The sequence below is a fragment of the Variovorax sp. GW821-FHT09D07 genome, from assembly GCF_059416345.1.
Genome location: NZ_JBWKOY010000006.1, coordinates 111,295 through 167,773, shown reverse-complemented (window position 1 = coordinate 167,773; position 56,479 = coordinate 111,295). Strand labels below are relative to the sequence as shown.

48 protein-coding genes (2 of these 48 running past the window's edge) are annotated in these 56,479 nt (G+C 70.4%); 8 read left to right on the top strand and 40 right to left on the bottom strand.

What is annotated here, in order from left to right; all coding sequences use genetic code 11:
- The 17 genes from AC07OX_RS22005 to badH all read right to left on the bottom strand — a co-directional run.
- Positions 1–510, bottom strand: the beginning of a protein-coding gene (locus AC07OX_RS22005; RefSeq protein ID WP_495262408.1) for a phosphotransferase. It extends 522 nt beyond the left edge of the window; 510 of the gene's 1,032 nt are visible here — the first part of the coding sequence; it begins with the start codon at positions 508–510; the stop codon falls past the left edge of the window.
- Positions 507–1,316: an enoyl-CoA hydratase-related protein gene (locus AC07OX_RS22000; protein ID WP_495262409.1), complete on the bottom strand. Its 810-nt coding sequence runs from the start codon at positions 1,314–1,316 to the stop codon at positions 507–509. Before AC07OX_RS22000 ends, AC07OX_RS22005 begins: the two co-directional genes overlap by 4 nt.
- A 37-nt stretch (positions 1,317–1,353) precedes the next feature.
- Positions 1,354–2,571, bottom strand: coding sequence for an ABC transporter substrate-binding protein (locus AC07OX_RS21995; protein ID WP_495262410.1), 1,218 nt, complete (start codon positions 2,569–2,571; stop codon positions 1,354–1,356).
- A 70-nt stretch (positions 2,572–2,641) separates the two neighbouring features.
- Positions 2,642–3,928, bottom strand: coding sequence for an acyl-CoA dehydrogenase family protein (locus AC07OX_RS21990; protein WP_495262411.1), 1,287 nt, complete (start codon positions 3,926–3,928; stop codon positions 2,642–2,644).
- Positions 3,929–3,931: 3 nt separating this feature from the next.
- The gene (locus AC07OX_RS21985) at positions 3,932–4,306 is read right to left on the bottom strand and encodes a DUF6285 domain-containing protein (RefSeq protein WP_495262412.1); all 375 of its coding nucleotides are present in this window, start codon (positions 4,304–4,306) and stop codon (positions 3,932–3,934) included.
- Positions 4,306–5,322 (bottom strand): phosphotransferase family protein, encoded by a 1,017-nt coding sequence (locus AC07OX_RS21980; protein WP_495262413.1) that lies wholly within the window; start codon positions 5,320–5,322, stop codon positions 4,306–4,308. The genes AC07OX_RS21985 and AC07OX_RS21980 overlap by 1 nt, the downstream gene beginning before the upstream one ends.
- Positions 5,312–6,304 carry a branched-chain amino acid ABC transporter permease gene (locus tag AC07OX_RS21975; protein ID WP_495262414.1) on the bottom strand — a complete coding sequence of 331 codons (993 nt, stop codon included), beginning with the start codon at positions 6,302–6,304 and terminating at the stop codon, positions 5,312–5,314. Before AC07OX_RS21975 ends, AC07OX_RS21980 begins: the two co-directional genes overlap by 11 nt.
- Before the next feature lie 40 nt (positions 6,305–6,344).
- Positions 6,345–7,217, bottom strand: coding sequence for a branched-chain amino acid ABC transporter permease (locus tag AC07OX_RS21970; RefSeq protein WP_056577629.1), 873 nt, complete (start codon positions 7,215–7,217; stop codon positions 6,345–6,347).
- A 13-nt stretch (positions 7,218–7,230) separates the two neighbouring features.
- Complete coding sequence (locus AC07OX_RS21965; RefSeq protein ID WP_139704363.1) at positions 7,231–7,950, bottom strand: ABC transporter ATP-binding protein; 720 nt, start codon at positions 7,948–7,950, stop codon at positions 7,231–7,233.
- The gene (locus AC07OX_RS21960) at positions 7,947–8,765 is read right to left on the bottom strand and encodes an ABC transporter ATP-binding protein (RefSeq protein ID WP_062478152.1); all 819 of its coding nucleotides are present in this window, start codon (positions 8,763–8,765) and stop codon (positions 7,947–7,949) included. Before AC07OX_RS21960 ends, AC07OX_RS21965 begins: the two co-directional genes overlap by 4 nt.
- A gap of 152 nt (positions 8,766–8,917) precedes the next feature.
- On the bottom strand, positions 8,918–10,096 hold the full coding sequence (locus AC07OX_RS21955) for an acetyl-CoA C-acetyltransferase (protein ID WP_095746834.1): 1,179 nt from the start codon (positions 10,094–10,096) through the stop codon (positions 8,918–8,920).
- A gap of 112 nt (positions 10,097–10,208) precedes the next feature.
- A complete protein-coding gene (locus tag AC07OX_RS21950; RefSeq protein WP_495262464.1) occupies positions 10,209–10,985 on the bottom strand; it encodes an enoyl-CoA hydratase-related protein in 777 nt (258 codons plus the stop codon).
- A 10-nt stretch (positions 10,986–10,995) separates the two neighbouring features.
- A complete protein-coding gene (locus tag AC07OX_RS21945) occupies positions 10,996–12,015 on the bottom strand; it encodes a Bug family tripartite tricarboxylate transporter substrate binding protein (protein WP_495262415.1) in 1,020 nt (339 codons plus the stop codon).
- A gap of 42 nt (positions 12,016–12,057) precedes the next feature.
- Positions 12,058–13,728, bottom strand: coding sequence for a cyclohexanecarboxylate-CoA ligase (gene aliA, locus AC07OX_RS21940; RefSeq protein ID WP_495262416.1), 1,671 nt, complete (start codon positions 13,726–13,728; stop codon positions 12,058–12,060).
- 50 nt (positions 13,729–13,778) lie between these two features.
- The gene (gene aliB, locus AC07OX_RS21935) at positions 13,779–14,930 is read right to left on the bottom strand and encodes a cyclohexanecarboxyl-CoA dehydrogenase (protein ID WP_095746838.1); all 1,152 of its coding nucleotides are present in this window, start codon (positions 14,928–14,930) and stop codon (positions 13,779–13,781) included.
- A gap of 19 nt (positions 14,931–14,949) precedes the next feature.
- Positions 14,950–15,741, bottom strand: a complete 792-nt coding sequence (badI, locus tag AC07OX_RS21930) for a 2-ketocyclohexanecarboxyl-CoA hydrolase (RefSeq protein ID WP_095947987.1) — start codon at positions 15,739–15,741, stop codon at positions 14,950–14,952.
- 34 nt (positions 15,742–15,775) lie between these two features.
- Positions 15,776–16,543, bottom strand: a complete 768-nt coding sequence (badH, locus tag AC07OX_RS21925; protein ID WP_056577609.1) for a 2-hydroxycyclohexanecarboxyl-CoA dehydrogenase — start codon at positions 16,541–16,543, stop codon at positions 15,776–15,778.
- A gap of 171 nt (positions 16,544–16,714) precedes the next feature.
- On the opposite strand from badH, the gene AC07OX_RS21920 reads away from it, so the two are divergent.
- On the top strand, positions 16,715–17,188 hold the full coding sequence (locus AC07OX_RS21920; protein ID WP_221937705.1) for a MarR family winged helix-turn-helix transcriptional regulator: 474 nt from the start codon (positions 16,715–16,717) through the stop codon (positions 17,186–17,188).
- Between the two features lie 21 nt (positions 17,189–17,209).
- Here the strand turns inward: AC07OX_RS21920 and AC07OX_RS21915 are convergent, their stop codons facing one another.
- Positions 17,210–18,367 (bottom strand): acyl-CoA dehydrogenase family protein, encoded by a 1,158-nt coding sequence (locus AC07OX_RS21915; protein WP_495262417.1) that lies wholly within the window; start codon positions 18,365–18,367, stop codon positions 17,210–17,212.
- A 167-nt stretch (positions 18,368–18,534) separates the two neighbouring features.
- Between AC07OX_RS21915 and AC07OX_RS21910 the strand changes: the two genes are divergently transcribed.
- Positions 18,535–19,326: an enoyl-CoA hydratase gene (locus AC07OX_RS21910; protein WP_495262418.1), complete on the top strand. Its 792-nt coding sequence runs from the start codon at positions 18,535–18,537 to the stop codon at positions 19,324–19,326.
- A gap of 21 nt (positions 19,327–19,347) precedes the next feature.
- Here the strand turns inward: AC07OX_RS21910 and AC07OX_RS21905 are convergent, their stop codons facing one another.
- The 6 genes from AC07OX_RS21905 to AC07OX_RS21880 form a co-directional block, all read right to left on the bottom strand.
- The gene (locus AC07OX_RS21905) at positions 19,348–20,130 is read right to left on the bottom strand and encodes an SDR family NAD(P)-dependent oxidoreductase (protein ID WP_062478161.1); all 783 of its coding nucleotides are present in this window, start codon (positions 20,128–20,130) and stop codon (positions 19,348–19,350) included.
- Between the two features lie 63 nt (positions 20,131–20,193).
- On the bottom strand, positions 20,194–22,344 hold the full coding sequence (gene fadB, locus AC07OX_RS21900) for a fatty acid oxidation complex subunit alpha FadB (protein WP_495262419.1): 2,151 nt from the start codon (positions 22,342–22,344) through the stop codon (positions 20,194–20,196).
- 89 nt (positions 22,345–22,433) lie between these two features.
- The gene (locus AC07OX_RS21895; RefSeq protein WP_095947981.1) at positions 22,434–22,850 is read right to left on the bottom strand and encodes an EthD domain-containing protein; all 417 of its coding nucleotides are present in this window, start codon (positions 22,848–22,850) and stop codon (positions 22,434–22,436) included.
- Entirely contained in the window at positions 22,847–23,674 is an 828-nt protein-coding gene (locus tag AC07OX_RS21890; protein WP_495262420.1) for an acyl-CoA thioesterase, read from the bottom strand. The genes AC07OX_RS21895 and AC07OX_RS21890 overlap by 4 nt, the downstream gene beginning before the upstream one ends.
- Positions 23,671–25,083 carry an enoyl-CoA hydratase-related protein gene (locus AC07OX_RS21885; protein WP_495262421.1) on the bottom strand — a complete coding sequence of 471 codons (1,413 nt, stop codon included), beginning with the start codon at positions 25,081–25,083 and terminating at the stop codon, positions 23,671–23,673. Before AC07OX_RS21885 ends, AC07OX_RS21890 begins: the two co-directional genes overlap by 4 nt.
- Before the next feature lie 29 nt (positions 25,084–25,112).
- Positions 25,113–26,321: an acetyl-CoA C-acetyltransferase gene (locus AC07OX_RS21880; protein ID WP_495262422.1), complete on the bottom strand. Its 1,209-nt coding sequence runs from the start codon at positions 26,319–26,321 to the stop codon at positions 25,113–25,115.
- Positions 26,322–26,459: 138 nt separating this feature from the next.
- Here AC07OX_RS21880 and AC07OX_RS21875 point away from each other — a divergent pair, with 138 nt between their 5' ends.
- Positions 26,460–29,198, top strand: coding sequence for a winged helix-turn-helix domain-containing protein (locus AC07OX_RS21875; protein ID WP_062478179.1), 2,739 nt, complete (start codon positions 26,460–26,462; stop codon positions 29,196–29,198).
- Positions 29,199–29,258: 60 nt separating this feature from the next.
- Here the strand turns inward: AC07OX_RS21875 and AC07OX_RS21870 are convergent, their stop codons facing one another.
- From AC07OX_RS21870 to AC07OX_RS21810, 13 genes are all read right to left on the bottom strand, one after another.
- Entirely contained in the window at positions 29,259–33,092 is a 3,834-nt protein-coding gene (locus AC07OX_RS21870; protein ID WP_495262423.1) for an autotransporter domain-containing protein, read from the bottom strand.
- A gap of 203 nt (positions 33,093–33,295) precedes the next feature.
- A complete protein-coding gene (locus tag AC07OX_RS21865) occupies positions 33,296–34,189 on the bottom strand; it encodes an SDR family oxidoreductase (protein ID WP_495262424.1) in 894 nt (297 codons plus the stop codon).
- A 41-nt stretch (positions 34,190–34,230) separates the two neighbouring features.
- Complete coding sequence (locus AC07OX_RS21860) at positions 34,231–35,022, bottom strand: enoyl-CoA hydratase/isomerase family protein (protein WP_495262465.1); 792 nt, start codon at positions 35,020–35,022, stop codon at positions 34,231–34,233.
- 5 nt (positions 35,023–35,027) lie between these two features.
- Positions 35,028–36,179, bottom strand: coding sequence for an acyl-CoA dehydrogenase family protein (locus AC07OX_RS21855; RefSeq protein ID WP_489062587.1), 1,152 nt, complete (start codon positions 36,177–36,179; stop codon positions 35,028–35,030).
- A gap of 40 nt (positions 36,180–36,219) precedes the next feature.
- Positions 36,220–37,779, bottom strand: coding sequence for a long-chain-fatty-acid--CoA ligase (locus AC07OX_RS21850; protein WP_495262425.1), 1,560 nt, complete (start codon positions 37,777–37,779; stop codon positions 36,220–36,222).
- A 28-nt stretch (positions 37,780–37,807) separates the two neighbouring features.
- Positions 37,808–39,397, bottom strand: coding sequence for a long-chain-fatty-acid--CoA ligase (locus AC07OX_RS21845; RefSeq protein WP_495262426.1), 1,590 nt, complete (start codon positions 39,395–39,397; stop codon positions 37,808–37,810).
- A gap of 73 nt (positions 39,398–39,470) precedes the next feature.
- A complete protein-coding gene (locus AC07OX_RS21840) occupies positions 39,471–40,574 on the bottom strand; it encodes a CaiB/BaiF CoA transferase family protein (RefSeq protein WP_062478197.1) in 1,104 nt (367 codons plus the stop codon).
- Positions 40,575–40,680: 106 nt separating this feature from the next.
- Positions 40,681–41,511, bottom strand: a complete 831-nt coding sequence (locus AC07OX_RS21835) for an enoyl-CoA hydratase/isomerase family protein (RefSeq protein ID WP_495262427.1) — start codon at positions 41,509–41,511, stop codon at positions 40,681–40,683.
- A 20-nt stretch (positions 41,512–41,531) separates the two neighbouring features.
- The gene (locus AC07OX_RS21830) at positions 41,532–42,311 is read right to left on the bottom strand and encodes an enoyl-CoA hydratase-related protein (RefSeq protein WP_495262428.1); all 780 of its coding nucleotides are present in this window, start codon (positions 42,309–42,311) and stop codon (positions 41,532–41,534) included.
- The gene (locus AC07OX_RS21825; RefSeq protein ID WP_495262429.1) at positions 42,308–43,822 is read right to left on the bottom strand and encodes an acetyl-CoA acetyltransferase; all 1,515 of its coding nucleotides are present in this window, start codon (positions 43,820–43,822) and stop codon (positions 42,308–42,310) included. The genes AC07OX_RS21830 and AC07OX_RS21825 overlap by 4 nt, the downstream gene beginning before the upstream one ends.
- A 4-nt stretch (positions 43,823–43,826) precedes the next feature.
- On the bottom strand, positions 43,827–44,978 hold the full coding sequence (locus AC07OX_RS21820) for an acyl-CoA dehydrogenase family protein (protein ID WP_495262430.1): 1,152 nt from the start codon (positions 44,976–44,978) through the stop codon (positions 43,827–43,829).
- Positions 44,979–44,990: 12 nt separating this feature from the next.
- A complete protein-coding gene (locus tag AC07OX_RS21815) occupies positions 44,991–46,193 on the bottom strand; it encodes an acyl-CoA dehydrogenase family protein (protein WP_495262431.1) in 1,203 nt (400 codons plus the stop codon).
- A 149-nt stretch (positions 46,194–46,342) separates the two neighbouring features.
- Positions 46,343–47,212, bottom strand: a complete 870-nt coding sequence (locus AC07OX_RS21810) for a UDP-2,3-diacylglucosamine diphosphatase (RefSeq protein WP_062482079.1) — start codon at positions 47,210–47,212, stop codon at positions 46,343–46,345.
- Between the two features lie 94 nt (positions 47,213–47,306).
- Here AC07OX_RS21810 and AC07OX_RS21805 point away from each other — a divergent pair, with 94 nt between their 5' ends.
- Complete coding sequence (locus AC07OX_RS21805) at positions 47,307–49,058, top strand: lysoplasmalogenase family protein (protein ID WP_495262432.1); 1,752 nt, start codon at positions 47,307–47,309, stop codon at positions 49,056–49,058.
- A gap of 15 nt (positions 49,059–49,073) precedes the next feature.
- Here the strand turns inward: AC07OX_RS21805 and AC07OX_RS21800 are convergent, their stop codons facing one another.
- From AC07OX_RS21800 to ruvB, 3 genes are all read right to left on the bottom strand, one after another.
- Positions 49,074–50,141, bottom strand: coding sequence for a hypothetical protein (locus AC07OX_RS21800; protein WP_495262433.1), 1,068 nt, complete (start codon positions 50,139–50,141; stop codon positions 49,074–49,076).
- Between the two features lie 119 nt (positions 50,142–50,260).
- Positions 50,261–51,220 (bottom strand): CDF family Co(II)/Ni(II) efflux transporter DmeF, encoded by a 960-nt coding sequence (dmeF, locus tag AC07OX_RS21795; protein WP_307584342.1) that lies wholly within the window; start codon positions 51,218–51,220, stop codon positions 50,261–50,263.
- Positions 51,221–51,230: 10 nt separating this feature from the next.
- Entirely contained in the window at positions 51,231–52,295 is a 1,065-nt protein-coding gene (gene ruvB / locus AC07OX_RS21790; protein WP_062482092.1) for a Holliday junction branch migration DNA helicase RuvB, read from the bottom strand.
- An 86-nt stretch (positions 52,296–52,381) separates the two neighbouring features.
- Between ruvB and AC07OX_RS21785 the strand changes: the two genes are divergently transcribed.
- The 4 genes in view from AC07OX_RS21785 to AC07OX_RS21770 are tightly spaced (at most 38 nt apart) and all read left to right on the top strand, a layout consistent with a single transcriptional unit that may run on beyond the window.
- Complete coding sequence (locus tag AC07OX_RS21785) at positions 52,382–52,996, top strand: CDP-alcohol phosphatidyltransferase family protein (protein ID WP_495262434.1); 615 nt, start codon at positions 52,382–52,384, stop codon at positions 52,994–52,996.
- Positions 52,997–53,034: 38 nt separating this feature from the next.
- Positions 53,035–54,801, top strand: coding sequence for a bifunctional alpha/beta hydrolase/class I SAM-dependent methyltransferase (locus tag AC07OX_RS21780; protein WP_495262435.1), 1,767 nt, complete (start codon positions 53,035–53,037; stop codon positions 54,799–54,801).
- Positions 54,798–56,135, top strand: coding sequence for a phosphatase PAP2/dual specificity phosphatase family protein (locus AC07OX_RS21775; protein ID WP_495262436.1), 1,338 nt, complete (start codon positions 54,798–54,800; stop codon positions 56,133–56,135). Before AC07OX_RS21780 ends, AC07OX_RS21775 begins: the two co-directional genes overlap by 4 nt.
- Positions 56,128–56,479: the 5' portion of a hypothetical protein gene (locus tag AC07OX_RS21770; RefSeq protein WP_062482724.1), read on the top strand. 89 nt of this gene lie beyond the right edge of the window; 352 of the gene's 441 nt are visible here — the first part of the coding sequence; the start codon lies at positions 56,128–56,130; the stop codon falls past the right edge of the window. The genes AC07OX_RS21775 and AC07OX_RS21770 overlap by 8 nt, the downstream gene beginning before the upstream one ends.

Below are 56,479 nucleotides of genomic sequence, written 5' to 3'. Positions count from 1 at the left end.
GATCTGGCGCTGGAAGAAGTTGCCGGGGCGGCCGTAGTCGGTGAGGCCGACGGCGGCAAGGTCGACCGCGTGCAGGCGCGCCAGGGTTTCGGCCATGGCGAAGTAGTACGCGCGGCGCTCGGCGGGCGCGATGCCGGGCAGCGCGTAGTTCGACAGCACGCGGCCTTCGAGCTTGTCCATGACGTAGAAGGGCGTGCCCACCACGGCGCGGTCGTCGCAGTACAGCACGGTGCGCGGCACGGGCACGTCGGTGGCGGCCAGGGCGCGCAGCACGCGGTACTCGCGGTCGACCGCGTGGGCCGAAGGCAGCAGTTCGCCGGGCGGCTGCTTGCGCAGCACGAGCGCGCGGTTGTCGAAGTCGACGAAGAAGGTGGGGTTTGACTGCCCGCCGCCGATGCGCGCCAGGCGCATCGGGCCTTCGAGCTCGGGCAGCGCCTGTCGCAGGTGGCGCTGCAGGCGGTCGGCGTCGAACTCGATGCCTGCTGGGGTGGCGTCTGCAGCTGCGCTCATGGCCGGCGGAACACGGGCTCGCGTTTCTCCAGGAAGGCTTTCACGCCTTCGGCGAAGTCGGGCCGATCGATCAGCTCGCGCTGGCGCTCGGCCTCGTGGCGCATCTGGCCGACGAGCGACTGGCTCGCAGCCGACTCGTACACGGCGCGGATCTCGTGCGCCGCGTGTGCAGGCAGGCGCGCGAGCCGCTGCGCGACGGCCACGGCCTGGGCGCGCAGTTCGGCGTCGTCCACGCAGGCCCACACGAGGCCCCATTGCGCGGCCTGTTCGCCCGACAGGCGCTCGCCGAGCAGCGACATGCCGACGGCGCGCGCGCGGCCCACGAGCCGCTCGAGGAACCAGGTGGTGCCCAGGTCGGGCACGATGCCCAGGCGCGGCATGAAGGGCAGGTAGAAGTAGGCCGATCGCGCCACCAGCACGACATCGGCGGCCAGCGCCAAGCCCACGCCGGCGCCCGCGGCGGGGCCGTTGATGGCGTTCACCACGGGAAAGGGCATGCTGCGCAGGTCTTCGATGAGGCGGTTCGACATCGCCTCCATCGCATCGGCCGTGCGCTGGCCCAGGCTGCCGGGCGCGCTGGCATCCATGCTGCCGAGGTCGGCACCCACGCAGAAGGATTTGCCGACGCCGGTGAGCACCACGGCGCGCACCTCGCCTTCGTCGCGCAGTTGTGCGAGCCGCTGGCGCAAGGCCTCCTGCAGCGGCACGGTGAGCGGGTTGAGCCGCTTGGGAATGTTGAAGCTGAGGATGGCAACGTCGCCGTCTCGCTCGTACAGAAGGGGGTCCTGGTCGTCAGGCTGGCTCATGGGTGGGCTCCGAAGGGCGTGAGTAGATAAGGGGGTTTCACTTCATGTTCAGCGCGGGCCCGACCGGGTCGAGGTCCACGCCGTTGAAGCGAACGGGCTGCATGGAGGCGTAGGCGTGCAGGTCGGCGGCCGAATTGGCCATGGCCACGCCGGGCAGCAGCATCGAGATGCGCGGGCTCTTGAGGGTGCTGGCGGCCACGCGCACGCTCTCGCGCGTGGGGTTGGCGCCGGCCTCGCGCAGCACGTGCGCCATGAGCTGCGCGACGATGTAGCCCGACACGCCGCTGCCGTTGCTCGGGTCGACGCCGCTGGCGTGGGTCTTGAGCAGCTCGAGGTACTCGAGCACCTCGGGGTCGCGACTCCAGCGCGGGCTCATGGGCTCCTTGTAGACGGCGAGCGCGACCACGCCCTTGGCCTTGTCGGCGCCCGCGGGCTCGAAGGCCATCTTCACGGAGGCGGCGGCAAAGTTGAGGTAGCGGTCAGGCGTCCAGCCCACGTCGGCGACCTTGCGGATGGCCTGCGCGGCGGTGCGCGCGGTGGCGGCCATCACGAGCACGTCGGCGCCCGACGACTTGAGCTGCACCACCTGCGAATCGACGGTGGGGTCGGTCACCTCGAAGGTGGCCTGCGCCACGATCTTCGCCTTGCCCTGCTTCGACAGGCCTTCCTGCAGGCCCTTGAGCACCTCGCGCCCGAGGTCGTCGTTCTGCATGAGCACGGCGATCTTGGCGTCGGGGCGGTTGTCGATGATGTGGCGCGCGAACACGCGGCCCTCGCCCTGGTAGCTGCCGAGAAAGGGCACGGTCCACGGGTACTTGGCGGCGTCGTCGAACTGCGAGGCGCCCGACTGCACGAAGAGCTGCGGCACTTTCTTGGCGTTCATGTAGCGCTGGATCGCCATGTTGGGCGCGGTGCCCAGGTTGCCGAAGATGGCGAGCACCTGGTCTTCCTCGACGAGGCGGCGCGCCACCTCGACGGTCTTGGGCGGCGAGTACTGGTCGTCGTAGATCAACAGGCGCACCTTGCGCCCGTGGATGCCGCCCTGCTCGTTGAGCTTCTTGAAGTAGGCCTCGGCCACCTTGCCGACCACCGAGTAGCCCGACACGGGCCCCGACAGCGGCATGGGCATGCCCAGCACGATCTCGGTGTCGCTCACGCCGGCTTCGGGCTTCTTCTGGGCCAGGGCCGGCAGGCTGATGCAGAGCGTGGCAAGGCCAGCCACCAGGGCGGTGCGGCGGGAAAGCGGATGAACCATGTCGCGTGTCTCCTTCTGTGTTGCTGCGTGGCCGGGTGGCCTGCGTCGTCAGTCGTCGTCGGAAAGCGGTTCAGGCGGAGGTGGCCCGGTTCGGCCCCATGTAGCCGAAGAGGTGGCCCGCCACCTTGCGCATCTGGATCTCTTCCGATCCCTCGGTGATGCGGTAGCGGCGGTGGTGGCGGTAGATGTGTTCGAAGGGCTTGTGGCGCGAGTAGCCGATGCCGCCGTGCACCTGCATCGCGCGGTCGGCGGCCTCGCACACGAGGCGGTTGGCCCAGTAGTTGCACATCGAGACCTTGTCGGACAGCTGCTTCTCGACCTGCGGCTTGGGCATCTGGTCCATCTGCCACGCGGTCTTGCGGATGAGCAGGCGCAGCATCTCGACCTGCGTGGCCAGCTCGACCAGCGGAAACTGGATGCCCTGGTTGCGCGCCAGCTCCTCGCCGAAGGGCTTGCGCTCGCGCGCGTACTTCACGCTCTCGCGCACGCAGTAGTCGGCGGCGCCCAGGCTCGACGCGGCCTGGCGGATGCGGTTCTCGTGCACGAAGTGCTGGGCAATGGCCAGGCCGCCGTCGAGCGGGCCGAGCACGGCGTCTTCGGGCACCCACACGTTCGTGAAGCTCACGCGCGGGTGGTCGGAGGGCATGTTGAAGGTCCAGAGGTACTCCTCGATCTTCACGCCCTCGGCCTTCGCGGGCACGAGCAAGGCGCTGATGCCGCGCGCGTCGCCGTCGCGCCCGCTCGTGCGCGCGAACAGCACGCAGTGGGTCGCCGTGTGCATGCCGGTGGTCCACATCTTTTCGCCGTCGATGCGAAAGCCGGCGCGGCCGTGGCGTGCCTCGGGCACGGCGCGCGTTTCCATGTGGGTGGCGTCGGAACCGTGCTGCGGCTCGGTGAGGCCGAAGGTCAGGCGCACGCGCTCGTCGAGCATGCCCTGGATGAGTTCGTCGCACTGCGCGGGCGTGCCGAAGTCGCGGATGGCGAGCACGAAAGGGTTGTTGGCGACGATCGAATGCTCGTTCTGCAGGTCGTTGTGCAGGCCCAGGCCACGCGCCGCAAAGTGCTCGCGGATCACGGCCATCCAGAGGTTGCTGCCGTCGCGCCCACCGAATTCGGCGGGCAATGCAAAGCGCAGGTGGCCCGCGCGGTCGGCGCGGTGGCGCGCCGCGGCCAGCAGCGCCTCCCACTCGGGACGCGGCAGGCCGCCGTTCTCGAAGTCGGTGCGGGCCCATTCGCGGCGGTGGTCGAAGAAGCGCTCGTTGTCGTCCTGCGCCTGCAGCGGCGCGATCTCGCGGTCGATGAAGGCGTCGAGCTCGGCGAGGTAATCGACGAGGTCACGGGGCAGGTCGAAGTCCATGGCTCAGTCTTTCTTCTTCGTGCCGGCGGCATAGCCGGGCTGGTCGATGGCGAGCTTGTCGCGCGTGGTCTGGCGCAGGTGGTCGATCAGGCCGGGGGTGGCGGCGTCGAGTTCGCCGGTGGCGATGCGGGTGCAGAGCAGGCGGTTGGCTTCGGCCAGGTCGGCAGGTGTGCCGAGGCCCAGCAGTGCGTGCAGTCGCATCAACTCACTGGCCTGCACGACGGGGCCAAGCTGCACTTCGCGCCGCACGATCTCGAGCGTGTTCGCGGCCACGCGCGCGTGAAAGGCGACCTGCCCTTCGATGGCCGGCACCACCTGCTCACGCAGGAAGGCGGCGACGGCCTCGAGCAGTTCGGCGACGTCGGGGCGGTCCTGCATCAGGCGGCCTCTTCCTCGGGGGCGAGCAGGGCCAGCAGGTCCGACTCGGCCTCCGACGCGCGGCGGCCGATGGCGGCCTTCTCGACGTCGCGCTCGCGGCCGCTGAGCCAGGCATGCACCATGGCTTCGCAGACGATGCCCCACTTGAGCGTGCCCAGCACCTCCCACCAGCGCACGCGTTCTGCATCGACCTGCCCGCCTTCGGCGGTGTAGCCCTCGAAGAGCTGCTCGCGCGTGCCGAAGCCGCCCACAGGCAGCGCGCCGTGGCCGAAGCGCCAGGAGCGCACGCACATCCAGCCGAGGTCTTCCATCGGATCGCCGAAGTGCGCCAGCTCCCAGTCGAGCACGGCGCGCAGGCCCTCCTCGCCGACCATCAGGTTGCCGTTGCGGAAGTCGCCGTGCACGAGCACCGGCGCGGGCACGTCGGCCGGTGCGTGCGCGCGCAGCCAGCGGAAGGCGAGTTCGAACACGGGGCGCGCGGTGCCGTGGCTGCGGTGCAGGCCGATCTGGAAGTCGAGCTCGGCCCGCGCGGCGGCCGTGCGCAGCGGCGGCAGCTGGTGCGCGGGCAGGCGGTGGATGCGCGCCATGGCGGCGCCGCACTGGCGCGCCAGCACGCGGCGCGCGCCGGCCAGGCGTTCGTCGCGCACGATGCGGCGGCCCAGGGTCTCGCCCTCGATGCGGTCCATGACGAAGCCTTCGCCGAGCCCGTCGGCCGGCTGCAGCACATGGCGCACGCCGGGCACGGGCACACCGCCCGCGCGTGCCGCCTCGATGAGCTGCGCTTCCGCCGCCAGGCCCGCGGTGCCCAGGGCGCGCGCGCCGCTGGCATCGGCCGCGCGGCGCAGCACCAGCGGCTGGGCCTGGCCCGCGCCGCCTGTCGCCACATCGAAAGCCCAGGTCTGCTGGCTGGCGCCGCCCGAAAGCCGGCGCACGTCCCGCACCGCGTGGCCATCGGGCACGAGCCGCCCGGCCACCCGCTGCAGTGCGTTCGCGATCAGCGTCGCGTCATCGTGCACGGGCGAAGCGTGCCTGGAGCTTGCGCAGCAGCCCGACCACGCCGCCGGGCATCGCGAACATGAAGGCGATCAGCACCACGCCGTACACCGCCCAGGGCGCGGCCTTGGAGACCTTCTCGGCCAGCGAGGGCACGAACATGATGAAGATGGCGCCGAAGATCGCGCCGTACAGCGTGCCCACGCCGCCCACCACGATGCCCACCAGCAGCGAGATCGACAGGAAGAGCGTGAACGAATCGGGCGCCACGAACTGCACCGCAATGGCCGACAGCGCGCCGCCCACGCCGGTGTACGCGGCCGAGACGCCGAAGGTCATGGCCTTGTAGTGGCTGTTGTCCACGCCCATCGCCTCGGAGGCCATGGCGTGGTCGCGGATGGCGCGCATGGCCCGGCCGCTGCCGCTTTGCAGCAGGTTGTGGGCAATGAAGAACATCACGACCGCGACGAACAGCGAGAACAGGTAGAGCCACTGGTCTTCGTTGAGCGGCAGGCCGAAGGGCGCAGCAGGCTTCATGAGCACGATGCCCTGCACGCCGCCGGTCCAGGCCTCGAGGTGCTTGTACTTGAGCAGCTGCGGCATCGCCACGCCGAGCGCAAAGGTGGCCAGCGCCAGGTACAACCCTTCGAGCTTGAGCGCGGGCCGCCCGAACAGGTAGCCGACGATCAGGCACACCACGGCCGCCGCCGGCACCGTGAGCCAGTACGGCACGCCCGCATGCTCCATGAGGATGCCGGTGGTGTAGGCGCCAATGGCATAGAAGGCGCCGTGACCCAGCGAGATCTGGCCGTTGTAGCCCGTGAGGATGTTCAGGCCCAGCAGCGCGATCGCGTACGAGATCACCATCGTCGCCTGAAACAGCTGGTAGCCGCGCGCCACGAAGGTGATGCCGATGGCCAGCACGATCAGCAGGCCGACCCACATGAGCGGAGAGCGCGAGGGCTTGGCAGCGCGTGCGCTGGCCGATGTAGCGAGCGGAGCCATGGCGGTCGGCAGGGAGGAGGCTTGGGGAGAGTTCATGCGATCAGACCCGGGTGACCAACTTGCGGCCCATGAGGCCGGAAGGCTTGACGATGAGCACGCCGACGATCAGCACCAGCGCCACCGACAGCTTGAGTTCGGTGCCCACCACGTAGGTGCCGATGAGGTTCTCGAGCACGCCGACGATGAAGCCGCCGAGCACCGCGCCCACGGGGCTGTCGATGCCGCCGATGAGCGCACCGGCAAAGGCGTAGAGCAGCACGCCGGTCATCATGTGCGGATCGAGGAAGACCACGGGCGCGACCATCATCCCGGCCACCGCGCCGATGGCGCCGGCCAGGCCCCAGCCCAGCATCAGCATGCGCCCGACGTTGATGCCCACCAGCCGCGACGAGGCCGCGTTCTGCGCCGCGGCGCGCATCGCCAGGCCCAGCGGCGTGAAGCGGAAGAACGCGAACAGCAACAGCACCACCAGCAGCGTGACGCCGATGGCGCCCATCTCGTGCGCCGACATCATGGCGCTGCCGAACCACGCGTCCGACGGGAACGGGCTCGGGAACTGCTTGATGGTGTAGCCGAAGAGCCAGCCCGCCAGGCTGTGGAAGATCACCAGCAGGCCGATGAACACCACCACCACCGACAGCGCCGGCTTGTCGTGCATGGGCCGGATGACGGTGAACTCCACCACGGCCGCGAGCACGAAGGACAGCGCCACGGTCGCCACGAAGGCGGCCCAGTACGGCAGGCCGGCCTGCATGAGGCTCCAGGCGATGAAGGTCGAGAACATCGCCATCTCGCCCTGCGCGAAGTTGATGTGGTGCGTGGCCTGGTAGATCATCACCAGCGCCAGCGCAACGCTGGCGTAGATGCCGCCGGTGGCCAGGCCCGCCAGCAGTTGGTGCAGGAATGCGTTCATCGGTGTGAGGCCCCTATTCGCCCAAATAGGCTTTACGGACTGCGTCGTTGCGGCGGATCTCGGCGGCGGTGCCCGAGAGCACGATGCGGCCGGTTTCCAGGAGGTAGGCCGAGTCGGCCAGGTCGAGCGCAAGCTTGGCGTTCTGCTCCACTAGCAGGATCGACACGCGCTCTTCCTTGTTGATGCGCCGCATGATCGAGAAGATGTCCTTCACGATGAGCGGCGCGAGCCCGAAGGAGGGCTCGTCGAGCAGCAGCAGGCGCGGCTTGCCCATGAGCGCGCGGCCGATGGCCAGCATCTGCTGCTCGCCGCCCGACAGCGTGCCGGCCTGCTGGGCGCGGCGCTCGCGCAGGCGCGGGAAGTAGTCGAACACGCGCTCCATGTCGGCATCGATGCCGTCCCTGCTGGCGCGGGCGTAGGCGCCCAGCCGCAGGTTCTCCTCGGTCGTGAGGCCCAGGAAGGTGCCGCGCCCGTCGGGCACGTGGCCCACGCCGGCCTTGGCGATCTGTTCGGTGGAGCGGCCGTCGATGCGCTGGCCGGCCAGCATGATGCGGCCCTCGGTGCTCACCATCATCTGGCACAGCGCGCGCAGCGTGGTGGTCTTGCCGGCGCCGTTGGCGCCCAGCAGCGCCACGACCTGGCCGGTGGGAATGTCGAGGTCGATGCCTTGCAGCACGCGCGTCGGGCCGTACGCCGCATGCAGCCCGCGCACTTCGAGGATGTTGGTCGTCATGCCATCGCCTCCGCTTCTGCCTCTTCGCCCAGGTAGGCGCGGATCACCTCGGGGTGCGCGCGCACCTCGGCCGGCGTGCCCTCGGCGATCTTCTTGCCGAAGTTCAGCGCCACCACCTTGTCCGACACGCCCATCACGAGGCTCATGTGGTGCTCGACCAGCAGCACCGTCACGTTCAGGCGGTCGCGGATGTCGCGGATCAGCGTGCCCAGGCTTTCGAGTTCTTCGTGGTTCAGGCCGCAGGCCGGCTCGTCGAGCAGCAGCAGTTGCGGCTCGGCCGCCAGTGCGCGTGCCAGCTCGACGCGCTTTTGCGTGCCGAAAGGCAGGTCGGCCACTTCGCGCTCGGCCACGGCCTCGAGGTCGAGAAAGTGGATCAGCTGGTCGGCCCGCGCCCGCGCCTGCGACTCGATGGCCGCCACGCCGGGCAGCCGGAAGGCGTTGCGCAGAAAGCCCGCGTGGTGCTTGCTGTGGCAGCCCACCAGCACGTTGTCGCGCACGGTCATCGTGCGAAACAGCGCCAGGTTCTGGAAGGTGCGCCCGATGCCCAGGCCCGCCATGCGGTGACGCGGCAGGCGCGTGAGCGGATGGCCGTCGAACTCGATGCGGCCGGCGCTGCACTCGTACAGGCGCGAGAGACAGTTGAACAGCGTGCTCTTGCCCGCCCCGTTCGGCCCGATGAGGCCGCAGATCTGGCCCCGCCGCACGTCGAACGAGACGCCGTCGAGCGCCACGATGCCGCCGAAGCGCACCGACACCGCGTCGATGCGCAACAGGGGGGTGTTCTCTTTGTCTCCGCGATCGGTGTCATGAATCATGCGTCGATCTCTTTTTATGGAGCCGCGGTCGATGGCCGCAGCGTTCTCTTATCCAGAAACACCGCGGAACCGGCTTTGCCGGGCCGCAGGTGTTGCCCCCTGCAAGGGGGTTGGAGGCCACACGAAGTGGGCAAGCCTGGGGGTGTGCCTGTCTACAGCCGTTCGATGATGGTCACATTCGCCATGCCGCCGCCTTCGCACATGGTCTGCAGGCCGTAGCGCTTGCCGCGCTGGCCCAGGGCGTTGACCAGCGTGGTCATCAGCTTGGTGCCCGAGGCGCCCAGCGGGTGGCCCAGCGCAATGGCGCCGCCGTTCACGTTGATGCGGGCCGGGTCGGCGCCCAGTGCCTTGAGCCAGGCGATGGGCACGGGCGCGAAGGCTTCGTTGACTTCGTACAGGTCGATGTCCTCGATCTTCATGCCGGCCTTTTGCAGCGCGCGCTGCGTGGCGGGCAGCGGGGCCTCGAGCATGATGACCGGGTCGTGGCCCAGCACGCTCATGTGGTGGATGCGCGCCAGCGGCTTCACGCCCAGCGTCTTCAGGCCGCGCTCGTTCACGACCATGAGGCCGCTGGCGCCGTCGCAGATCTGGCTGGCGGTGGCCGCGGTGCAGCGCCCGCCTTCGGCGATGAGCTTGACGCCGGCGATGCTCTCCAGCGTGGCGTCGTAGCGGATGCCCTCGTCGGTGGTGTGCAGCTCGCCGGTCTCGGTGCCGTCGGCCATGCGCACGGCCACGGGCACGATCTCACGCTCGAAGTGACCGGCCTTGGTGGCGGCGATGGCGCGGTGGTGGCTTTCGAGCGCGTAGCGGTCGAGCGCGTCTTTCTCGATGCCGTAGTTGCGCGCGATCATCTCGGCGCCCGTGAACTGGCTGAACTGGATGCCGGGGTAGCGCTTCTCCATGCCCGGGCTCACGTAGAAGCCCAGGTTGTTCTTCAGCGGCAGCGTGGTGGGCAGGCCCATGGGCACGCGGCTCATGCTCTCGACGCCGGCGGCGATGACGATGTCCATCGTGCCCGACATCACGGCCTGCGCCGCGAAGTGCAGCGCCTGCTGCGACGAGCCGCACTGGCGATCGACCGAGGTGGCGGGCACCGACTCGGGCAGGCGCGAGGCCAGCACCGCGTTGCGCGCCACGTTGGAGGCCTGTTCGCCGGCCTGGCCGACGCAACCCATGATGACGTCCTCGATCAGGGCGGGGTCGGCGTCGGTGCGCTCCACGAGGGCGTTGAGCACCTGGGCGGCCAGGTCGGCCGGGTGCCATCCGGCAAGGCGGCCGTTGCGGCGGCCGCCGGCGGTGCGCGCGGCGGCGACGATATAGGCTTCGGGCATGTGAAATCTCCGGTGAGTGATCGGTTCGCGTCCTGCGCATTGTTGGCGCCACGCCGCCGCGCAGCGTCGTCGGAACCGACGATTTTGGGCGCCATGCCGGGCGCCCCACCCCTCACCGGTGGCCGAACACGGGCGGGCGCCGCGCCAGGAAGGCGCGCAGGCCCTCGCGCGCATCCTCGGTGGCAAAGCGCGCGTGCAGCTGGCGCCGCTCGAACAGGATGCCCTCGGACAGCGACGACTCCCACGCGCGGTTGACCGACTCCTTGATCGCCACCAGCGCTGGTAGCGAATAGCCCGCGATGCGCGCGGCCAGCGCCAGGGCCTCGGGCATGAGCGCCTCGGGCGCGACCACGCGCGACACCAGGCCGCAGCGGTCGGCCTCGGCCGCGTCGAGCACGCGTGCGGCCAAGCACATCTCCATCGCCTTGGCCTTGCCGATGGCGCGCGGCAGGCGCTGGGTGCCGCCGGCGCCCGGCAACATGGCGAGCTTGACCTCGGGCAGCGCGAAGCGCGCCGATTCGGCGGCCAGCACGATGTCGCAGGCCAGCGCCAGCTCGCAGCCGCCGCCGTAGGCCACGCCGGCCACCGCGGCGATCACGGGCTTGCGCACGCGGCGGATGGTTTCCCAGTTGCGGGTGATGAAATCGTCGCGCACCACGTCGGCGTAGCCCCAGTCGGCCATCGCCGCGATGTCGGCGCCGGCGGCGAAGGCGGTGTCGCCGCCGGTGACGACGATGGCGCCGATGCCCGCGTCGGCATCGAAGGCCAGCAAGGCGGCGCCGAGGGCGTCCATGAGCGCGTCGTCCAGCGCGTTGAGCTGGCGCGGGCGGTTCAGCGTGATCACGCCGACGCGGCCGTCGACATGGGTGAGCACGGGGGCCTCGGGCATCGTCATGAACTCAGTCCACCACGATCTTCTGGCGCGCGATGAGCGCGGACAGCATGGCACCTTCGTCGGCCAGCAGCTTGCGGAACTCGGGCGTGCTCATGGCCACGGGCTCGGCGCCCAGGTCGCCGTAGCGCGACTTGACGGCGGGCAGCGCCAGCGCCTTGCCGAGCTCGGCGCTCATGCGGGCCAGCACCTCGGGCGGCGTGCCGTTGGGTGCCCACATGCCGAACCAGATGTCGAGGTTGGCGCCCGGAAAGCCCTGCTCGCCCACCGTGGGCACCTCGGGGAAGAAGGGCGAGCGCTTGGCGCTCACGATGCCCAGCAGCTTGGCCTTGCCGGCGCGGATGTGCTGGAAGGCGATGCCGGGGTCGCAGACGAAATCGGCCTGGCCCGAGAGCACGTCCTGCAGCGCGGGCGCCGCGCCGCGATAGGGCACGTGCGTGACCTGCGTGCCGGTGGCCTGCTTGAACAGCTCGCAGGCCAGGTGCGGCGGCGTGCCCGCGCCGGCCGAGGCGTACGAGAGCGTGCCGGGCTTGGCCCGCGCCAGCGTGACCAGTTCGCGCACGTCCTTCGCGGGCAGCTGCGGCTTGGCGACGAGGTACATCTGCGTGCGCCCGACCGTGGCCACCGGCGTGAGATCGCGCGAGGGCAGCAGGCTCGCCTTGAAGAGCGAGGGGTTGGCGGTCTCGACCGAGGTCGGTGCGATGAGGAAGGTGTGGCCGTCGGGCGCGGCGCGCACCACCTCGGCGGCCGAGATGTTGCCGCTGGCGCCGGGCTTGTTGTCGATGAGCACGGTCTGGCCGAGCGACTCCGACAGCGACTGCGCGAGGATGCGCGCCATGACGTCGGTGCTGCCGCCGGGCGCAAAGCCGACGACCACGCGGATGGGCTTGGACGGCCATGCGCCAGCGGGTGTGGTTGCAGGCGCCTGGGCCCAGGCCGCATGGCCGGCGAGCGCGAGGCTACCCAGTGCGGCCACGGCGCGGCCCAGCCGCCGGCCCACGCCGGCGGCGAATTGCTTCTTGTGCATGTGTTGTCTCCGTTGTGGTGTCGAAAGGATCGGCAGGTGCGCTCAGGCGGCCGGGGCGCCCGATTCGTCCGCGCGCAGCAGGTCGCGCAGCTTGAATTTCTGGATCTTTCCGGAGGGCGTGGAGGGCAAGCTCTCGCGCACCACGAGGCGCTCCGGGATGTACTGCAGCGCCACCTTCTCGGCCTTGAGGAAGGCGACGATCGACGCCAGGTCGACCTGCCGCCCCGGCCTGGGCACCACCACCGCGCAGGCGCGCTCACCCAGGCGCTCGTCGGGGTAGGCGACCACGGCGGCCATGGCGACGTCGGGGTGGCGGTACAGCAGCGACTCGATCTCGACCACGGGGATGTTCTCGCCGCCGCGAATGATCACGTCCTTGGTGCGCCCGGCGATGCGCACATAGCCGCGCTCGTCGATGCGCGCGAGGTCGCCGGTGTCGAACCAGTCGGCCGCGTCGGTGCCGTTGAGCTGCGGGCGCTGCAGGTAGCCGCCGAAGTTGGAGCAGGCGCGCAGCAGCAGCTTGCCGACCTCGCCCGCCGGCAGCGCGAGGCCGTCGACGTCGACCACCTTGAGCTCCACGCCGGGCAGCGGGCAGCCGTCGGTGTGGATGGAACGCTCGTCGTCGTCGTCCAGCCGCGTGAGCGTGACGGCGCCGTTCTCCGTCATGCCCCAGGCCGACACGATCTTGGCGCCCAGCGCCTGGCGCGCCTGCTCGACCAGCGCGCCCGGAATGGGCGCACCGGCGCAGAGAAAGGCGCGCAGCGTGGGCACCGCCGTGCCCGACTCGGCCACGGTCTTCGACAGGTCGGAGAGAAAGGGCGTGGACGCCATGGTGAAGCTCACGCCCTCGGCGTTGATCGACGCGATGGCCTGCTTCGGCTCCCAGATGTCCTGCAGCACGACCGAGGCCTGCAGCACGATGGGCATCATGAGCCCGTACATGAAGCCGGTCTGGTGCGCCATGGGCGAGGCCATGAGCACCACGTCGCCGGCGCCCAGGCCCAGGCGCTGCGCGTAGGGCACGATGTTGGCCATGGTGGTGTTGGCCGAGTGCATCACGCCCTTGGGCTCGCCGGTGGTGCCCGAGGTGTAGATGAGCTGGGTCACGTCGTCGGGGCCGGGCCGGTGCTGCTGCAGGATCTGCGCGGCGTCGGGCTCCTGCTCCCATGCGGGGCCGGCCAGCAGCGCCTCGAAGCTGTTCGCGCCGCTGCCGCCGACCACCACCACCTGCGCCAGGTCGGGCAGGCCGGCCTGCAAGCCCGTGGCCATCTGCTCGAAGTCGAAGCCCCGGAAGCGCGCCGGCACGATCAGCACCTTGGCCGCGCCATGCCGCAGCATGAACGACAGCTCGCGCTCGCGGAAGATGTGCATCAGCGGGTTCATCACCGCGCCGATGCGCGAGCAGGCCAGGTAGGTCAGCGTGAACTCCCACCAGTTGGGCAGCTGGCAGGCCACCACGTCGTTGCGGCCCACGCCCAGCCGCGCCAGGCCGACGGCGATGCGGTCGGCCATGCGGCCCAGCTCGCGGTAGGTGAAGCGCACGGTGGCGGCCTCGCCCTCCCCGTCCTTCACGCGCACCGCGGTGAGCGCCACCTTGTCGGGGCAGGCGGCGATGCAGGCGTCGAGCGCGTCGTTGATGGTGCGGTCGTGCCACAGGCCCTGGGCCACCATGCGCGTGCGGCGCGGGGGCAGCAGTACGGCGTCGAATTCCATGATGTCTTGTCTCCTCTTGTTGTGCGAACCGGAAAGCCAGGAACCGCCGACTACGCCGGCACCGCCGAGCGCCCGGCGCGCGTGCGGGCGACGATGGTCTTCATGATCTGGGCCGTGCCGTCGCCGATCTGGAAGCCCAGCACGTCGCGCAGGCGCTGCTCCATCGGCCCGCGGTCGTAGCCGCCGTGGCCGAACATCAGCAGGCACTGGTGGATGGCGTCGTAGGCCAGCTTGGGGCCCCACCACTTGCACATGGCGGCCTCGGCGGTGTGCGGTGCGCCCTTGTCCTTGAGCCACAGGGTCTGCAGGCACAGCAGGCGCGCAGCCTCGATCTGCGTGTCGAAGTCGGCCAGCGGATGCGACACGCCCTGGAACGCCGACAGTGGCTTGCCGAAGGCCTCGCGCTGCGCGACGTACTCCCAGGTTTCTTCCAGCGCCACGCGTGCCACAGCCAACACCTGCAGCCCGATGAGCGCGCGCGAGAAGTCGAAGCCCTGCATGACCTGCACGAAGCCCTTGTTCTCTTCGCCCAGCCGGTGGTCGACGGGCACGCGCACGTTCTCGAAGAACAGCGAGCCGCGCCCGATGGCGCGCTGGCCGTGGCAGTCGAAGCGGTTGCGCGTGACGCCGGGCAGGTCCATCGGCACCAGCAGTGCGGTCACGCCGTGGGCGGCCGACTCGATGCTGCCGGTGCGGCCGAACACCACGGCCGCGTCGGCCTGGTCGGCGGCCGAGATGGAGGTCTTCTCGCCGTTGAGCACGTAGTGATCGCCCACGCGCTCCACGCGCAGGCGCAGGTTGGCGGCGTCGGAGCCGCCGCGCGGCTCGGTCAGCGCAATGGCGAACAGCGCCTCGCCCTGCGTGAGCTTGGCCAGCCACGGCGCCACCACCTCGGGCCGGCCGTGCTCGCACAGGATCTGCCCGTTGAGCGAGGCCAGCAGGTTGATGTAGCTCAGGCTCAGGTCGGCGCGGGCGATCTCTTCGTGGATCACGCCGGCCGCCAGGCAGCCCAGGCCCTGGCCGCCGTGGGCCTCGGGCAGCTCGGGCGCGATGAAGCCCATCTCGCCCATCTCGCGCATCAGCGCGCGGTCGAGCACGCGCGTGGCATCGCGCTCCAGGAAGCCGGGCGCCACGCGCCCGGTGGCGAAGCGGCGCGCATGCTCGGCCAGCGTCGCCAGGTCGTCGTCGATGTACGGGTTCATCGCGGTGGTCCTGCTGCGGCTACTTGGCGTACTTGCGGAACTCGGGCTTGCGCCGTTCCTGCAGGGCCGCGACGCCCTCGCGCGACTCTTCGGTGTCGTAGTACAGCTTGAGCGCGTACATGCCCAGGCCCGCGATGCCGGCCTGGTGCGCCGTGTCGGCGTTGAAGCTGCGCTTGGCGATGGCCAGCGCGGTGGGGCTGCGCTCGCAGATTTCCTCGGCCCATTTCTGCACCTCGGCGTCGAGCTGCTCGTGCGGCACGACGGCGTTGGCCAGGCCCATGGCCACGGCCTCGGCGCCGCTGTAGCGGCGGTTGAGGTACCAGATCTCACGCGCCTTCTTCTCGCCGACCACGCGGGCCAGGAAGGCGGTGCCGTAGCCCGGATCGACCGAGCCCATCTTCGGACCGACCTGGCCGAACACGGCCTTCTCGGACGCGATGGTCAGGTCGCAGATGGTGCACAGCACGTTGCCGCCGCCGATGGCAAAGCCCTGCACGCGCGCGATGACGGGCTTGGGCACGTTGCGGATGGCGTCGTGCAGCTCTTCCATCGGCAGGCCGATGGTGCCGCGCCCGTCGTAGTTGCCGTTGTGGGCCGACTGGTCGCCGCCGGTGCAGAAGGCCTTCTCGCCGGCGCCGGCCAGCACGATGGCGCCCACGCCGCGGTCATAGCCCGCGCGGTTGAGCGCGCGGATGATCTCGTCGCAGGTCTGGCCACGGAAGGCGTTCATCTTCTCGGGGCGGTTGATGGTGATCCACGCCACGCCGTTGCGCACGTCGTAAAGGATGTCTTCGAAGTCGGGGGATGCCATGGGGGTCTCCTGAAAGGTGTCGGGTGTGTGGGGGTCAGCCGTTCATCGTCAGGCCGCCCGAGACGCTGAGCACCTGCCCGGTCACGAAGGCCGCGTCGTCGCTGGCGAAGAAAAGAATGGCGCCCGGCAGGTCGTTCGGCTGGCCGATGCGGCCCAGCGGAATGGAGCGCGTGAAGGCCTCCATGAGCTTCTCGGGGTTGCCCGCGCCTTCCTTGTATTCGGCGAACAGCGCGGTGTCGGTGGGGCCGGGGCACACGACGTTCACGGTGATGCCGTGGCGCGCGTGCTCGCGGGCGATGGTCTTGGAGAACGCCACCAGCCCACCCTTGCAGGCCGCGTACACCGCCTCGCCCGAGGAGCCCACGCGCGCCGCGTCGGAAGCGATGTTGACGATGCGCCCCGCCTTGCGCGCGGCCATGCCGGGCAGCACGGCGTGGTGCATGTGCAGCGCGCCGGTGAGGTTGATGGCGATGAGCTTGTCCCACTGCGCGGGCTCGGTCTTGGTGAAGGGCTTGAACACGTCCCAGCCGGCGTTGTTGACCAGCACGTCGACCGGGCCGAAGCGTTCCACCACGGCGGCCACAGCCGCGTCCACGCCGGGGCGATCGGTGATGTCGCAGCGGAAGGCCTGCGCCTGGCCGCCGTCGGCGCGGATCTGCGCGGCCACCGCTTCGGCGGCCTCGAGGTTCATGTCGAACACCGCCACGCGGGCGCCGTCCTGGGCGAAACGGCGGCTGGTGGCGCCGCCGATGCCGCCACCGCCGCCGGTGACGATCACTGTCTTGTCCTGAAATCGCTGCATCTGGTTCTCCTGGGGTGCGAGGGCTTGCTATATCGTTGGGCCGTTGGGCGCCGCTTTTGAGGCATTTACGTAAATACGTTGACGTATTATGAGATGCTGCCGTGGCGTCGCGCAAGCCTTTCCGAAAGAAAAAACATGCCAAACACTAGTGAAAACACCGACGCAGCACGCATGGCGCTGGCCAACCGGGTGTTCTTCCGTCTCTATCAATGTGCAAACATGTTGCATAAAACCGGCAGCCGCGCGGTCGAGGCCGAGGGACTGACGACGCAGCAATGGGCCGTGCTCGGCGCGCTGTCGCGCGACGAGGCCGAGGGGGGAATGAGCGTGGGGGACCTGGCGCGCTACCTGAAGGTCAGCCGCCAGAACCTGTCGGGCCTGGTCAGCCGCATGGAGCGCGACGGGCACGTGACGACCGCGCCCGACAGCCGCGACCGGCGGTCACGGCTGGTCACGATGACCGGGTCGGGGCAACACGTGTGGAAGGTGGAAGCGCAGCCGAAGATCTACGCCTACTACGAGCAGGTGCTGGACGGGTTCTCGGTGAACGACGTCACGCACACCCTGCACTACCTGCTGAAGCTGCTCGACAACATGCAGCGGGTGGACGATGCGCAGGGGGGCGCGGAAGAGCCGGCGGAATGACGCCGGCCCCCGCGGCCTGAATCAGGCCTTGGCCAGGCGCTTGGCCATGCTCCAGCGGTGCACCTCCGACGGGCCGTCATAGATCCGGAAGGCCCGCATGTCGCGGAAGATGCGCGCGGCCACGGTCTCGTCCGACACGCCGCTCGCGCCCAGGATCTGCACCGAGCGGTCGACCACGCGCCACTCGGCCTCCGAGCACAGCACCTTGGCCACGCTCGACTCGTGGCGGCCCTTGCCGCCCTGGTCGAGCACCCACGCGCAATGCCAGATGGTCAGGCGCGAGACGTGCAGGTCCATCTCGTTGTCGGCCAGCATGAAGCCCACGCCCTCGTGCTCCACCAGCGCATGGCCGAAGGCCTGGCGGCGGCGGGCGTAGTCGGCGGCGAGCTCGTGCACGCGGCGCGCGGCGCCGAGCCAGCGCATGCAGTGCGTGAGGCGCGCGGGCGCGAGCCGCACCTGCGCGTAGCGAAAGCCCTCGCCGATGGCGCCCAGCACGTCGGTGGCCGGCACGCGCAGGCCGTCGAAGCGCACCACGCCGTGGCCGCCGGTGAAGCAGCTGTCGAGCGCGTCGATCTGCCGTTCGATCACGATTTCGGGCTGGTCCATGTCGGCCAGGAACATGGTCGACGAGCCGTCTTCCATGCGCGCCATGATGATCGCGAAGCCCGCGCCGGTGGCGCCGGTGATGAACCACTTGCGCCCGGTGATCACGTAGTGGTCGCCGTCGCGCACGGCCACGGTCTGCATCATCGACGGGTCGGAGCCGGCACCGGGCGGCGGCTCGGTCATGCAGAAGCACGAGCGCACGTGGCCGTCGATGAGCGGCTGCAGCCAGCGCGCCTTCTGCGCCGGCGTGGCCACCACCTCCATCAGGTGCACGTTGCCTTCGTCGGGCGCGTGGATGTTGAGGGCCACCGGGCCGAGCGGCGAGTAGCCCGCCTCCTCGAACACGATGGCCTTGTCGACATGCGACAGGCCCAGCCCGCCGTGCTCCTTCGACGCATGCGGCGTGAGCAGGCCGGCGCGGCGTGCGCGCGCCACCAGCTCGTCGCGCAGCGCCTCGGCGGGGCCGTGCGAATCCTGCCGGGGGTCGAATTCGAGCGGAATCACCTCCTCGGCGATGAAGCGGCGCGTTCGTTCCTGCAGGTCGAGCTGGGCCGGGGTGAGGCTGAAGTCCATGGTGGGACGCTCCTTCTTTCTCTCAGTGGATTCAAGGACGGATTGAAGACAATGCGGCGCATGGTGCCGACGCGGGCACGGGTTTCGAGTCGTGAGCGGGACAAGCCTGCCGGATTCGTCCGTTCCGACGATGCCGCGGCCCGGCCTGCGCCCAACACTGACACGCCATGAACACAGCTGCAACCAACAACGACGACAACATCCTCCTGCTCACCCGTCCGCAGGACGGCTGCGCCTGCCTCACGCTGAACCGCCCGCAGGCCATGAACGCCCTGTCGCTCGCGCTGCGGCGCGCGCTGGTGCGCACGCTCGACACGCTCGCGCAGGACGACAGCGTGCGCGTGCTGATCCTCACCGGCGCGGGCCGCGCCTTCTGCGCCGGCCTGGACCTGCGCGAGATCGACCCGGGCGCCATCACCGGCGACGCCGGCACCGACGTGGCCACCGCGCTCGCGAACTTTCCGCGCCCGGTGATCGGCGCCGTGAACGGCGCGGCCATCACCGGCGGCCTCGAGGTGGCGCTGGCCTGCGACCTGCTGATCGCGTCGAGCGAGGCGCGCTTTGCCGACACCCACGCGCGCATCGGTGTGATCCCGGGCTGGGGGCTGTCGCAGCGGCTGTCGCGGCTCATCGGCATCGCGCGCGCGAAGGAAATGGCCTTCAGCGGCAACTTCGTCGGTGCCGAGCAGGCCGAGCGCTGGGGGCTGGTCAACCGCGTGACCACGCCCGGGCAACTAATGCCCGAAGCGCTGGCCCTGGCCGCCGACATCGCGAGCGCACTGCCCGAGATGCTGCCGGTCTACAAGCGCCTGATCGACGACGGCCATGCGCGCAGCTTTGCCGAAGGCATGGCGCTGGAGCAGGCCGCCACGCGCGACTGGGCCGCGTCGCTCACGCCCGAGGTGCTGCGCGCGCGGCGCGAGGCGGTGCAGGCGCGCGGACGTGCGCAGAAGGGCTGACGACGGCCCTTCGCCCCGGCCTCAGCGCGGCGCCATCCGGATCGCGCCGTCCAGCCGCACGCTCTCGCCATTGAAGTAGCCGTTGGTGATCATCAGCTCGGCCAGCGTCGCGTACTCGGCCGGGTTGCCCAGGCGCTTGGGGAACGGCACCGAGGCGGCCAGCGCGGCCTTCACGTTGTCGGGTGCGCCCTGCAGCAGCGGCGTGTTGAAGATGCCCGGCAGGATGGTGTTCACGCGGATGCCCTCGCCCATGAGGTCGCGCGCGATGGGCAGCGTCATGCCGACCACGCCAGCCTTCGAGGCGGTGTAGGCGGCCTGGCCCATCTGGCCGTCTTGCGCGGCGACCGAGGCGGTGTTGACGATGGCACCGCGCTCGCCGTCTTCCAGCGCGTCGAGCGTGAGCATGCCGGCCGCCGACTTGGCGATGCAGCGGAAGGTGCCCACGAGGTTGATCTGGATGATGCGGTCGAAGTTGGCGAGCGGAAAGTGCTTGATCTCGCCCGAGGCCTTGTCGCGGCTCGCGGTCTTCACCGCGTTGCCGGTGCCGGCGCAGTTGACCAGCACGCGCTCTTGCCCATGTGCGGCGCGCGCCTTGGCGAAGGCCGCGTCGACCTGCTCTTCCGACGTGACATCGACCTTGCAGAACACGCCGCCCAGCTCCTTGGCCAGGGCCTCGCCCTGCTCCACGTTGAGGTCGAACAGCGCGACCTTCACGCCGTGGCTGGCCAGGCGGCGCGCGGTGGCGGCCCCCAGGCCCGAGGCGCCGCCCGTGACGACGGCGGCAATGCTGGAATCGAGTTGCATCTCTTGTTGTCCTTGGATAGAGAGAGAAAGGAAGAAAGAAAGAAAACCGAAAACGCCTGCCGTTCAGACCGGGTAGTAGCGCAACTTGCGCGCCGCCATCTCGCGCATGCGCGCCGTGGGCACATACGGCGCGCCGAGCGCCGCATGTTTGTCGCACAGCGCGACCACGCGGTCCAGCCCCAGCCAGTCGGCGTACTTGAGTGCGCCGCCCGCATAGGCCGGAAAGCCCACGCCGAGCAGCAGCGCCATGTCGAGCTCGGCCGGCGTGGCGACCACGCCGTCTTCGAGCGCGTGCGCAGCCTCGACCACCATCGGCAGCATCATGCGTTCGACGATCTCCGTGTCCGCGAAATCGCGCCGCCCTTGCGGCTGCAGCGTGGCGACCAGCGCATGCGCCTCGGGCGCGGCCGACTTGCGCGGGCGGCCCGTGGGGTCGTTCTCGTAGCGGTAGAAGCCGGCGCCGTTCTTCTGGCCGTAGCGCTTGTTCGCCACCATGAGCTTCACGGCATTGCGTTCGAGGGCCGGCATGCGCTGCGGGTAGCCCGCGGCGATCACATCGCCCACGTGCGCGCCCACGTCCATGCCCACCACGTCCTGCAGGTAGGCCGGGCCCATGGGCCAGCCGAAGGCTTCCATCGCGCGGTCGACCGCCTCGAAGTCGGCGCCATCGGCCACCAGCTGCACGAAGGCGTTGATGTACGGCGTGAGGGTGCGGTTGACCAGGAAGCCCGGGCAGTCCTTCACCACGATGGGCGTCTTGCCCATGGTCACGGCATAGCCCACGGCGGTGGACACGGCAGCATTGCTGGTCTTCGCGCCCTGGATCACTTCCACCAGCTGCATCACCGGCACGGGGTTGAAGAAGTGCATGCCGACAAAGTCCTCGGGCCGCGCGAGCGGCTGGGCGATGTCGTCGATGCGCAGGCTCGAGGTGTTCGAGGCGATCACGGTGCCGGGCTTCACGCTGTGCTCCAGCGCGGCCAGCACCTTGCGCTTGACCTCGAGGTTCTCGACCACGGCCTCGACCACGCAGTCCACCGTGTCGAAGCCGGCCTCGTCGAGCTGCGGCACGATCGACGCTTGAATGGCGTCGGCCTTGGCCTGCCCGAGCCGGCCGTTCTTCACCTGCTTGGCCAGCTGCTTGCCGGCCTCGGCCATGCCCAGGTCGAGCTGCGGCTGCGCGATGTCCTTCATGCGCACCGGCGTGCCGCGCAGCGCGCTGGTGTAGGCGATGCCACCACCCATGATGCCGGCGCCGAGCACGGCCGCCTGCTTCACCGGACGGCCTTCGCGCGCGTGGCGCTTGTAGAGCTTCTTGAGCGCCTGGTCGTTGAGGAAGGCCTGCACCAGCGAGGCGGCGGCCTGCGTCTTCGCGACGCGGCCGAAGGCAGCCGACTCGAGGTCGAGCGCGCCCGCGCGGTCGCGGCCTGCGGCCTCGGCCATCATCTCGAGCGCGATGAGGGCTGCGGGCTGGTGCTTGCCGCTGCGCGCCGCCACCTGCGTGCGCGCGGTCTCGGCCAGCGCACCGGCCTCTTGCTTCGACAGCGCCAGCGGCGCGCGCTTGCGCTGCTGCGCCGCCTGCCAATCGATCTCGCCGCGCACCGCGCGCTGCAACAGCGCGAGCGCGCGCTCGCGCAGGGCCTCGGGCGCGGCGACCTCGTCGGTCACGCCCGCGGCCAGCGCGGCCGGCGCCTTGGCCGGCTTGCCGCTCGCCACCCAGTCGATGGCCGTGGCCAGGCCGGCCAGGCGCGACAGCCGCACCGTGCCGCCGAAGCCGGGGAACAGCCCGAGCTTCACCTCGGGCACGCCGACCTGCGCCGTGTCGGCCATCACGCGCAGCGGCGCGAGCATCGCCAGCTCCAGCCCGCCGCCGAGCGCGAAGCCGTTGATGGCGACCACGCTGGGCACGGCCAGGTCCTCGAAGGCGTTGAACAGCTCGTTGCTGGCGCGCACGCCGCGCGCAATGTCGGCCTCGGCCTGCTGGAAGGTGGCGCCGAACTCGGTGATGTCGGCACCGACGATGAACACGTCTTTCGCGCTCGTCACGAGCACGCCGCGCACATCGGGCGAGGCCGCGATGCGCTCGGTGGCCTGGCGGAACTCGTCGACGGTGCGCGCGTCGAGCTTGTTGATGGCCTCGCCGCGCCGGTCGAAGCGCAGCTCCACCAGACCGTCCTGCAACGGCAGGACTTCGATACTTTCGCCTTGGAACAAAGGGGGTCTCCTCGCGGCCGGCGACACGCCAGCCTGTGGGAAAAAGTTTAGGGACGCGCCCTGCGCACAGGCATCGTCCGAAGCGACGATTACAGGCGGCCGCGTGCCTGCAGGTAGTCGCGCACCGCCTCGGCGGCGGGGTCGCCGACCACGGCGAACTCGTCGGTGAAGAAGATCGGCGAGGCGGCCAGGTCGATGAAGCGGCGCTCGTCCGCGAGCAGCTCGGCGCTCGCGCGGCGGGCTTCCTCGCGCCGTGCGCCGGTGCGCGCCTCGAGGCTGTCCCACCACAGCTCGGCCACGCCGTCGAAGGGCGCGGGGCTGCCGCGCGGCACGGCCAGCGGCTGCACCAGCGCGTCGTCGAGCGTGTGCGACTGCACGTAGCGGCGCAGGCCCAGCACCTCGGCACGTTCAGCGACGAGCGGTGCGTGCACATGGCGCCAGTGGTGCTGGAACTGCGCGCGGTCCAGGTGCGGCAGCCGCCGCAGGCAGAAGACGAGCTTGATCATCGGCGCACCCGGATCAGGCCTTCCTGCGCGACCGAGGCCACGAGCCGGCCGGCGCGGTCGAACAGCGCGCCGCGGCAGAAGCCGCGCGCATGCTCGGCCGAGGGCGAATCGGCGTCGTACAGCAGCCAGTCGTCGCAGCGGAAATCGCGGTGGAACCACATCGCGTGGTCCAGGCTCACGCCCTGCACGCCGGGTTGCTGAAACGCCAGGCCGTGCGGCTGCATCGCCACGCCCATGAAGCTGTAGTCGGAGGCGTAGGCCAGCATGGCCTGGTGCAGCAGCGGGTCGTCGGGCAGCGCGTCGGCGGTGCGCAGCCAGAGCTGGCTGTGCGGCGGGCGCGGGCCGGCCGTGACCGGATCGCGCGGGTCGACGTAGCGGAACTCGATCGGCCCCTCGACGCGCACGCGCGGGCCGGCGCGCGGCGTGAGGTCTTCGGGCGGCGGCGCCTCGGGCATGGCGCACTGGTGCGACACACCCTCTTCGCGCCGGTGGAACGAGGCCGACATGTGGAAGATCGGCTCGCCATGCTGGATGGCGACCACGCGCCGCGTGGTGAAGCTCGCGCCGTCGCGGATGCGGTCGACGTCGTAGACGATGGGCGCGGCCTTGTCGCCCGCGCGCAGGAAGTAGCCGTGCAGCGAATGCGCCGCATGTCCGTCGACCGTGCGGGCCGCCGCCATCAGCGCCTGCCCGAGCACCTGGCCGCCGAAGACGGCGGGCGCGCCGATGTCGGTGCTGGTGCCGCGAAACAGGTTTTTCTCGAGCTGTTCGAGCTGCAGCTGCGCGACCAGCGACTGCAGCGCTTGCGCGCGGCCTGGGCTCACGCGGCGTGCTCCGTGGAATAGAACGGCGTGTTCGATTGCGCGCGCTGGCGCAGTGCGGCCGTGGGCTTGAAGCGCTCGCCGTGGCGCTGTGCGAGTGCATCGCAGCGCGCGACGAAGGCCGAGAGGCCGACGGTCTCGATGTACGAGAGCGTGCCGCCGGTCCAGTCGGGATAGCCCAGCGCGAGCACCGCGCCGAGGTCGGCCTCGACCGGCTGCTTCAGCACGCCTTCTTCGAGGCAGCGCGCCGCTTCGAGCGCGAGCAGCGACAGCAGGCGTTCGCCGACGGCGCGTGCGTCGGGTTGCGATGCGGCGGCTTGTTCCGCCGTTGCATCGGCCGTCAGCGGACTCTCGCCCAGCCCGGCCTGCCGCGCTGCGTTCGCGATCAGCGCGGGCGACACACCTTCACTCAACAGCGCCGCACCTTCACTGCGGTACAGCTGCCGCAGCCGTTCGACATATGCAGCGTTGACCGCACTCAAGTCGCCCTTGCGCCGCAGCGCCGCGCCCCGGTTCACGAACAGCGTGCGCATCAGGTTGCGCGCCACCGGGCCGGCCAGCAGGGGTCCGAAGCACTGCGCCTCGACCGCCAGGCCCGCGTCCATCGGCAGCTGCGTGCCTTCGTACACGGCCGACAGGATGGCCAGCGGCGCCGGCAGCTGGTCGTGCGTGTCACGCCGCACCTGCGCCAGCGTGGCGCCGAAGCTCGCGCCCGCATGCGGTGCCAGCGCGCCCACGCCGCCCGGCACCTGGAAGCCCTTCACGTCCCACGGCTGCTGGCCGGCGTCGGGGTGGTCGAGCACCCAGCGACGGGCCACGGCCACGAGCTGGTCGGCCGGCGCGAGCGCATCGACCATGCCCAGCGCCTGCGCCTCGGCCGGCGCCACATGCCGGCCCGACAGCAGCAGCGGCAGCGCGCGCGCAATGCCGATGCGGCGCGGCAGCCGCTGCGTGCCACCGCCCACGGGCAGCAGGCCGACCGTGACCTCGGGCAGCCCGACCACCGCGCGCGGCTCGTCGAGCAGCACGCGGTAATGGCAGGCCAGCGCGAGCTCGAACCCGCCGCCCAGCGCCACGCCGTTGATGGCCGCCGCCACGGGCTTGCCGCAGCGCTCCAGCTCTCGCAGCGCGCGCCCGCCGGGCGCGATCGCCTCGATGGCCTCGGCCGCGCCACCGCCCGTGGCGTGAAAGCCCACGAGGTCCTTCAGGTCGGCCCCGGCCATGAAGCCGCTGGCCTTGCCCGAGGTGATGACCGCACCGCGCACGTCGGCGCGCTGCGCGATCTGCGCCACGGCCTCGCGCAGGTCGGCCGTGAAGCCGGGCGTGAACACGTTCATCGGCCGCTCGGGCACGTCGAGGGTGAGGAGCGCGACGCCGTCGGCATCGACCTCGAATCGGATGTGGGAAGGCATAGGAAAAAAGGAAAGAGAAGACGTGCTGCTCAGACGCGCTCGATCACCAGCGCGGTCGACTGCCCCGCCGCGGCGCACAGCGTGACCAGGCCCAGGCGCGCGTCACGCCGCTCCAGCTCGTCGAGCAGCGTGCCCGTGAGGATCGCGCCGGTCGCGCCCAGCGGGTGGCCCAGCGCGATGGCGCCGCCGTTCACGTTGATGCGCGCGGGGTCGATGTCGAAGTGGCGCGCATAGCGCATCGGCACCACCGAGAAGGCTTCGTTCACTTCGAACAGGTCGATGTCGCCGATGCCCAGGCCGCAGCGCGCCAGCAGGCGCTCGGTGGCGGGCATCGGGCCGCCCAGGCTCAGCAGCGGCTCGTCGGCGCACGAGGCGCTGCCGACGATGCGCGCGCGCGGCTTCAAGCCGTTGCGCGTGCCGTAGTCGCGGTTGCCCAGCAGCACCGCGCAGGCGCCGTCGACGATGCCGCTCGAGTTGCCGCCCGTGTGGATCGCGTCGATGTGCGACAGCTGCGGGTAGCGCTGCAGCAGGATCGCTTCGTAGCCCTGCGCGGCCACGCCGGCGAAGGCGGGCTTGAGCTTGGCGAGGTCGGCCATCGTGGTGCCGGGGCGGTTGGCCTCGTCCTTCGCGAGCACGGTGCGCCCGAGCCGGTCGCGCACGGGCACGAGCGAGCGGTCGAAGCGGCCCTCGGCCTGCGCCACGGCGGCGCGGCGCTGGCTTTCCACCGCGTAGGCATCGACCGCCTCGCGGTCCACGCCGTCGAGCATGGCCATCAGGTCGGCCGCCACGCCGTTGGGAATGTAGGGATAGCGCAGGCCCACGGCGGGGTCGGTGTAGACCGCGCCGCCGTCGCTGCCGATGGTCACGCGCGACATCGACTCCACGCCGCCGCCGATCACCGCGTCGGCCTGGCCCGAGGCCACGAGGCCGAAGCCCATCTTCAGCGTGTCGAGCGCCGAGGTGCAGAAGCGGTTGAGCTGGAAGCCCACCACGCTGTCGCCGTAGCCGGCCGACAGCAGCGCGACGCGCGCGATGTCGGCGCCCTGCTCGCCCACGGGCATCACCACGCCCAGGCCCACGTCCTCGATCTGCGCGGGGTCGAGTGCATGGCGTTCGCGCAACGCCTGCAGCACCTGCGTGGCCAGCTGCACCGGCGTGATGGGGTGCAGCGCGCCGTCGGCGCGGCCCTTGCCGCGCGGCGTGCGCACGTGGTCGTAGATGAAAACGTCGTCGGTCATGGGCAGGGCGCCGCCCGGGTGCGCAAGGCCACCGGATGCAGGGGAATTCAGTTTGTCTGCGGCCAGTTTAGGAAGCAGAATCGGTTGCCGGAATCGTCGGAAGCGACGGAATTTCCAGGCACTCACTCCCCCTTCGCGATGCCTGCACCAGCCCCCGTTCCCCCTTCTTCGCTCCGGATTCTCGAGACCAAGCTGAACCCGCCGGCCTTCGTGGCCACGCAGGTGCCGCGCACCGCCATCAGCGAAGAGATCGCCGCCGCCACCGTCAAGCTCGTGCTGGTGCGCGCGCCCGCCGGCTTCGGCAAGACCACCGCCATGGCGCAGATCCGCGAGCGCATGGACGCGCAGGGCATCGCCACCGCATGGCTCACGCTCGACCGCGCCGACAACGACGTGTCGCGCTTTCTCAACTGCCTGGCCGAGGCTGTGCAGCGCATCGGCGTGGACGAGCCCGCAAGCCACGCGCCCTTCGATGCCGTGGCCGCGCTGGCCGCGCACGACTCGCCCTTCACGCTGTTCCTGGACGACTTCGAGGTGGTGCAGGAACCCGCCGTGCTCGGCCTCGTGCGCGAGCTGGTCGAGCACCTGCCGCGGCGCGGGCAGATCGTGATCGGCTCGCGCAGCCTGCCCGACCTGGGCCTGGGCCGTCTGCGCGCGCGCGGCCAGCTCATCGAGATCGACACCGACCGCCTGCGCTTCTCACTGGAAGAAACCAGCGCCTTCATCGGCCTGCGCCAGGCGCATGCGCCGCACGCCGCCGCGCAGCCGCCGCAGGCGCTGCCGGCCGACCTGCTCTCGCAGCTGCACCGCAAGACCGAAGGCTGGGTGGCGGCCATCTGGCTGGCGTCGATGGCGCTGGAGCGGCACGGCATCGAGACCGGCTTCATCGAACGCTTCTCGGGCTCCGACCGCGCCGTGGCCGACTACCTGGCCGAGGACGTGCTTGCGCACCAGCCGCCCGAGATCCACGACTTTCTGCTGCGCACCAGCATCCTGCGCCAGCTCGACGCCTCGGTGTGCCAGGCACTCAACCCGCGCGGCGACAGCGCCGTCATCCTGGAGCAGCTGGCCGCCGCCAACCTGTTCCTCACGCCCGTGAGCGGCGATGCCGGCGGCGAGGTGCGCGCGTGGCGCTACCACAGCCTCTTTGCCGACTTCCTGCGCGCGCAGCTGGCGCGCGAGCGGCCGGGCGAGCTCGCGCGGCTGCACCTCGCGGCCTCGGGCTGGTACGAGTCGCACGGCCGGCCCGTGCCCGCCATCGACCATGCCATCGAGGGCGGCGACCATCCGCACGCGCTCACGCTGCTCGACAGCTACGCCGAGCAGTTCCTCGAGCAGGGCCGCATGCGCATGCTGGCGCGCTGGTTCTCGGCCATTCCTGAACATCAGCTGCGCGAGCACCCGTTTTTGCAGCTCATCGCGCTGTGGGCCACCTGCTTCACGCACGGCCCGTGGGACGCGATGCGGCTGCTCGAACAGTCGGGCTGCCTCGACAGCCCCATTCCCGAGGTGCGCGCCAACGCCCACACGCTCATTCCGCTGCTGCTGGCCATGGAAGACCAGCACGATGCCGCGTACGAAGCCGGCCGCGAAAGCCTCGCGCGCCTGCCCACCGGCCTCGCCTTTGCCGAGGGCGTGCTGCTCAACGCCATGGCCCACATCCTCGCGGTACGCGGCGACCAGCGCGAGGCGCAGCGCCTGCTCGAGGCCGCGCGGCGCGAGCAGGGCAACAGCACCTTCAACCGCATGTACACCGAGTCGCTGGCGGGCCTGTTCGACCTCACCGAAGGCCGGCTGCGCCAGGCCACCGCGCGGCTGCGCATGGCGGTCGATTCCACGCATGCCGTGTCGTACAACCACAGCCACGGCAACGCCTGGGCCGGTGTGCTGTACGCGGGCGCCGTGTACGAGACCAACCAGCTGGTGCAGGCCGAGCACCTGCTGAACGTGTACCTGCCGCTGGCGCGCGACGTGGGCCTGCCCGACCACATGATCCTGAGCCACGTCATGCGCTCGCGCATCGCGTTCCACGCGGGCGACATCGACGCCGCGTTCCAGGCGCTCACCGAACTCGAGTACCTGGGCCACCACCGCCAGCTGCCGCGCGTGGTCGCGGGCGCCAAGCTGGAGCGCGCCCACATGCTGCTGCTGCAGGGCAACGGCCCCGCCTCGCGCGACGAGCTGCAGCGCGCCGACGACCCCGAGCTGTGGGAGCGCGAGCGCCGCCAGCGCCTGCCCGCGCACGACCTCGACTACCTCGCGCTCGCGCGGGCGCGCTGGGACATCGCCTTCGGCGACGCGCGCGCGGCCCTCACCGTGCTCGACGCCGAGCTGCACGCCGCCGTGGCCGCCAACCGCAACCGCCGCGCGCTCAAGCTGCGCGTGCTGCGCGCACTGGCACTGCAGCGCGCAGGCGACCTCGCCACCGCCATCGAAGAGATCGGCGCCGTGCTGCAGGCCGCGAGCCAGGAAGGCTTCGTGCGGCTGATCCTTGACGAAGGCCCGGCCGTGGGCACGCTGGTGCACCGCTATGCCGCCGCCATGCAGCAGGAAGCGGGTGCCGTGGCGCCCGTGCTGCGCAGCGACCCGATCCTGGCCGACTACCTGCAGCGGCTGCTGCAGGTGCTGGGCCCGCCGCCCTCGCCGATCGACGCCGAGGCGCCCTCGGGCGACGCCACCAAGGAGCCACTCACGCGCAAGGAGATCCGCGTGCTGCAGCTCCTGGCCGAGGGCTACTCGAACAACGCCATGGGCGAGAAGCTGTTCGTGTCCGAGAGCACGGTGCGCACGCACCTGCGCAACATCCACATGAAGCTGGGCGCGAAGCGGCGCACGGAGGCAGTGGCGATTGCGCGCAAGCTGGGCGTGATCCGCTAGCCAAAAAAAAAGGGCCCGCCCGCCGACACATGGCAGACGGGCCCAAACCCTCGCCTTTCGTCAGAACGACACGTTCAGATTCGCCTTCACCGACTGGTCGCGCGCCTTGCCGCCGAACTGGCCACCGTACGACACGCCGAAGGTCGCGCGCGGCGAGAACGCGAAGTCCATGCCGAGTTGCAGCACCGCCGCGTTCTTCGCCACCGCCACGCCCGCGATGTCCGAGAAGCCGGTGGCGCCCGGCAGCGCGACGCTCGTGAACGGCGTCAGGTCGCCGTAGGCGCGGCGCCAGCCGACCATGCCCTTGAGCGTGGCGTCGACGCTGCCCAGGCGCACCGCGGTCGATGCGCGCAGGCCCAGCGTCGACAGCCCGACGTTGGCGCTGCTGCTGCGCGCCTGCAGCGCCGCCCACGTGCCGCGCTCCGAGAACGCGTCGGTGTGCAGCGTGACGTGCGCCAGGTTGGCGAAGGGCTCCAGCGCCACCTCGCCGGCCGCCAGGCTGTAGCCCACTTCGCCGAAGACCTGCGTGGTCGATGCGTCGTGGTTGCTCTTGAGCGAATCCGCCAGGCCTGCCACGCGCGCCTGGCGCGTGGTGTCCACGTCGTGCCGCGCATAGGCAGCACCGGCGCGCAGGGCCCACGGACCGAGCGTGGTGCCGCCGTACAGGCCCAGGTGGTAGCTGGTGGCATCGCCCGAAGATGAGCGCGCGTCCACGTCGACCTTGCTGCGGCTGTAGCCGCCGGTCACGCCCAGGCGCCCGTTGTCGCCCACGCGGGTGTCGCCACCCATCAGCAGGCCGTCGACCGAGCGATCGAGTCGTGCGGCGTTGCCGTCGCCGCGCGCGCGGCCGGTCGAGTGCAGGGCCTGGCTCCAGAAGACCGTCTCGCCCGTGGTCGGGGCGGCCATGCGCGACTGGCCGGCGCCGTCGTTGACCTTGACCGGCGCCGTGGACGCGCCCGCGGTGCCGGCCGAGGCGCGCAGGCGCTCCATCGCAGCCTCGCGCACGAAGCGGCTGTCCTCGATGAGCGCCGTCTTCGCGGAGGCATGCACTTCGCCCGACAGGCTGTCGAAGGCCGTGCGTGCGGCCGGCACGCTCTCCAGTTGCAGCGCGGCGGCCAGCGCCGGGCTCCACGCCGCAGCGCCATCGAGATTCACGCCCATCGCACGCTGGTTGCCCGACTGCGCGACCGACGCGAACGACACGCTGTTGCGCATGGCTTCCGTGTAGACCTGTGTCGCGGTGTAGCCCAGCTTCGGCGAGAGGAAGAGGTAGTCCTTGGCCACGCTGAAGTCGGCGAAGGTGCCGCTCACGCCGCCCTCGGCGTTCAGCAGCGTGTAGCGTGCGCCCAGAACATAGCCGCCGAGCACGCGCACCGTGCCGCCCTCGAGCGTGGCGTGGCCGCTGACGTCGAGCCGGTCGGCCTGCGCATCGGTGCCGCTCAGTTCGGCCTCGAAAGTCGAGCCCGGCGCGAAGCGTGCATTGCCGGCCACGTGCAGCGTGCCGATGGAGTTGCCCGGTGCCACGACACCGCCCGCCGCGATGGTGGTGCTGCCGACCGTGCCGGTGCCCTGCAGGCGACCGCCCGACAACACGGCCATCGTGCCGCCCAGCGTGCCGTTGACCGACAGCATGCCCTGCGCCACCGAGGTCCTGCCCGTGAAGGCGCCGGAGTCGCCGGTGAGCTCGAAGCTTCCCGCGCCCGCCTTGACGAGGCCGCCGCTGCCACTGAAGCGGCCCGCGAACTGCGTCGAACGGTCGTTGCCGCCGGTGGTCAGCGTGCCGGTGCCCACGGCCACGTCGCCCGCGCCGGCCAGCGAGCCGATGGTGGCATCGAAGCCGTTGAGGTCGAGCTTCGCCTTGCCGGCCACCGTGAACGCGCTGGCGTTCGACAGGCCGGTGGCGGAGCCCGCGCGCAGCGTGCCGCCCTGCACCCAGGTCGCGCCGGCGTAGCTGTTGGCACCGCTCAAGGTGGTGACGCCTTCGCCGGTCGTGCCGCCCGTGGTGCGCAGGTCGCCCGCGCCGGTGATGTTGTAGGCGAAGTCGTAGGCGTCGCTTCGGTCGATGGCGAAGCTGGCGCCCGCGTCGATGGCCACGTGGCTGGTGATGGAGCCGGTGGTGCCGCCCTCGCCCAGCGCGAGCTCGCCGGCCTGGATGCGCGTGTCGCCCGAGTAGGTGTTGGTGCCCGTGAGCACCAGCCGCCCGGCGCCGGCCTTCACGAGGCTGCCGCGGTAGTCTTCGTCGGTCTTGCTGCGCAGGTGGGTCAGGCGGTCCCAGTCGACGTTGGCCGCCCTCGCCTTGTCCTCGACAGCCGTCATGATTTCTTCCGCCGGAATCACCATGTACGGAGGGAGTTCGGTCCACAGGGGGTCTCCGGGCCCGGCCAGTCGACGCAGGCTCTCGAATATCTCGGCGGTGCCCTTCGCGAGCGGGTTGGCCTTCGCTGCGGCCAGGGCGTCGGCGAAGTCACCACCCGACAACATGGCCGTGCGCAGCGCCTGAAGCAGCGAGACGGCCTCATCACCCAGGGGCTTGAAGGCGTCCGGGGCAATCGGCCCCTTCACGAGCGCACCCAGGCGCACGATCTCGGCGGCTTCTTCCTGCTTGCGCTGGACCAGCCCCGTTTCCGAGATGTCGTGGCGCCACGTATCGGCCATCCCACCAGGCATGTCGATGACCGTGCGCTTGAGCAGCTGGCCCGGCCCCTTCATGGCGTTCTCGAGGTTGACGAGGCCCCAGCCGATCACCGCGTCGGGCGCCGTCTGGCGCGTGCCGTCGAGCCTGGTGGCCGTGGTGAGCAGCACCTGCAGCGCCTGCTCGTTGGTCATGTACGGAAAGCGCTCCATGATGATGCCCAGGGCCCCCGTGGCATGCGGCGCCGCCATCGAGGTGCCTGTGTAGGTCCCGTAGGCCCCGTCGAACACGGTGCTCGTGATACCGGCCCCGGGGGTGGCCACGCACCAGTACTTGGCGATGCCGCACTTGTTGAGGGAGCTGTGCTGCTGGTAGCCCGTTTTTGTCTGACTGGCCCCCGTCACCGTCAACCAATGCCCCTCCACGTCGGGCCTGAAATAAGGAAGCGCCCCGCGCGCCGCCGGATTGGCCTGCCCCTGGTTGTCGGCGGCGAACACCTGGATGACCCCTTCCTTGCCATCGGCCTGGGGCTTCGTGGCGTCGATCGCGGCGTCGACCCAGGACGGCCCGCGCAGGTACTGCAGGTAGTCGGCGGTGACCGCATTCTGTGTGCTGAAATTCCGATTGCTCGGATTGCCCCAGCTGTTGTTGATGACCCGCACGCCCGCGTCGCGCATGCCCTGGTAGAGGTTGCGGAAGTTCTCGGTCGTGGCGAGGGGGTAGCTGTCCGGACTCAACCCGGCACTCGAACTCAGCGCGTCGGGCGCGTTGGTGTTGCCCACGAACACGTTGGCATTGAACGCTACGCCGTGCATGTTGTTCTTGACGTCCTGCCCGTCCCGGCTGGCGCCCACGGTGCCGGACACGTGGGTGCCGTGGAAACCGTAGCCCACGTCTTTGCTGTTCAGCACGGAACCATCCGCCGCGAACTGGCTGTATGCCCCGTTGGACGTCGCCGTCACCAGCGCCGTGAAGCGCGTGAGCGGCAGCTCGCGCGTGTGGCGCACGTCGAAGCCCGAGTCGATCACGCCCAGCTTCACGCCCTTGCCGGTGAAGCCCGCCGCGTAGGCGTACTCGGTCTTCATCGCCCCGAGCCCCCAGTCGGCCAGGAACTCCTTCGTGCGCCAGCTGGCCGGGTCGCCGATCATGCCGGGGTCGCCCGGATAGGCCTGTGCGCCGGCCGCGGTGGCCAGCATCGAACCCCACACGCACACGGCGGCGCGGGCCACGGCCCGGCGCTTGAACTTCGGTGATCTCGTCATGACGGAACGAACCCTCTCTGTCTTGGAATGGAATGAAAAGACCGTCGCCCTGCCGGTGAAGCCATGTCGGGGAGACATCGCGCACGGGCCGGTTAACGGTCGTTAAATTCTGGAAAGAGGGGTCGTTCTTTGTGATCTCGTCGGTGCTTGTTCCGATACTTTGGAATCCAGACGCTGAAGTTTTTCCCTAGGTTGCGGCGCTTTCAGGCCGCCAGCCGCTGCCGCTTGTCCTGCGCGTCGCGCCCCGCGATGTGCGCGCGCGCGCGTTTCCAGTCTTCGTCCTGCCACTGCGACATGCGCGAGAAATTCCCGCCCGTGGCCTGGAACTGCGCGCCGTCGATGGCGATGGTCTGGCCGTTGACGTACTCCGAGCCCGGGCCGAGCAGGTAGGCCGCGAGGTTGGCCAGCTCGGGCATGCGGCCGTTGCGCTCCATCGGGTTGCGTTCGGCCTTGTGCTCGCCGCCGCCGGGGTTCAGGCGCGCGCTCATGCCCTCGGTGGGGAACAGGCCCGGCGCGATGGCGTTGAAGCGGATGCCGCGCCCGGCCCACTCGACGGCAAGCGACTGCGTCATGGCATGCAGCCCGGCCTTCGACATGGCCGAGGGCACGGTGAAGGGCGAGCCGTTCCACACCCAGGTGGTGAGGATCGACAGCACCGACGCGGCCTTGCCTTCGGCCAGCCAGCGCTTGCCGCATTCGAGCGTCATGCAGAAGCTGCCGCGAAAGACGATGCTCGAGATGGCGTCGAAGGCGCGCGGCGACAGGTCTTCGGTGCGGCTCACGAAGTTGCCCGCGGCGTTGTTGACGAGGCCGTCGAGCGCACCGCCGTCGGCCCAGATTTCATCGAGCATCTCGTTGATCTGCGTGTCGTGGCGGATGTCGCAGGTCTTGGGCGTCACGCGGCCGCCGTGCAGGTGCATCAGCTCAGCGGCGGTTTCTTCGAGCACGGGCGCGCGACGCCCGCAGATGTACACGTGGGCGCCCAGCAGCAGCAGCGCCTCGCTCATCACGCGGCCCAGGCCGCTGCCGCCGCCGGTCACGAGGTAGCGGCGGCCGGCGAGCAGGCCGGGCTTGAACATCAGGTCGTCGAGGGTCATGAAAATCCTTGTGTGCGGTCCGTTGGAATTCGGGATGAAGCTCAGCGCCCCGTGTAGACGGGCGCGCGCTTCTCGAGGAAAGCGTTCATGCCTTCGCGGAAATCGCGGGTCTGGGTGCACAGCACCTGGTTGCGGTCTTCCATGGCAATCACCGCTTCCATGCTGCCGGCGTCCACGGCGATGCCGAGCGCCTCCTTGGTCAGGCGCAACGCCACGGGCGTGGCGTGAAGCATGTCGTCGGCCAGCGCCTGCGCCTCGGCCTGCAGCGCGGGCAGCGCATCGACGCGGCTCACGAGGCCCAGTGCGTAGGCGCGCTGCGCGTCCATGAAGCGGCCGGTGAGCATGTACTCGGCCGCCACCGAGCTGCCGACCATGCGCGGCAAAAAGTAGCTCACGCCCACGTCGCAGGCCGACAGGCCGATGCGGATGAAGGCGGCGTTCATGCGCGCGTCGGGCGTGGCCAGGCGCACGTCGGAGGCCAGCGCGAGCGCAAAGCCGCCGCCGCTGGCCGCGCCCTGCACCACGCTGACGATGGGCTGCGGGCAGCGCCGCATGGCGAGCATGATGTCGCGGATGCCCTTCTGCTGTTCGAGCATGTCGGCCACGCCGAGGTCTTCGCCGCCCACCTGTTCCTTCAGGTCGAGCCCGGCGCAGAAGGCGCGGCCCGCGCCCTGCAGCACGACCACGCGCTCGGGGCTGCGTGCGCTGAGGTCCTCGAAGTAGTCGCGCAGCGCGCGCACCAGCACCGGGTCGAGCGCGTTCAGGCGCTCGGGGCGGTTCAGTGTGAGCCAGGCGACCTCGCCGCGCCGCTCGACCTGCAGCACCTCGTTCATCGCCGTCACAGCGCGCGCGAGATCACTTCTTTCATGATCTCGTTGGTGCCGCCGTAGATGCGCTGCACGCGCCCGTCGGCGTACATGCGCGCGACCATGTACTCGGTCATGAAGCCGTAGCCGCCAAAGAGCTGCAGGCATTCGTCGACCACGCGGCCCTGCGTCTCGGAGCCCCAGAGCTTGGCCATGGAGGCGGTGGCGGTGTCGAGCTTGCCGGCCACGAGGTCTTCCACGCAGCGGTCGATGAAGGCGCGGCCCACCTTGATCTGCGTGGCGATCTCGGCCAGCTTGAACTTGGTGTTCTGGAAGTCGGCGATCGGCTTGCCGAAGGCCTTGCGGTCGCGCACGTAGTCGAGCGTGGCCTGGTAGGCGCCTTCCATGGTGGCCAGCGCGTTCACGCCGATGATGGTGCGCTCGTACGGCAGGTCGCTCATGAGCTGGAAGAAGCCCTGCCCTTCCTGGCCGCCGAGCAGCGCGTCGGCCGGCACGTGCACGTCGTCGAAGAAGAGCTCGGAGGTGTCCTGCGCCTTCATGCCGATCTTGTCGAGCACGCGGCCGACGCGGTAGCCCTCGCAGCCCTCGGTCTCGACGATGAGGATCGAGGTGCCCTTGGCGCCCTGCGTCGGGTCGGTCTTGGCCACGACCAGCACCACGCCCGCGAGAAAGCCGTTGGTGATGAAGGTCTTGGAGCCGCGGATGCGGTAGCTGCCGTCGGGCTGCTTCTCGGCGCGCGTGCGCACGCCCTGCAGGTCGGAGCCGGCGCCGGGCTCGGTCATGGCGATGGCGCCGACCAGCTCGCCACGCGCCATGCGCGGCAGGTAGCGTTGCTTCTGTTCCTCGGTGCCGTGGTTCAGGAAGTAGTGCGCCACGATGGTGTGCACCGAGCTGGCCATGCCGCTGAGCGCGCGGCGCGCCTTCTCTTCGTAGAACACGGCCTCGTGGCGGAAGTCGCCGCCCGCGCCGCCGTAGGCCTCGGGAATGTCGGAGCACAGCAGGCCGAGCGCGCCGGCCTTGCGCCAGACCTCGTGGCCGACGTGGCCGCGCTTGCGCGCCTCTTCGTCGTGCGGCACGACTTCGGTCTCGACGAAACGCACGACGTTGTCGCGGTACAGCTCCAGTTCTTCGTCGCTCCACGAGCGGCGGAAATCGATGGGCATGGGGTTGTCCTTCAGTGTCTTGAAATAAGGGGAATGGGGTTCAACCCACGCGGCGTTCTTTACCCGCCCAGAAAGGCTCTCGCAGCTGGAACTTCTGCAGCTTGCCGGCAGCCGACAGCGGCAGCGCATCGCGGAACTCCACGCTGCGCGGGCACTTGTAGTTGGCGATCTGGTCGCGGCAATGGGCGATGACGTCGTCGGCCGTGAGCGGCATGCCTTCGCGCAGCACGATCACCGCGTGCACGCGCTCGCCCCACTTGTCGTCGGGCACGCCGATGACGGCGGACATGAGCACCTGCGGCATCTGGGCGATGGCGTTCTCGACCTCGGCCGAGTACACGTTCTCGCCGCCGCTCACGATCATGTCCTTCATGCGGTCGACCACGAACAGCAGGCCGTGGTCGTCCATGTAGCCGCCGTCGCCGGTGTGCATCCAGCCGCCGCGCAGCGCGGCCTCGGTCTCGGCGGGCTTGTTCCAGTAGCCCTTCATGACCATCGGGCCTCGCGCGACGATCTCGCCGACCTGGCCGGGGGGCAGCTCGTTGTCTTCGCCGTCGACGATGCGGATCTCGGCCACGGGCACCGGCGTGCCGGCCGCGCGCAGCAGGCGGTTGCGGTCGGGCCCGGGCAGGTGGAAGTGCGGCATCAGCACGGCCACGGTGGGCGACAGCTCGGTCATGCCGTAGGCCTGCGAGAAGCTGGTGGCCGGCAGCGCGGCCATGGCCTGCTCGAGCAGCGCGACGTCGATGGGCGCGGCGCCGTACAGCAGCATCTGCAGGCTCGACAGGTCGAACTCGGCAAAGCGCGGGTGCTCGATCACGCGCTTGATCATGGTGGGCACCAGGAACATCTCGGTGGCGCGCGCGGCCTGGATGGCCTGCAGGATCGCCACCTCGTCGAACATCGGCACCACGTGCTGCGGCACCAGCCGCAGGATGCTCTGCAGCGACAGCCCGCAGCCGGCCACATGGAACATGGGCACGGCGATGACCACGGCGGCGTTGCGCGTCTCGCGCGGCACCGCGGCCACCGAGCTCAGCGCGTTGATGTAGAGGCTGCCGTGCGTGAGCATCACGCCCTTGGGCCGGCCGGTGGTGCCGCCGGTGTACATGATGGCGGCCAGCTCGTCGGCGCTGTGCGGGGCGTCGTCGATGGGCTGCGCGTCGGCCAGCAGCGCCTCGTAGCCGACCATTCCTTCGGGCACGGGACCGTCGCCGCAGTACACCACGGTGCGCAGCGAGGTCGAGAGCTTGCGCAGCTCGCCGGCCATGGGCGCGAACAGGTCGTCCACCAGCAGGATGCGCGTGTCGCAGTCGTCCAGCGAGTAGGCGACCTCCTTCGGGTTCCAGCGGATGTTCACCGGGTTGATGACGCCGCCGCCCCACCAGGTGCCGAAGAAGAACTCGACGAAGCGGTGCGAGTTGAGGCTCATCATGCCGACGCGGTCGCCGCGCGCCATGCCGAGCTGCTGCAGCACGGCGCCCAGGCGCGCCACGCGGTCGGTGAGGGTCGCGAAGTCCAGGCGGTGGTTGCCGCAGACCACGGCGGTCTCGCGGGCCTTCTCGCGGCGGCCCTTGTGCAGGGGCTGGGTGAGGAACATGGTGTCGTCTCCTTGGTGGTTTTTTTCGTCAGGCAACCCGGCGTGCATGGCCGGCCCAGTGCGGCTCGCGCAGGCGGTACTTCATGACCTTGCCGGCGCCCGAGATCGGCAGCGCGTCGACGAACGCCACGCTGCGCGGGCACTTGTAGCCGGCGATCAAATCGCGGCAATGGGCGATGAGCGCTTCGGCATCGGCATCGGCATCGGCTTCAGCGCCCGGCTTGCGCACCACCACCGCATGCACGGCCTCGCCCCAGCGCTCGTCGGGCACGCCGATGACGGCGGCGGCGGCCACGGCGGGGTGGCGTGCGAGCGCACCCTCGACCTCGGCGCAGTAGATGTTCTCGCCGCCGCTCACGATCATGTCCTTGTAGCGGTCGACGATGAATACGAACCCATCGTCGTCCATGCGGGCGGCGTCGCCGGTGTGCATCCAGCCGCCCTGCAATGCGGCGGCCGTCTGCTCGGGCAGGTTCCAGTAGCCCTGCATCACGCACGGGCTGCGCACCGTGAGTTCGCCCACGGTGCCGCGCGGCACCTCGCGGCCGTCGCCGTCGCACACGCGCAGGTCGATGCCCGAGAGCGCCTGGCCGGCCGAGGCCAGCTTGCCGAGCTTGCGGCCTTCGGGCGAGTGGTAGTGGCGCGTGAGGTAGCTCACGCCGGCCGACAGCTCGGTCATGCCGTAGCCCTGCGCGAACTCGGCCTGCGGGAAGGTGGCGAAGGCGCGCTCCAGCAGCGCCTCGGTGATCGGCGAGGCACCGTAGCCGACGAAGCGCACGCTCGACAGGTCGGCCTGCGCGGTGCGCGGGTCGTCCACCAGCATCTGCAGCATGGCGGGCACGGCCATGAGGTTGGTGGCGCGGTCGCGCTCGATGGCGGCGAGCATGCCGTCCACCGAGAAGCCCGGCAGGATGATCTGCGCGCAGCCCATGAGCACGCCGCGCAGCAAAAACGACAGCCCCGCCAGGTGAAAGAGCGGCGCCACCTGCAACAGCCGCGCGCTGTCGTCGAAGAAGGCGCCGAGCATCGACACCTGCGCGTTGATCACCAGCGCCGCGTGGCTGAGCATCACGCCCTTGGGCCGGCCGGTGGTGCCGCCGGTGTAGAACACGCCGGCCAGGTCGTCGCCGCCGCGCAGCGCGTCGGGCACGGGCTCGCTCTCGCGGACCAGCGCTTCGCAGTCCGTCATGCCCGTGGGTGCCTGGCGCTCGCCCATGTAGACCCAGGTGGTGACGGCGCGCGCGGCGGCGCGCAGCGCGTCCGCCGTCGCCAGGAACTGGTCGTCCACGAACAGGATGTGCGTCGCGCAGTCGTCGAGCGAGTGCGCCATCTCGGCCACGCTCCAGCGCGTGTTGACCGGGTTGACCACGCCGCCGGCCCACCACACGGCCAGGTAGTACTCCAGCGTGCGGTCGGCGTTGAGCGCGAGCACGCCCACGCGGTCGCCGGGCTGCACGCCCAGGCGGCGCAACCCGCCCGCCAGGCGCGCGACACGCTCGCCGAGTTCGCCGTAGGTGCGCGTGCGGCCCTGGAACACGGTGGCGACGGCGCGCGGGCTGCACTGCATGGCGCGGTGCAGGGCCTGCGTGAGGTACAGCGGCGGTGGCGTGGTGGGCATGGACAAGGCTCCTGTCGGTGCGGTGCGGAAATGCCATGCATGCGCGAACGCGCATGCCCGGAAAACAAGGACGTCAGCGGGCTTCGGCCACGGGCGCTGCCGCGCCCCAGCGCTTGAGCAGCGCGGGCCCGTCGTCGGGCGACACGGCCGGCGGCACGACCGGTGCGGTGCGGCTGAAGCGTGGCGCGGGCGCGGGCTGCACCACGCCGCCCACGGTGGCGAAGGTGCCGCGCGCCACGTTGTGCGGGTGCTGCGGGGCTTCGTCCCAATCGAGCACGGGCGCGAAGCAGGCGTCGCTGCCTTCGAGCAGCACGCACCACTCGTCGCGCGTGCGGGTGCGGAACACGTCGGCCAGGCGCAGCTTGAGCAGCGGCCAGCGGTCGGCGTCCATCTGGGCGTCGAAGGCGGGGTCGTCGACCAGGCCGCAGCGTTCGCGCAGCAGGGCGTAGAACTGCGGCTCGATGGAGCCGATGGCCACGTACTTGCCGTCGGCGCAGGCGTAGGTGTCGTAGAAGTGGGCGCCGCCGTCGAGCAGGTTCTCGCCGCGCTGGTTGCTCCACTGGCCGGCCGACTTGAAGCCGTACATCATGGCCGACAACAACGCAGCGCCGTCGGTCATGGCGGCGTCGACCACCTGGCCCTGGCCCGAGGCCTTGACCTCGTGCAGCGCAGCCAGCAGGCCGAAGGCCAGCAGCATGGCGCCGCCACCGAAGTCGCCCACGTAGTTCAGCGGCGGCACGGGCGCCTCGCCCGAACGCCCGATGGCGTGCAGCGCGCCGCTGATGGCGATGTAGTTGATGTCGTGGCCGGCCGCGTGCGCCAGCGGGCCGTGCTGGCCCCAGCCGGTCATGCGGCCGTAGACCAGGCGCGGGTTGCGCGCGAGGCATTCGGCCGGGCCCAGGCCCAGGCGTTCCATCACGCCGGGGCGGAAGCCCTCGATGAGGATGTCGGCGCGCGCGATGGCGTCGAGCACCGGCGCGGCGGCGTCGGGGGCGCGCAGGTCGACCTCCCAGGTGCTGCGCCCGCGCGCCAGGATGTCGTGGGGGTCGCGCCGCGTGCCGGGGCGCGCGATGCGAAGCACCTCCGCGCCCATGTCGGCGAACAGCATCGCGCAAAAGGGGCCGGGGCCGATGCCGGCCATCTCGACGACCCGAAGTCCTTTCAGGGGTCCTGCCATGTGTGTCTCCTCTGGCGCGCACCCGGCGGCCTGTTGTGTGAAGGCATCTTGGCGCGCGGGCGCCGGCGTCGCATCGTCGGAAGCGACGAAAGCGCGGAAAGACGGTTCAGCGCCCCGTGAAGACGGGCGCGCGCTTGGCCGCGAAGGCCGCGGCGGCCTCGCGGAAATCCTCTGTCTTGAGCGCGAGCACCTGGGCGCGGTTCTCCACCTCGAGCGCGGCGTCGAGGCTCGGCGCCTCGAGGTTGGCCCACATGAGCTGCTTGGTGTGGCGCGTGGCGTAGGGGCTGTTGCGCAGCACGTCGGCGGCCAGGGCGAGCGCGCGCGGCAGCAGGGCCTCGTCGTCCACCAGCGCGGCGACCAGGCCGATGCGCTCGGCCTCGTCGGCCGGCACGGGGCGACCCGTGAGCATGAGCTCGAAGGCGCGCGAGGCGCCCACCAGCCGCGGCAGGTGGTAGCTGATGCCGCACTCGCCGGCCGTGAGGCCGATGCGCACCGCGCCCACGTGGAACGAGGCCGAGCGCGCGGCCACGCGGATGTCGGCGCCCAGCGTGAGCGCAAAGCCCGCGCCCACGGCCACGCCGTTGACGGCGGCGATCACCACCTTGTCGAGCGCGCGCAGCCGCCGCACCATGCCGGCAAACAGCTCCTGCCCCGCCATCAGGTCGGCCACCGAGGGCTCGCCATCGAGCGGCTGGTCGTCGCGGCGCGTGAGCGGCGTCGTGAGGTCCCAGCCGGCGCAGAAGCCGCGCCCGGCGCCGGTGAGCACCAGCACGCGCACGCTGTCGTCCTGCGCCAGTGCGTCGAGCGCGGCGCACAGGCGCCGCACCGTGGGCTGGCTCAGTGCGTTGAGGCGCGCGGGGCGGTTCAGCGTGAGCAGCGCGATGCCTGCGCGGCTGCGGTCGATGAGGATGTCGTCGTCTGCTTCGCTGTCGGGCATGGCGGTCTCTTTCTCTGGGTTCAGCGACCGCTCCAGCGCGGTGCACGCTTTTCGATGAAGGCGCGCGGGCCTTCCTTAAAGTCTTCGCTCGCGGCCACGCGCTCGAAGGCGTCGCGCGTGAGGGCGCGCAGCGCGGCCTCGTCGAGCCCGCTGTTCGCCTCGCGCGCCACGCGCAGGCTCTGGCGCACCGCCACCGGACCGTTGCGCGCGATCTCGGCGGCCAGCGCCAGCGCGGCTTCGCGCAGCCCATCGACATCAGCCACGAGGCGATTGACCAGGCCGAAGCCGTGCGCGCGCTCGGCATCGAGCTGGCCGGCCGTGAGGATCAGCTCGAGCGCGATGTTCGGCGGAATGGCGCGCGGCAGCCGGTACAGCCCGCCCGCTGCGGCGATCAGCCCGCGCAGCACCTCGGGCAGGCCGAAGGCGGCCTGCCGCACGGCCACGACGAGGTCGCAGGCCAGCACGAGCTCGGTGCCGCCGGCCAGCGCCTTGCCGTTGACGGCGGCGATCCACGGCTTGCTGCGCTCGCGGTACACGAAGCCCGCGAAGCCGCCGCGCTCGGTGCGCAACGCGCTGCCGCGCCCGGCCGACACTTCCTTCAGGTCGGCGCCCGCGCAGAAGGCCTCGCGGCCGGCGCCGGTGAGCACCACGGCGCGGATGTCGTCGTCGGCCTCGGTGGCATCGACGGCGGCTTCGAGGCCCGAGGCCACGTCGCCGTTGACGGCATTGCGCGCCTCGGGGCGGTCGATGATGACGAGGGCGACGTGGCCCGGCAGACGTTCGACAGTCACTGCGCTCATGACACGCTCCAGTTCAAGAGTTCATCGGTACCCGCTGTCACCATGCCGCCGCAACCGACGGGGCTGCGGTCCAGGTCGGTCAGCACCTTCAGCGAAGCCGCGTCCGTGGCCTCGACGCGCGCCATGAGCCGTTCGCCGGCCGGCGTGCGCGCGATCACGATGCCCTGCGAGGGCTGGCCGTCGCGGCCGTAGACCACGGTGAAGGTCTCCAGCGTGGCGGCGCCGGCGTACTGCAGCACCAGCGGCGGCACCGGGCCGCGCCGCGCATCGGCGGCGGCCTGCACGTCGTAGTCGGGCTTCGGAAGCCCTTGCGGCGGCGGGCTGGAGCCCAGCACCAGCGCGTGGTGCTTGGTGACGTACTCACCCTGTCCGTAGAGCAGCGCCGCCTTGCCCTTCGGCGCGGCGCGCAGCGCGCGCACCAGGCCGGCGGCGGCGTGCGTCATGTAGTCGTTGAGCGGTGCGCCGAAGAAGCTCAGGCCGCCGGTGGAGGTCATGCGCGCCTCGGGTGCGAGGCCCAGCGTGCGGCGCGCCATCTTGGGCACGATGGGGAAGCAGCTGTACAGCTCCAGCATCTCGAAGGCCGAGGCGTCGCCGCCGACCTGCGCGAGCACGGTTTCCATCACCAGGTCCTGCGCGTGCGAGCGGTGGTACTGGTCGCGCTGCAGGTAGTCGCGCGGCTCGCGCGCGGCAGCGCCGTCCCACACGTAGACCCAGCGGTCTTCGGGAATGCCGAGTTCGCGCGCATGGCCCACGCTGGTGAGCAGCACGGCCGCGCCCATGTTGACCAGCGGGTTGGCCACCATGTGCTTGGTGTAGGGCCAGGCGATGAGGCGGTTGGCCGCGTCGACGCGGGCGATGTCCTCGGGCGTGAAGGGCTTGCGCAGCCAGGCGTAGGGGTTGGCGGCGGCCACCTCGGAGTAGCGCGCCCACAGGCGCGACGACTCGTCCTGCGCCTGGCGCGGCGTCTGGCCCCAGTGGGCGAGCGCGGCGTTTTCGTAGAACGGGTAGATGGTGGTCGGCATGGCCGCGCCGAGCTGGATCGCCACGGGGTGGCAGATGTCGGTACCGCGCACCAGCTTCACGCTGTCGTCGCGCGGGGTCCAGTCGAGTGGGATACCGAGCTTGGCGGCGGCATCGACCGTGTAGCGCGCCTCGGCGCCGGTGATGGCCGCCACCTGGCTCTCGCCGCGCGCGATGCGCAGCGCGGCTTCGTGGATGTAGCGCACCGGCGCTTCGCCGCCGGTGACGCCGTAGACACTGCGCGCCGGGCTGCAGCCCAGCCGTTCGTTGAGCAGCGCGGGCGCGTCGGTGTAGGGCCACGAGTACTCGCAGACGACGTCGAGCGAGTCGAGGCCGGCCAGCAGCGCGGCGGCGCCGCTGTCCTGTGCGGCGGCGCGCATGGCGCGCGCCATCAGCTCGATGGGTTCGAGGCCTTCGGCGGCCTCCTTGGTGCGGTGCGTGATCTCGCCGACGCCGACGATGACCGGCGTGCGGTCGTCCAGTGCTGTCATGGGGTTAGTGCTGTGAGAGAGGTTGTTGTTGCTGAAGCTGCGCCACGCGGCGCAGGTGCCACGCGGGCGGGCCGAACTGGCCTTCGATGAGGGTGGCGCGGCGCACGTAGTGGCCGACGGCGAGTTCTTCGGTCATGCCCATGCCGCCGTGCAGCTGCACCGCGCCCTGCCCCACGGCGCGGCAGGCCTTGGCGACCGCGACCTTGGCGGACGACACGGCGCGGGCGCGCGAGGCCGCGTCGGCGCCCGCGGCCAGTGCCTCGCCCACGCTGGCGGTGAGCGCATCGGCCTGTTCGAGCGCCATGTGCATGTCGGCCAGCCGGTGCTGCAGCACCTGGAAGCTGGAGATCGGCACGCCGAACTGCTTGCGCTGGCGCACGTAGTCGAGCGTGTCGCGCATCAGCCGGCGCAGGATGCCGATGGACTCGGCGCAGACCGCGAGCGTGGCTTCGTCGAGCGCCTGTTCGATCTGCGGCAGCGCAGTGCCTTCCTCGCCGAGCAACGCATCGGCGTTCAGGCGCACCGCGTCGAAGGCGATGTCGGCCGCGCGGCCGCCGTCGCGTGTGCGGTAGGCGCGCAGCTGCACGCCGGGCGCGTCCTTGGGCACGACCAGCAACGACAAGCCCTTGTCGCTGCGCGCCGTGACGATGACATGGCTGGCCCACGGCGCGGCCTGCACCACGGCCTTGCGCCCGTCGAGCCGCAGCCGCCCGTCGGCCTCGCGCACGAGCGTCGTGCGCACGTCGTCGCGTGCGTGGCGGCTGTGCGGCTCGTCGTGCGCGAAGGCCAACACGGCCTGCCCCGCGACAACGCGCGCGAGCAGCGCATCGGCTTGCACGCCCGGGTGGCGCTGCAGCAGGCCGGCGCCGATCACCAGCGTCGAAAGATACGGCTCGGCCGCGAGCGCACCGCCCAGCGTGGGCAGCAGCGCGAGGTGCGCGGCCAGGCCGAGGCCCAGTCCGCCCTGCGATTCGGGCAGGGCCGCGCCCAGCAGCCCGAGGTCACTTGCGAGGCCTTGCCAGAACGGCGGCGGTGCATCGTCGGCGGCGGCCAGCGCATGAAGTCGCTGCTCGAAGCCATGCTGGTCGTCGAGGTAGCGCGCGAGGCTGTCGCGCAGCATCGCGAGGGTGTCGTCTTGGTCGGTGAGGGTGGTCATGGGAAGCGGGCCTCAGCGTGATTGCAGCAACTGCGCCGCGATGATGTTGCGCTGCACTTCGTTGGAGCCGGCGTAGATCGACGCGGCGCGATCGTTGAGGTAGGCGGACATCGAGAACACCGCCTCCTCGGGCACGGGCAGCGCGCCTTGCAGGCTGTCGTCCAGGGGTAGGTCGGCCGCCGCGTAGTGGGCGGCAATCTCCACGCCGAGTTCGGTCAGGCGCTGGCGCAGCTCGGAGCCCATCACCTTGCCCATCGAGGGCCGGATGCCGTGCGGCTCGCCGCGGGCTTGGGCGCGCAGCGACTGCAGCTCGGTGGCCTCGACGGCATCGATGGCGCAGTCCATCTCGGCCAAGCGCAGCGCCATCTCGCGCGCCTCGTCGGCGGCGGTGTCGCCCGCGGCAGCAAAGGCGCTGTCGGCCGCGGCGCACAACCGGCGCAGGCGCGCGCGCAGCATCGGCGCCCAGGCCCCGCCGCGCTCGTGCTGCAGCAGGTACTTGGCCACCGTCCAGCCCTGGTTCTCCTCGCCGATGAGGCCGCTGGCGGGCACGCGCACGTCGTCGAAGAACACCTGGTTGAGCTCGTGGTCGCCCGAGATGCTGATGATCGGACGGATGGTCAGGCCGGCCTGGGGAATGTCGAAGCACAGGAAGCTGATGCCCTGCTGCGCCTTGCCGCCCGAGGCGGTGCGCACGAGGCAGAACATGCGGTTGGCGTACTGCGCGTGGGTGGTCCAGATCTTGGTGCCGTTGATGACGTAGTCGTCGCCGTCACGCACCGCCTTGCACTGCAGCGAGGCCAGGTCGGAGCCCGACTGCGGCTCGGAATAGCCCTGGCACCAATAATCCTCGCCCGAACGGATGCCCGGCAGCCAGGCCTGCTTCTGCGCCTCGGTGCCGAAGGCGATGATCACCGGCGCGACCATGCCGGGCCCCATGGGCGCGCGCGGCGGCGCGTCGGCCGCGGCCAGCTCGCTGGCGAAGAGGTAGTGCTGCATCGGCGTCCAGCCGGTGCCGCCGTGTTCCACCGGCCAGTGCGGCACGCTCCAGCCGCGCCGGGCCAGCACGCGGTGCCAGCGGTTGCCGTCGGCATAGTCGGTGAAGATGCCGGAGCAGCGACGCCCTGCGGCGCGCAGCTCAGGCGTCAGATCGCGCGCGAGAAAGTCGCGAACCTCGTCGCGAAACGCGGTCTCCGCCGCGCTGAGGGTCCAGGCCATGGTGTTGTCTCACAGGGTTCACACCCGGCAAGTGTGCGGCGCGCGCGCCGGCGCGGCATCGTCGGATCGGACGAACGTGGGCGCCCCACCATGGCGGTGAGCGCTTTTTTCTTCAGTTCTTCCGTCGGGGCCCGTGCAGGGCCGGACGTTCAGGCCGCGACCGCTTCGCGTGCCGGCACCGCTTGCGTCCCGACGGGCATGTGCTGCGCCCAGTCGATGATCTCGAGCGTGCCGTCGGCATGCTCGGCCAGCGCGGTGAGGCTTTCCACCCAGTCGCCGTCGTTGCAGTACAGGATGCCGTCGATGTCGCGCATCTCGGCGTGGTGGATGTGGCCGCAGACCACGCCCTGCGCGCCGCGGTTGCGGGCCTCGCGGGCCACTGCGTTCTCGAAATCGCCGACGTAGCTCACGGCGCGCTTGACCTTGCCCTTGAGGTACTTCGAGAGCGACCAGTACGGCAGCCCCATGCGCGCGCGCAGCGAGTTGAGATGCCGGTTGAGCTTGAGCGTGAACTCGTAGAGCGAGTCGCCCACATAGGCGAGCCACTTGGCGCACTGGATCACGCCGTCGAACAGGTCGCCGTGGATGATCCACAGCTTGCGGCCGTCGGCGGTCTCGTGAATCCATTCGTCGGCCACGTCGATGCCGCCGAAGTTGTGGTTGAGGTACTTGCGGGCGAACTCGTCGTGGTTGCCCGGGATGAAGATCACGCGCGTGCCCTTGCGCGCCTTGCGCAGCAGCTTCTGGATCACGTCGTTGTGCGCCTGCGGCCAGTACCAGTGGCGCTTGAGCTGCCAGCCGTCGATGATGTCGCCGACCAGGAACAGGGTCTCGCACTCGGTGTGCTTGAGGAAGTCGAGCAGCGCCCGGGCCTGGCAGCCGGGCGTGCCCAGGTGCAGGTCGGAGATCCAGAGGGTGCGATAGCGCAGCGCCGGACGCGCCGCATCGTCGTCCTCCGGCTCGGGAGGCTGGATCGCGGTGTCGCGCCAGGCGCGAAGGAAAGCGTCGTCGCGTTGCATGGTCCGGCAGGTTCGCATCCGCGCATGACCGCGCGATGGCGACTCCGTGACATCCCGGTGACGCGTGGCACCGGGGCAACGCCACAATCGGACGATGCGCTCTGGCCAGATCATCGTTCTCGTGTCTCCCGTGTTCTTTTTGCTGATCGCGATCGAGTTCGCGGTCGGCCGCGCGCGTGCCCGGCGCGGCACCGGGCAGGACACCTACCGCCTGGCCGACGCCGTGAACAGCATCGGGCTGGGCATGCTGAGCCAGATCAGCGCGGTGCTCACGGGGCTTCTGCGCATCGGCATCTACACGGCCGTGTATTCGGCGGTGGCGCTCTTTCCGCAGGAGGCGGCGCGCGAGTTCTGGACCACCTGGTACGGCTGGCTGCTGGCGCTGGTGTTCTACGACTTCTGCTACTACTGGCTGCACCGCATGGGCCACGAGTCGGCCGTGCTGTGGGCCGCGCACGTGGTGCACCACCAGAGCCAGCACTACAACCTGTCGACCGCGCTGCGCCAGACCTCGAGCGGTGCGCTGCTGGGCTGGATCTTCTATTTGCCGATGGCCGTGGCCGGCGTGCCGCCACTGGTGTTCGTGGTGGTGGCGCTCATCGACCTGCTCTACCAGTTCTGGGTGCATACCGAACAGGTCGGCAAGCTCGGCTGGTTCGACCGCTGGTTCTGCTCACCCTCGAACCACCGCGTGCACCACGCGGTGAACGACACGTATCTGGACCGCAACTACGGCGGCGTGCTGATCGTGTGGGACCGCCTCTTCGGCACCTTCCGCGAGGAGGACGAGCGCTGCGTGTACGGCACGCGCGGCGAGCTGAAAAGCTGGGACCCGCTGTGGGCCAACGCCGAGGTCTACTGGGCACTCGCCAGGGATTCATGGCATGCGCGCCGCTGGTCCGACAAGCTGCGCGTGTGGTTCAAGCCACCCGGCTGGCGCCCCGCCGACGTGGCGGCGCGCTACCCGAAGCCCGCCTTCGACATCGCGAAGGTGACGCGCTACGAGCCCGTGGTGAGCCGCGGCGTGCAATGGTTCGCGGGCCTGCAGTTCCTCGCGCTGCTGGCCGGCGTGACGGTGTTCCTGTGGTTCTCCGACGCCCTGCCGCTGCCGCAGGCCGCCGTCTGGCTGGCCGCGCTGACGGCCGGGCTGTGGGCCGTGGGCGCGGTGCTGCAGGGGCGGCTGTCGGTCACCGAGGTGCTGCTGGTCGAGGCCGCCGCGCTGGCCACGGCGAGCGCGGCCTTGGGCATCGGCTGGCTGCACCTCCTCTTCAAGCCATTGGCGCTGGCCATCGCCATCGCCTTCGCGGCCCGCCGCGCGCAACGCCAGCCCGGCGGCGTCGCGCGCTTCGATGCGCTGCTGCTGACCGGCCTGGTCTTCTCGCTCGCGGGCGACGTGCTGCTGATGGGGCCGGCCAACCTCTTCGTGCCCGGGCTCGTGTGCTTCCTGCTCGCGCACCTGGCGTACATCGCGCTGTTCCGCATCGGCGTCGGGCTGTTCCCGCGGCCGCGCGCGCTGGCGGCCACCTTGCTGATCGGCGCGGGCATGTACGCCTTCCTGTGGCAGGGCGGCCTGCCGGTGGCGCTGCGCATTCCGGTCGGCTTCTACGTGGTGGTGATCGCCTGCATGGCGGCGCAGGCCATCGGGCGTGCGGCGGTGCTGCGTTCAAGCGACCCGGCCGCGCTGTGGGTGGCGGTGGGCGCCTGCTTCTTCATGCTGAGCGACGCGCTGCTGGCGATCAACCGGTTCGTGTCGCCGCTGCCGCTGGCGTCGCTGTGGGTGCTGGCAACGTACTACACGGCGCAGATGCTGATCGTGCGGCATGCGAAATCTCCTCGAAGGGGGTAGATTTCGCTCGCCCTATCAGAAGCGACCATCTGTTGCATTGCGGCGCAAGGGAAGCCGATGTGCGTTTTTTCCGGCGTTCGGATCGCAGTCCAGAATCGACTCCACGGCGGCGACTGGCCCCGTCGTCGAGGTCTCGCGCAAGTCGAGTGGCCGCTCGAGCTGACGCTTGCGGCAAGCGTCCTCAGCCTCTTTCTCTCGGCGCCGCTTTTCCACCAGTTCCGCCACTTTTTCGTGGTCGATATCGACGACCCAGCGACCTTCCTTCGTGCGACGCCAGCTGGCAAAGGTGTTGAACCACGGCGTCCAGGCATCGTTGAGGGGAGATGCATCGTCGTAGAGCTGTGGATCCAACTTGGTGAACGGCATCGTTTCACCGTCTTTGTCGACGACGGTGAGAGCGCCTTTTTTCTCCCCTGATGAGAACAGATAGGAGAACCAAGCTGCCGTGCTGTTGTCAGGCGACACCGAAACGATTTCGTCCAGATCGAAATCCACCCCGGGAATCGATTGAAGCGGCAGCAACTGAATCTGGAGCGAGCGCTCATCGAAAATTCGCCCCGTGTATGGCGGCGCTCTTCCATTCGTCAGCTCATGCGTTCTGGCGTCGTGAACAAACCAACGGCCCGCATCGAGTCGGGTGGCGGCAATTCCGTTGGCGATCCATGCATTCGGTATCGCCCTTGCCGTGGTCGGAAGCGGAGTGACCGCGACCGAACCATCCGTTGCTTCCTTGAGGACATAGAAATTGGAAGCACTGCTCACAAGCCATGTTGGATGGGGGCCCGCCAAACGTGCTTCGATCGCGATGAATCGACCTGTCTCATCAGGCGCCTTCACCTCCTTCGGGAAAAGGCGGCCATGGCGGACGATGAGGTACGAAGGATCAGCCGGACGCAAGTAGCCCGTGAAATCCACGTACTGGAACTGGAAATTGCCGATGCGCTCTTCAGGCGAATCCTTGCGGACGCTGCAACCCGAAAGGCTGAAAAGAAACATGGCGCCGAGAACGATCCAGGTGCTGTTTCGTGACTTGAGCGCTTTGCCGAGACCTGTCCTGGCGCAAGAAGCATCAAGGAAGTTCATGCAGCGCTGCCGATTTGCGTTCGCTCACGGGAAACGGGTCCACGTGAATTTCTGAAGCAGACCGGAGCCATCGTTCTCATGGACAGACAGGAGATGGCTGCAACAGCGGAACCCTTCCTCTACTCAGCGCAGCGCTGGATCTCCACCGTCGAGTGCCGGATCTCCTCGTGCATCGAGAAGCACGCCCGCACCTGGTCCGCCGTGAGCGTGGCCGAATGCGTCACCACCGTGAGCGCGCAGGCGTACGCGTCGCGGCCGACGCGCCAGACGTGCAGGTCGGCCACGCGGGTTTCGGAGTCGGCCAGCATCGTCTCAACGCCTTCGCGGATTTCGGCGGTGACGGGGTGGTCCATCTCGCGGTCGAGCAGGACCTTGCCGGTTTCCTTCAGCAGGCCCTTGGCCCAGACGGCGACGAGCACGGCGCCGACGATGCCCATGGCCGGGTCGAGCCAGGACCAGCCGTAGAACCAGCCGCCCAGCAGCGCCGCGATGGCGAGCACCGAGGTGGCGGCGTCGGCCACCACGTGCAGGTAGGCGGAACGCAGGTTGAGGTCGTGGCCATGCGCGTGGTCATGGCCGTGGTGGTGGTCATGCGCGTGCCCGTGGTCATGGCCGTGATGGTCATGCGAATGCCCCAAGAGCCGCGCGCAGACCAGGTTCACCACCAGGCCCAGCACCGCGATCGAGATGGCTTCGGGGTAGTGGATGGCCACGGGCGACCACAGCCGCTCCAGCGAGCCGACCACCATGAGCGCGGCGACGCCGAGCAGCAGCAGCGCGCTCGCGAAGCCGCCGAGCACCTCGATCTTCCAGGTGCCGAAGGCAAAGCGCGGGTCGCGGGCGTAGCGCCGCGCGGCGGCGTAGGCAAAGGCGCTCAGGCCGATGGCCAGCGCGTGCGAACTCATGTGCCAGCCGTCGGCCAGGAGCGCCATGGAGTTGAACCACCAGCCGGCGCCGATCTCGACCACCATCATGGCGGCGGTGATCCACATCACGAGGCGGGTGCTGCGTTCGGCGGCGGCATTGCCGGCGCCGAAATGGTGGTCGTGCTGCCAGGCGCTCAGGTCGTGGGTGTGCATGGTTTTCTCTTCAGGCGCCGAACAGGTCCGGGCCGTCGGCGCGGCCCGAGGGCGGCACCACGCCCAGGTGGCGGTAGGCCGCGAGCGTGGCGATGCGCCCGCGCGGCGTGCGTTGCAGGTAGCCCTGCTGGATGAGGTAGGGCTCGATCACGTCTTCGATGGTGTCGCGCTCTTCGCCGATGCTGGCGGCCACGTTGTCCAGGCCGACCGGGCCGCCGTCGAAGCGGTGGATGACGGCCTCGAGCAGCTTGCGGTCCATGAGGTCGAAGCCCTGCGGGTCGACGTCGAGCATGGCCAGCGCCTTGTGCGCGATGTCCTCGGTGATGCGGCCGTTGCCCTTGACCTCGGCGTAGTCGCGCACGCGGCGCAGCAGGCGGTTGGCGATGCGGGGCGTGCCGCGCGAACGGCGCGCGATCTCGAAGCCGCCGGCGGCGTCGGTCTCGACCTTAAGCAGGCCCGCGCTGCGGCGCACGATGAGCGCCAGCTCCTCGGGCGTGTAGAACTCCAGCCGCGCCACGATGCCGAAGCGGTCGCGCAGCGGGTTGGTCAGCATGCCGGCGCGGGTGGTGGCGCCCACCAGCGTGAAGGGCTGCAGGTCGAGCTTGATGCTGCGCGCCGCGGGGCCCTCGCCGATCATGATGTCGATCTGGTAGTCCTCCAGCGCGGGGTACAGGATTTCCTCGACGACCGGGCTCAGGCGGTGGATCTCGTCGATGAAGAGCACGTCGTTGGGCTCGAGGTTGGTCAGCAGCGCCGCCAGGTCCTTGGGCTTTTCGAGCACGGGGCCCGAGGTCTGGCGCAGGTTGACGCCCAGCTCGGCCGCAATGATGTGCGACAGCGTGGTCTTGCCCAGGCCCGGCGGGCCGAACAGCAGCACGTGGTCGAGCGCCTCTTTGCGCTTGCGCGCCGCGCCGATGAAGATCTCGAGCTGCTCGCGCACCTTGGCCTGGCCGACGTACTCATCGAGCAGCTTGGGCCGCAGCGCCCGCTCGATCGCCTCCTCGTTGGGCGAGGCGGGGGCGGCGGACACCACGCGTTGCGGGGCGGGGGCGAAATCGTCGGTCTGGATGGTCATTTGGAATGGGGCTGCGGCGATGAGTTTAGTCCTTGGCCACACTGGCAGAATGCTTGGAGAACATAACAAGAGAGGGAAGTCAGAACGTGTCCATCTACGAACTGAAACCGCGTTTCCAGGCAATGCTGCGACCGCTCGTGGTCCGGCTGCATGCGATGGGCGTGACAGCCAACCAGGTGACGCTGGCGGCCTGCGCGGTGTCGGTCGTGCTCGGGCTCTGGCTGTTCTTCGCCGCGCCCTCGCTGGCGGCCTTCGGCCTGATCCCCGCCTGGATGTTCCTGCGCATGGCCTTCAATGCCATCGACGGCATGCTGGCGCGCGAGCACCACCAGCAAAGCCGGCTGGGCGCCTTCCTCAACGAACTCACCGACGTGGTCTCCGACGCCGCGCTCTACCTGCCCTTCGCGCTGGTGGCGCCGTTCGCGCCGTTCTGGGTCGGCACGGTCATCGTGCTGGCCGGGCTGAGCGAATTCGCCGGCGCGCTGGGCCCGACGGTGGGCGCCTCGCGCCGCTACGACGGGCCGATGGGCAAGAGCGACCGGGCCTTCGTGTTCGGCGCGCTCGGGTTGTATGTCGCCCTCGGCGGGCCGCTGCCGGGCTGGACCGCCCTGCTGATGCCATTGCTGGCCGCGCTGGTGGCCTGGACGGTCGCCAACCGCATCCGCCGCGCCCTGGCCGAGGCCGAGGCGCCTGCCGCCTGAAACACCCCCATACAAATAAATAAAGAAGACCCTTCTTCATGACCCTTTCCACACCCCGCGTCGCCGCCGAACACCACTTCCGCACGCACGACGGCGAATCGCTGTTCTACCGCCACTGGCCGGCCACGGGCGCCGCGCGGCGCGGCGCCGTGCTGCTGTTCCATCGCGGCCACGAGCACGGCGCGCGCATGGCGCACCTGGTGGACGAGCTGGACCTGCCCGATTTCGACTTCTTCGCCTGGGATGCGCGCGGCCACGGCCTGTCGCCGGGCCAGCGCGGCTACAGCCCCAGCTTCGGCACCTCGGTGCGCGACGTGCAGACCTTCGTGCAGCACATCGCCGCCGCCCACGGCGTGCCCGAGCACGACATCCACGTGGTGGCGCAGAGCGTGGGCGCGGTGCTGATCGCCACCTGGGCACACGACTACGCGCCCAAGGTGCGCGGCCTCACGCTGGCCTCGCCGGCCTTCAAGGTCAAGCTCTACGTGCCGTTCGCGCGGCCGGGGCTGGCGCTGATGCACAAGCTGCGCGGGCTGTTCTTCGTAAACAGCTACGTGAAGCCGAAGTTCCTCACGCACGACCCCGCGCGCATCGAGAGCTACAAGAACGACCCGCTGATCTCGCGCCCGATCGCCGTCAACATCCTGCTGGGCCTGTACGAGGCGGCCGACCGCGTGGTGGCCGACGCCAACGCGATCACGCTGCCGGTGCAGCTGCTCATCTCGGGCGCCGACTGGGTGGTGCACCACAAGCCGCAGCACCAGTTCTTCGAGCGGCTGGGCAGCGCGGTGAAGACGAAGACGGTGCTGCCAGGCTTCTTCCACGACACGCTGGGCGAGAAAGACCGGGCGCCCGCGGTGGCGTCGATCCGCGAATTCATCCTGCAGCGCTTCGACGAACCGGCCGTGCCGGTCGACCTGCGCGAGGCGCACCTGCGCGGCAACACGGCCGATGAATCGCGCGCGCTGGCCGAACCGCTCTCGCCCCTCTCGCCGCGCGGCGCCTACTGGGCGATCACGCGCGGCGGGCTGCGCGTGGGCGGCGCGCTGTCCAGCGGCATCGCGCTGGGCCACGCCACGGGCTTCGACTCGGGCAGCACGCTCGACTACGTCTACCGCAACCAGCCGCAGGGCAAGGGCGCGCTGGGCCGCTCGGTCGACCGCACCTACCTGGACTCCATCGGCTGGCGCGGCATCCGCCAGCGCAAGGTCCACGTCGAGGAGCTGCTGCGCATCGCGATGGAGCGGCTGGTCGAGATGCACCGCGAGGTGCGGCTCATGGACATCGCCGCCGGCCACGGCCGCTACGTGCTCGACGCGGTGCTGGCCAGTCCGGTGAAGGCCAGCTCGATCCTGCTGCGCGACTACAGCGACATCAACGTGCGCGACGGCACGGCCCTGATCGCCGAGAAGGGCCTGGAAGACGTCGCCCAGTTCGTGCAGGCCGACGCCTTCGACCGCATCAGCCTGGCGAGCGTGACGCCGCGGCCCACGCTGGCGGTGGTGTCGGGCCTGTACGAGCTGTTCCCCGACAACGAGATGGTGCGCCGCTCGCTGGCGGGCGTGGGCGACGCGGTGGAAGACCGGGGCTACCTGGTCTACACCGGCCAGCCCTGGCACCCGCAGCTCGAAATGATCGCCCGCGCGCTCACCAGCCACCGCCAGGGCGAAGCCTGGGTGATGCGCCGGCGCACGCAGGCCGAGATGGACCAGCTGGTCGAAGAAGCGGGCTTCCGCAAGATCGACCAGCGGGTGGACGAGTGGGGCATCTTCACGGTGTCGCTGGCGGTGCGCGTCGCGCAATGACCGCCCGGCGCGCGCCCCGGCCGTGGAAACGCGCCGCCGCGTGGCTGGTGTTTTTGGGGCCGCTGTTCTACGCGACCTACGGCTTCGCCAACTGGTGGGCCACCACGCGCGCCAGCGTGCCCTCGATGGCCTTCGACTGGGAGCGGCAGGTGCCCTTCTGGGCCTGGACGATCTTTCCGTACTGGACCATCAACGTCTTCTACGCACTGTCGCTGTTCCTGGCGCGTGACCGCCACACGCTCGACCGGCATGCGCTGCGGCTGGTGAGCGCCACGCTCATCGCCTGCACCTGCTTCATCCTCTGGCCGCTGCACTTCAGCTTCGGCCAGCCGCCGGTGGAGGGCGCGCCGGCCTTCCTGTTCAATGCGCTGCGCGGCTTCGACCAGCCCTACAACCAGGCGCCCTCGCTGCACATCGCGCTGGCCGTGATCCTGTGGGACTGGTACCGGCGCTTCATCCGGCCGCTGTGGGCGCGGCTCGTGCTGCATGTGTGGGCCTTCGCGATCTGCGCCTCGGTGCTCACGACCTGGCAGCACCACTTCATCGACATCCCGACCGGCGCGCTGCTGGGCATCTTCTGCGTCTGGCTGTGGCCGATGGCGCGCCGGGTGTCGATGCTGCGCGCATGGCGCCTGGCGCGCGATCCGCAGCGGCTGAAGCTCGCGGGCTTCTACGCCGTGGGCGCGGCGCTGTGCCTGTTCGCGGCGCTGGCAACGGGCGGCGTGGCGCTGTGGCTGGCGTGGCCGGCGGCGGCGCTCGCGCTGGTGGCGCTCAACTACCTCGGCTTCGGCGCGCGCGGCTTCCAGATGGACGGCCACGGCCGCATGGGCTGGGCGGCGCGCTGGCTGTTCGCGCCCTACCGTCTGGCCGCGGCCTTCAATGTGTGGCTCTGGACGCGCAAGCTGCCGGCCTCGGTCGAGGTGGTGCCCGGCCTGCGCCTGGGCCGTCGCCCCACGCAGGCCGAATGGCTCGCCGCCGGCCAGCCCCGGCTCGTGAGCCTGTGCGCCGAGCTGCAACTGCCGGCCGGCGTGCCGCCCGCCCGTGCGCGCTGCGTGCCGCTGCTCGACCTCGTGGTGCCGCCGCCCGTGCGCCTGCGCCGCGCCGCGGCCGTCATCGAAGGCCAGCGCCGCGCGGCGGCCGACGGAACGGCGGTCTGGGTCTGCTGCGCGCTGGGCTTCTCGCGCAGCGCCGCCGCCGTGATCGCCTGGCTGGGCCGCGACCACGGCCTGGCACAGGCCGAAGACGCCGTGCGCCGCGCCCGCCCGCAGATCGTGCTGCACGCCGCCTGGCGTACCGCACTCGAACCCCTTGGAACACCTTCGCGCCATGACTGACAACGAACGCGCCACCTGCACCACCCTGGCCGGCCTGCTGCGCGCGGCGGCCATGCTCGCCCTCTGGGGCTTCGCGCTCACCTGCATCGCCGCCCTGGTGCTGGCGCTCACGCTGCGCGGGCTCTCGAACACCGCCATCCTGGCCTTTGCCGCGGTGATGGTGCTGGGCGTGCTCGAACGCTACTTCGCCTTCCGGCTGCGGCTGGACCAGGCGCTGTTCGAAGGCCTGGCCAACGGCCAGATCGCCTCGCTGGGCGCGATGGACAACGCCCTTTCGGTGCTCGGGCTGCGCGACCCGCCACCGCAGCCCAACGCCCGCGCGCTCGCCGACCGCGTGCAGGGAA

Bases quoted from the DNA above. Each gene is read 5' to 3' on its own strand.
- AC07OX_RS21810 (WP_062482079.1), bottom strand. From the start codon at position 47,212: ATGCAACGCGACGACGCTTTCCTTCGCGCCTGGCGCGACACCGCGATC.
- AC07OX_RS21990 (WP_495262411.1), bottom strand. From the start codon at position 3,928: ATGGACTTCGACCTGCCCCGTGACCTCGTCGATTACCTCGCCGAGCTC.
- AC07OX_RS21780 (WP_495262435.1), top strand. From the start codon at position 53,035: ATGACCCTTTCCACACCCCGCGTCGCCGCCGAACACCACTTCCGCACG.
- AC07OX_RS21910 (WP_495262418.1), top strand. From the start codon at position 18,535: ATGAACACAGCTGCAACCAACAACGACGACAACATCCTCCTGCTCACC.
- AC07OX_RS21995 (WP_495262410.1), bottom strand. From the start codon at position 2,571: ATGGTTCATCCGCTTTCCCGCCGCACCGCCCTGGTGGCTGGCCTTGCC.
- AC07OX_RS21965 (WP_139704363.1), bottom strand. From the start codon at position 7,950: ATGACGACCAACATCCTCGAAGTGCGCGGGCTGCATGCGGCGTACGGC.
- ruvB (WP_062482092.1), bottom strand. From the start codon at position 52,295: ATGACCATCCAGACCGACGATTTCGCCCCCGCCCCGCAACGCGTGGTG.
- AC07OX_RS21820 (WP_495262430.1), bottom strand. From the start codon at position 44,978: ATGACCACCCTCACCGACCAAGACGACACCCTCGCGATGCTGCGCGAC.
- AC07OX_RS21870 (WP_495262423.1), bottom strand. From the start codon at position 33,092: ATGACGAGATCACCGAAGTTCAAGCGCCGGGCCGTGGCCCGCGCCGCC.
- AC07OX_RS21840 (WP_062478197.1), bottom strand. From the start codon at position 40,574: ATGGCAGGACCCCTGAAAGGACTTCGGGTCGTCGAGATGGCCGGCATC.
- AC07OX_RS21985 (WP_495262412.1), bottom strand. From the start codon at position 4,306: ATGCAGGACCGCCCCGACGTCGCCGAACTGCTCGAGGCCGTCGCCGCC.
- badH (WP_056577609.1), bottom strand. From the start codon at position 16,543: ATGCAGCGATTTCAGGACAAGACAGTGATCGTCACCGGCGGCGGTGGC.
- badI (WP_095947987.1), bottom strand. From the start codon at position 15,741: ATGGCATCCCCCGACTTCGAAGACATCCTTTACGACGTGCGCAACGGC.
- AC07OX_RS21975 (WP_495262414.1), bottom strand. From the start codon at position 6,304: ATGGCTCCGCTCGCTACATCGGCCAGCGCACGCGCTGCCAAGCCCTCG.
- AC07OX_RS21860 (WP_495262465.1), bottom strand. From the start codon at position 35,022: ATGAACGAGGTGCTGCAGGTCGAGCGGCGCGGCGAGGTCGCCTGGCTC.
- AC07OX_RS21955 (WP_095746834.1), bottom strand. From the start codon at position 10,096: ATGCCCGAAGCCTATATCGTCGCCGCCGCGCGCACCGCCGGCGGCCGC.
- AC07OX_RS21895 (WP_095947981.1), bottom strand. From the start codon at position 22,850: ATGATCAAGCTCGTCTTCTGCCTGCGGCGGCTGCCGCACCTGGACCGC.
- AC07OX_RS21920 (WP_221937705.1), top strand. From the start codon at position 16,715: ATGGCGCTGGCCAACCGGGTGTTCTTCCGTCTCTATCAATGTGCAAAC.
- AC07OX_RS21775 (WP_495262436.1), top strand. From the start codon at position 54,798: ATGACCGCCCGGCGCGCGCCCCGGCCGTGGAAACGCGCCGCCGCGTGG.
- AC07OX_RS21855 (WP_489062587.1), bottom strand. From the start codon at position 36,179: ATGCCCATCGATTTCCGCCGCTCGTGGAGCGACGAAGAACTGGAGCTG.
- AC07OX_RS21865 (WP_495262424.1), bottom strand. From the start codon at position 34,189: ATGACCCTCGACGACCTGATGTTCAAGCCCGGCCTGCTCGCCGGCCGC.
- AC07OX_RS21960 (WP_062478152.1), bottom strand. From the start codon at position 8,765: ATGATTCATGACACCGATCGCGGAGACAAAGAGAACACCCCCCTGTTG.
- AC07OX_RS21835 (WP_495262427.1), bottom strand. From the start codon at position 41,511: ATGCCCGACAGCGAAGCAGACGACGACATCCTCATCGACCGCAGCCGC.
- AC07OX_RS21905 (WP_062478161.1), bottom strand. From the start codon at position 20,130: ATGCAACTCGATTCCAGCATTGCCGCCGTCGTCACGGGCGGCGCCTCG.
- aliB (WP_095746838.1), bottom strand. From the start codon at position 14,930: ATGAACCCGTACATCGACGACGACCTGGCGACGCTGGCCGAGCATGCG.
- AC07OX_RS22000 (WP_495262409.1), bottom strand. From the start codon at position 1,316: ATGAGCCAGCCTGACGACCAGGACCCCCTTCTGTACGAGCGAGACGGC.
- dmeF (WP_307584342.1), bottom strand. From the start codon at position 51,220: ATGCACACCCACGACCTGAGCGCCTGGCAGCACGACCACCATTTCGGC.
- AC07OX_RS21970 (WP_056577629.1), bottom strand. From the start codon at position 7,217: ATGAACGCATTCCTGCACCAACTGCTGGCGGGCCTGGCCACCGGCGGC.
- AC07OX_RS21815 (WP_495262431.1), bottom strand. From the start codon at position 46,193: ATGGCCTGGACCCTCAGCGCGGCGGAGACCGCGTTTCGCGACGAGGTT.
- AC07OX_RS21885 (WP_495262421.1), bottom strand. From the start codon at position 25,083: ATGCCTTCCCACATCCGATTCGAGGTCGATGCCGACGGCGTCGCGCTC.
- AC07OX_RS21950 (WP_495262464.1), bottom strand. From the start codon at position 10,985: ATGCCCGAGGCCCCCGTGCTCACCCATGTCGACGGCCGCGTCGGCGTG.
- AC07OX_RS21805 (WP_495262432.1), top strand. From the start codon at position 47,307: ATGCGCTCTGGCCAGATCATCGTTCTCGTGTCTCCCGTGTTCTTTTTG.
- AC07OX_RS21915 (WP_495262417.1), bottom strand. From the start codon at position 18,367: ATGGACTTCAGCCTCACCCCGGCCCAGCTCGACCTGCAGGAACGAACG.
- AC07OX_RS21830 (WP_495262428.1), bottom strand. From the start codon at position 42,311: ATGAGCGCAGTGACTGTCGAACGTCTGCCGGGCCACGTCGCCCTCGTC.
- AC07OX_RS21880 (WP_495262422.1), bottom strand. From the start codon at position 26,321: ATGACCGACGACGTTTTCATCTACGACCACGTGCGCACGCCGCGCGGC.
- AC07OX_RS21825 (WP_495262429.1), bottom strand. From the start codon at position 43,822: ATGACAGCACTGGACGACCGCACGCCGGTCATCGTCGGCGTCGGCGAG.
- AC07OX_RS21800 (WP_495262433.1), bottom strand. From the start codon at position 50,141: ATGAACTTCCTTGATGCTTCTTGCGCCAGGACAGGTCTCGGCAAAGCG.
- AC07OX_RS21850 (WP_495262425.1), bottom strand. From the start codon at position 37,779: ATGTTCCTCACCCAGCCCCTGCACAAGGGCCGCCGCGAGAAGGCCCGC.
- AC07OX_RS21875 (WP_062478179.1), top strand. From the start codon at position 26,460: ATGCCTGCACCAGCCCCCGTTCCCCCTTCTTCGCTCCGGATTCTCGAG.
- aliA (WP_495262416.1), bottom strand. From the start codon at position 13,728: ATGGAATTCGACGCCGTACTGCTGCCCCCGCGCCGCACGCGCATGGTG.
- AC07OX_RS21845 (WP_495262426.1), bottom strand. From the start codon at position 39,397: ATGCCCACCACGCCACCGCCGCTGTACCTCACGCAGGCCCTGCACCGC.
- AC07OX_RS21945 (WP_495262415.1), bottom strand. From the start codon at position 12,015: ATGCACAAGAAGCAATTCGCCGCCGGCGTGGGCCGGCGGCTGGGCCGC.